44 protein-coding genes, 1 tRNA gene and 1 pseudogene (1 of these 46 running past the window's edge) are annotated in these 46,873 nt (G+C 47.1%); 26 read left to right on the top strand and 20 right to left on the bottom strand.

From position 1 onward, the window contains the following. Together J0L70_RS19125 and J0L70_RS19120 are read right to left on the bottom strand one after the other, a co-directional pair. Positions 1-126, bottom strand: a pseudogene (locus J0L70_RS19125) (photosystem II q(b) protein); the annotation flags it as partial. A 177-nt stretch (positions 127-303) separates the two neighbouring features. Continuing rightward, positions 304-1,338 (bottom strand): hypothetical protein, encoded by a 1,035-nt coding sequence (locus J0L70_RS19120; RefSeq protein ID WP_017288021.1) that lies wholly within the window; start codon positions 1,336-1,338, stop codon positions 304-306. Between the two features lie 358 nt (positions 1,339-1,696). Between J0L70_RS19120 and J0L70_RS19115 the strand changes: the two genes are divergently transcribed. After that, the gene (locus J0L70_RS19115; RefSeq protein WP_017288022.1) at positions 1,697-2,383 is read left to right on the top strand and encodes a helix-turn-helix transcriptional regulator; all 687 of its coding nucleotides are present in this window, start codon (positions 1,697-1,699) and stop codon (positions 2,381-2,383) included. A gap of 97 nt (positions 2,384-2,480) precedes the next feature. After that, positions 2,481-3,452, top strand: a complete 972-nt coding sequence (gene cofG, locus J0L70_RS19110) for a 7,8-didemethyl-8-hydroxy-5-deazariboflavin synthase subunit CofG (protein WP_287455554.1) — start codon at positions 2,481-2,483, stop codon at positions 3,450-3,452. Here cofG and J0L70_RS19105 read toward each other — a convergent pair. The 4 genes from J0L70_RS19105 to tig form a co-directional block, all read right to left on the bottom strand. Then, positions 3,398-4,252 carry an alpha/beta fold hydrolase gene (locus tag J0L70_RS19105; RefSeq protein ID WP_017288024.1) on the bottom strand — a complete coding sequence of 285 codons (855 nt, stop codon included), beginning with the start codon at positions 4,250-4,252 and terminating at the stop codon, positions 3,398-3,400. The genes cofG and J0L70_RS19105 overlap by 55 nt on opposite strands. A gap of 62 nt (positions 4,253-4,314) precedes the next feature. After that, positions 4,315-5,652: an ATP-dependent protease ATP-binding subunit ClpX gene (gene clpX / locus J0L70_RS19100; RefSeq protein ID WP_026148614.1), complete on the bottom strand. Its 1,338-nt coding sequence runs from the start codon at positions 5,650-5,652 to the stop codon at positions 4,315-4,317. Between the two features lie 9 nt (positions 5,653-5,661). Continuing rightward, positions 5,662-6,357 (bottom strand): ATP-dependent Clp endopeptidase proteolytic subunit ClpP, encoded by a 696-nt coding sequence (gene clpP / locus J0L70_RS19095; RefSeq protein ID WP_086371024.1) that lies wholly within the window; start codon positions 6,355-6,357, stop codon positions 5,662-5,664. 191 nt (positions 6,358-6,548) lie between these two features. Beyond that, a complete protein-coding gene (gene tig, locus J0L70_RS19090) occupies positions 6,549-7,955 on the bottom strand; it encodes a trigger factor (RefSeq protein ID WP_287455553.1) in 1,407 nt (468 codons plus the stop codon). Positions 7,956-8,391: 436 nt separating this feature from the next. Between tig and J0L70_RS19085 the strand changes: the two genes are divergently transcribed. The 8 genes from J0L70_RS19085 (at position 8,392) to J0L70_RS19050 (ending at position 14,897) form a co-directional block, all read left to right on the top strand. Further along, positions 8,392-9,432, top strand: a complete 1,041-nt coding sequence (locus J0L70_RS19085; RefSeq protein ID WP_026148615.1) for an aspartate-semialdehyde dehydrogenase — start codon at positions 8,392-8,394, stop codon at positions 9,430-9,432. Between the two features lie 25 nt (positions 9,433-9,457). Continuing rightward, the gene (gene dapA, locus J0L70_RS19080; RefSeq protein WP_026148616.1) at positions 9,458-10,354 is read left to right on the top strand and encodes a 4-hydroxy-tetrahydrodipicolinate synthase; all 897 of its coding nucleotides are present in this window, start codon (positions 9,458-9,460) and stop codon (positions 10,352-10,354) included. Between the two features lie 103 nt (positions 10,355-10,457). Continuing rightward, the gene (locus tag J0L70_RS19075) at positions 10,458-12,218 is read left to right on the top strand and encodes a ribonuclease J (protein ID WP_287455552.1); all 1,761 of its coding nucleotides are present in this window, start codon (positions 10,458-10,460) and stop codon (positions 12,216-12,218) included. A gap of 77 nt (positions 12,219-12,295) precedes the next feature. Then, a tRNA-Arg gene (locus J0L70_RS19070) sits at positions 12,296-12,368 on the top strand. Between the two features lie 97 nt (positions 12,369-12,465). Further along, the gene (locus tag J0L70_RS19065; RefSeq protein WP_287455551.1) at positions 12,466-13,074 is read left to right on the top strand and encodes a hypothetical protein; all 609 of its coding nucleotides are present in this window, start codon (positions 12,466-12,468) and stop codon (positions 13,072-13,074) included. 1,026 nt (positions 13,075-14,100) lie between these two features. Further along, positions 14,101-14,274: a hypothetical protein gene (locus tag J0L70_RS19060; RefSeq protein WP_287455550.1), complete on the top strand. Its 174-nt coding sequence runs from the start codon at positions 14,101-14,103 to the stop codon at positions 14,272-14,274. Positions 14,275-14,307: 33 nt separating this feature from the next. After that, entirely contained in the window at positions 14,308-14,556 is a 249-nt protein-coding gene (locus J0L70_RS19055; RefSeq protein ID WP_287455549.1) for a hypothetical protein, read from the top strand. After that, complete coding sequence (locus tag J0L70_RS19050; protein WP_287455548.1) at positions 14,553-14,897, top strand: type II toxin-antitoxin system RelE/ParE family toxin; 345 nt, start codon at positions 14,553-14,555, stop codon at positions 14,895-14,897. Before J0L70_RS19055 ends, J0L70_RS19050 begins: the two co-directional genes overlap by 4 nt. A gap of 10 nt (positions 14,898-14,907) precedes the next feature. Here J0L70_RS19050 and J0L70_RS19045 read toward each other — a convergent pair whose 3' ends face one another. Further along, on the bottom strand, positions 14,908-15,411 hold the full coding sequence (locus J0L70_RS19045; RefSeq protein WP_287455547.1) for a DUF29 domain-containing protein: 504 nt from the start codon (positions 15,409-15,411) through the stop codon (positions 14,908-14,910). 170 nt (positions 15,412-15,581) lie between these two features. On the opposite strand from J0L70_RS19045, the gene J0L70_RS19040 reads away from it, so the two are divergent. Continuing rightward, positions 15,582-16,163, top strand: coding sequence for a Uma2 family endonuclease (locus J0L70_RS19040; RefSeq protein WP_287455546.1), 582 nt, complete (start codon positions 15,582-15,584; stop codon positions 16,161-16,163). A 70-nt stretch (positions 16,164-16,233) separates the two neighbouring features. Here J0L70_RS19040 and gltB read toward each other — a convergent pair whose 3' ends face one another. Next, complete coding sequence (gene gltB, locus J0L70_RS19035; RefSeq protein WP_287455545.1) at positions 16,234-20,889, bottom strand: glutamate synthase large subunit; 4,656 nt, start codon at positions 20,887-20,889, stop codon at positions 16,234-16,236. A 541-nt stretch (positions 20,890-21,430) separates the two neighbouring features. On the opposite strand from gltB, the gene J0L70_RS19030 reads away from it, so the two are divergent. From J0L70_RS19030 to tuf, 7 genes are all read left to right on the top strand, one after another. Then, the gene (locus tag J0L70_RS19030; RefSeq protein ID WP_287455544.1) at positions 21,431-23,212 is read left to right on the top strand and encodes a phosphodiester glycosidase family protein; all 1,782 of its coding nucleotides are present in this window, start codon (positions 21,431-21,433) and stop codon (positions 23,210-23,212) included. A gap of 180 nt (positions 23,213-23,392) precedes the next feature. Beyond that, positions 23,393-23,800, top strand: a complete 408-nt coding sequence (locus tag J0L70_RS19025; protein WP_017288036.1) for a cupin domain-containing protein — start codon at positions 23,393-23,395, stop codon at positions 23,798-23,800. A gap of 192 nt (positions 23,801-23,992) precedes the next feature. Continuing rightward, positions 23,993-24,325 carry a HesB/IscA family protein gene (locus J0L70_RS19020; RefSeq protein ID WP_017288037.1) on the top strand — a complete coding sequence of 111 codons (333 nt, stop codon included), beginning with the start codon at positions 23,993-23,995 and terminating at the stop codon, positions 24,323-24,325. 148 nt (positions 24,326-24,473) lie between these two features. Further along, positions 24,474-24,860: a 30S ribosomal protein S12 gene (gene rpsL / locus J0L70_RS19015; RefSeq protein WP_017288038.1), complete on the top strand. Its 387-nt coding sequence runs from the start codon at positions 24,474-24,476 to the stop codon at positions 24,858-24,860. 189 nt (positions 24,861-25,049) lie between these two features. Beyond that, positions 25,050-25,520: a 30S ribosomal protein S7 gene (gene rpsG / locus J0L70_RS19010; protein ID WP_017288039.1), complete on the top strand. Its 471-nt coding sequence runs from the start codon at positions 25,050-25,052 to the stop codon at positions 25,518-25,520. Positions 25,521-25,604: 84 nt separating this feature from the next. Next, positions 25,605-27,743: an elongation factor G gene (gene fusA / locus J0L70_RS19005; RefSeq protein ID WP_017288040.1), complete on the top strand. Its 2,139-nt coding sequence runs from the start codon at positions 25,605-25,607 to the stop codon at positions 27,741-27,743. A 23-nt stretch (positions 27,744-27,766) separates the two neighbouring features. After that, the gene (gene tuf / locus J0L70_RS19000) at positions 27,767-28,996 is read left to right on the top strand and encodes an elongation factor Tu (RefSeq protein ID WP_017288041.1); all 1,230 of its coding nucleotides are present in this window, start codon (positions 27,767-27,769) and stop codon (positions 28,994-28,996) included. Positions 28,997-29,288: 292 nt separating this feature from the next. Here tuf and J0L70_RS18995 read toward each other — a convergent pair whose 3' ends face one another. Next, positions 29,289-29,846: a Uma2 family endonuclease gene (locus tag J0L70_RS18995; protein ID WP_287455543.1), complete on the bottom strand. Its 558-nt coding sequence runs from the start codon at positions 29,844-29,846 to the stop codon at positions 29,289-29,291. A gap of 197 nt (positions 29,847-30,043) precedes the next feature. Here J0L70_RS18995 and rpsJ point away from each other — a divergent pair, with 197 nt between their 5' ends. Together rpsJ and J0L70_RS18985 are read left to right on the top strand one after the other, a co-directional pair. After that, positions 30,044-30,361, top strand: a complete 318-nt coding sequence (gene rpsJ, locus J0L70_RS18990; RefSeq protein ID WP_017288044.1) for a 30S ribosomal protein S10 — start codon at positions 30,044-30,046, stop codon at positions 30,359-30,361. Positions 30,362-30,475: 114 nt separating this feature from the next. After that, positions 30,476-31,123 (top strand): LON peptidase substrate-binding domain-containing protein, encoded by a 648-nt coding sequence (locus J0L70_RS18985; protein ID WP_017288046.1) that lies wholly within the window; start codon positions 30,476-30,478, stop codon positions 31,121-31,123. A gap of 48 nt (positions 31,124-31,171) precedes the next feature. On the opposite strand, the gene pheA is transcribed toward J0L70_RS18985, so the two are convergent. Next, on the bottom strand, positions 31,172-32,017 hold the full coding sequence (gene pheA, locus J0L70_RS18980) for a prephenate dehydratase (RefSeq protein ID WP_287455542.1): 846 nt from the start codon (positions 32,015-32,017) through the stop codon (positions 31,172-31,174). A 169-nt stretch (positions 32,018-32,186) separates the two neighbouring features. Between pheA and J0L70_RS18975 the strand changes: the two genes are divergently transcribed. After that, positions 32,187-32,765 (top strand): DUF1997 domain-containing protein, encoded by a 579-nt coding sequence (locus tag J0L70_RS18975; RefSeq protein WP_287455541.1) that lies wholly within the window; start codon positions 32,187-32,189, stop codon positions 32,763-32,765. On the opposite strand, the gene rnhB is transcribed toward J0L70_RS18975, so the two are convergent. Beyond that, a complete protein-coding gene (gene rnhB / locus J0L70_RS18970; protein ID WP_287455540.1) occupies positions 32,749-33,390 on the bottom strand; it encodes a ribonuclease HII in 642 nt (213 codons plus the stop codon). The genes J0L70_RS18975 and rnhB overlap by 17 nt on opposite strands. A 1-nt stretch (position 33,391) precedes the next feature. Then, entirely contained in the window at positions 33,392-35,527 is a 2,136-nt protein-coding gene (gene rne, locus J0L70_RS18965; RefSeq protein ID WP_287455539.1) for a ribonuclease E, read from the bottom strand. A 40-nt stretch (positions 35,528-35,567) separates the two neighbouring features. Between rne and J0L70_RS18960 the strand changes: the two genes are divergently transcribed. After that, positions 35,568-35,771, top strand: coding sequence for a hypothetical protein (locus J0L70_RS18960; RefSeq protein ID WP_017288051.1), 204 nt, complete (start codon positions 35,568-35,570; stop codon positions 35,769-35,771). Between the two features lie 216 nt (positions 35,772-35,987). On the opposite strand, the gene J0L70_RS18955 is transcribed toward J0L70_RS18960, so the two are convergent. The 3 genes from J0L70_RS18955 to J0L70_RS18945 form a co-directional block, all read right to left on the bottom strand. Further along, positions 35,988-38,546: a TIGR03960 family B12-binding radical SAM protein gene (locus J0L70_RS18955; RefSeq protein ID WP_287455538.1), complete on the bottom strand. Its 2,559-nt coding sequence runs from the start codon at positions 38,544-38,546 to the stop codon at positions 35,988-35,990. Between the two features lie 77 nt (positions 38,547-38,623). Beyond that, a complete protein-coding gene (locus tag J0L70_RS18950; RefSeq protein WP_017288053.1) occupies positions 38,624-38,959 on the bottom strand; it encodes an STAS domain-containing protein in 336 nt (111 codons plus the stop codon). A gap of 263 nt (positions 38,960-39,222) precedes the next feature. Continuing rightward, the gene (locus tag J0L70_RS18945) at positions 39,223-39,582 is read right to left on the bottom strand and encodes a hypothetical protein (RefSeq protein ID WP_017288054.1); all 360 of its coding nucleotides are present in this window, start codon (positions 39,580-39,582) and stop codon (positions 39,223-39,225) included. A gap of 243 nt (positions 39,583-39,825) precedes the next feature. On the opposite strand from J0L70_RS18945, the gene clpS reads away from it, so the two are divergent. The 4 genes from clpS to J0L70_RS18925 are packed head-to-tail and all read left to right on the top strand — an operon-like array spanning position 39,826 to position 42,761. Then, on the top strand, positions 39,826-40,107 hold the full coding sequence (gene clpS, locus J0L70_RS18940) for an ATP-dependent Clp protease adapter ClpS (protein WP_017288055.1): 282 nt from the start codon (positions 39,826-39,828) through the stop codon (positions 40,105-40,107). Positions 40,108-40,122: 15 nt separating this feature from the next. Beyond that, positions 40,123-40,947 carry a CPBP family intramembrane glutamic endopeptidase gene (locus J0L70_RS18935; RefSeq protein ID WP_287455537.1) on the top strand — a complete coding sequence of 275 codons (825 nt, stop codon included), beginning with the start codon at positions 40,123-40,125 and terminating at the stop codon, positions 40,945-40,947. Further along, a complete protein-coding gene (gene lipA, locus J0L70_RS18930; protein ID WP_455565128.1) occupies positions 40,948-41,847 on the top strand; it encodes a lipoyl synthase in 900 nt (299 codons plus the stop codon). It begins immediately after the preceding gene. After that, complete coding sequence (locus J0L70_RS18925) at positions 41,844-42,761, top strand: NAD(P)H-dependent glycerol-3-phosphate dehydrogenase (protein ID WP_017288058.1); 918 nt, start codon at positions 41,844-41,846, stop codon at positions 42,759-42,761. The genes lipA and J0L70_RS18925 overlap by 4 nt, the downstream gene beginning before the upstream one ends. Positions 42,762-42,827: 66 nt before the next feature. On the opposite strand, the gene J0L70_RS18920 is transcribed toward J0L70_RS18925, so the two are convergent. The 5 genes from J0L70_RS18920 to J0L70_RS18900 form a co-directional block, all read right to left on the bottom strand. Continuing rightward, positions 42,828-43,088 (bottom strand): hypothetical protein, encoded by a 261-nt coding sequence (locus J0L70_RS18920; RefSeq protein WP_017288059.1) that lies wholly within the window; start codon positions 43,086-43,088, stop codon positions 42,828-42,830. Positions 43,089-43,244: 156 nt separating this feature from the next. Beyond that, complete coding sequence (locus J0L70_RS18915) at positions 43,245-43,610, bottom strand: hypothetical protein (protein WP_017288061.1); 366 nt, start codon at positions 43,608-43,610, stop codon at positions 43,245-43,247. A 441-nt stretch (positions 43,611-44,051) separates the two neighbouring features. Next, complete coding sequence (trpE, locus tag J0L70_RS18910; protein WP_287455536.1) at positions 44,052-45,578, bottom strand: anthranilate synthase component I; 1,527 nt, start codon at positions 45,576-45,578, stop codon at positions 44,052-44,054. Positions 45,579-45,715: 137 nt separating this feature from the next. Then, the gene (locus J0L70_RS18905; protein ID WP_017288063.1) at positions 45,716-46,138 is read right to left on the bottom strand and encodes a photosystem I reaction center subunit II PsaD; all 423 of its coding nucleotides are present in this window, start codon (positions 46,136-46,138) and stop codon (positions 45,716-45,718) included. A gap of 424 nt (positions 46,139-46,562) precedes the next feature. Next, a protein-coding gene (locus tag J0L70_RS18900; protein WP_287455535.1) for a hypothetical protein crosses the window boundary here: on the bottom strand, positions 46,563-46,873 show its 3' end. The gene runs 718 nt beyond the window's last position; only the last 311 of its 1,029 coding nucleotides appear in the window; its start codon lies beyond the right edge, outside the window — the gene reads right to left on this strand; its stop codon occupies positions 46,563-46,565.

Genomic DNA, 46,873 nt, shown 5'->3' with positions numbered 1-46,873 from the left:
CAGCAAGGTGGGGATCATCAATACGCCGAACCAGCCTACATACAGGCGGTTTTCGGTGGAGGTGACCCAGTTGCAGAACTGCGCCCACAGGTTTGCGCTTTCGCGTCTCTGTAAGGTCGTTGTCATGATTCTGTATGAGTGCTTGACTTGTTTGCTCAAAGATTAGATTGAAATTTCAATCTATGAATCTAGATTAAGTGAATCGTTTCATTTTGTAAAGAGGTAAATTAAGTTTTTACTCAGGTTTTGTAACAGAAAGTTCACAAAATCGGCATTGAATCCCTGCAAAGCCTGACACAGAGCTTATTGCGAGGCGTCTCCGATTCTGAGATTTGAGAGTGCCCGCTGCATATCAGTTTCTAAGAAACGATCGATTGCGCCATGAATCCAAGCAAAGGAACGCTGACTATCTTCACAAATTCGCTCAAATCCTAGAATTCGACGTAACTCTTCGTAAATTGGGTGAACGATTAATGTGTAAAGGTCACAGCTTTCCGGATAATCCTCACGCATCTTAATTAAGGTCTGCTGAGTATCTTCTAAGAGCTGGCAGAGCGATGTGATCGTTAGATACGGTTGATCAATCACCCAAGCCCGAATGTAAATCGAGACGCAGGTCTTATCGCCTGGCTGAGCCATGATGAATGGATCAACTGGATTGTCCGTTGTGAGATAAAAGCTTTTACTCGGTTGCTGAAAGAAGTACTGGTCGGATTCTGCGGCGACTGGATACAGAACACAAGCGGCCACTACATTATGATTATCTGACCGCCGAAGTACCCGCATTCCTTTGCCGTACTGTTGTGACCATAATCTGAGAACTTTAGCAAGCTTAGCCATCGCTGCACCATCTCGAATCATCGGTGCATAGTTTTTGGTGTATAGCGTTGAGATAGTAATTGCGTCAGTTCGAGGATTAAACATATCAGCAAAAAGCTCGACAGGCTCTTCGCTGGGAGGAAGTTCAATTTCAGGAAAGGTACGTATTTTGAGTGCGAGAGAATTCCCGTCATATTGTTTGTCGAGTAATCCTAACGCAGCAAGACGATCGATCATCATTCCCGCCGCACGATCGCTACCTTTTTCCTGATCTCGGTAAAACAGCTCAGCTGCTTCACGATGAGTACAGTTGACTAACCCTTCTGGAGCACGAAGTTCTTTTAAGCGAGTTGGAATACCGCCATGTAATTCTTCTTGCTGTTTCAGCAAGAGATACGCCCAGAGGCGGACAAAATATTCTGCCTTGCGCCGAGTGAGTCCGCCTCGGCGTTGAATCAGAGCGATGTAAGAACGTTGAACCTCGATTGGAAATAAGCGATCGACCAGATCTGGAAGCATGGCAAAGGTGGGGGCTAAAGAGAGTTGATAAAACAACCTGAATGGGTGAAGCGAGATAATGCTTGGATCAGCAATAGTTTAGAGTGCGAGGCATTTGCACAAGTGAAATTGCTGGTGCATCGTTAGTCAATCCAAGCAGAGATAGCCCTGCATCAGTTCGGTCATGCAGCGCAAAACTCCTGTTGTTCTTACGATTATGACTAACTGTTTTTCCTCTGGGATGAAAAAGCCCTAAATCTTTAAATTATTTCAGCCTTGTTCACCTTTGTTCGGCATTCTTCGGGGAGCTTCTGTGCGCTCATTGTGACTTCGGACGTACGATGTTCACAATCATGAAATTGCTTGAGGATGTCACATTATGACTGCCCGCCTTTTTTCTGTTTCATCGGATTCTCAGTTTGTATTCACGCCTAATCTGCAAAAGAGATCGTCTCGGCGTTCTCAGAGAAAACAACTCAATACTAATAAGCAGCAGCGATTACGATCGGTTGAATCACCCGATTTCAGTCGTAATTTCATTAGCCAGGATGCACTATGGGCAGTTTTGTTAGATACGATGCCAGTGGGGATGATGGTGCTCACCGATGAATTACAAGTGTTTTACTGCAATGAGTCAGCAAAGCACTTATGTCATCGTTTAGAACCCAATAACTCTATACCAGCGTTAGTTCGTTCGCTCTGTGAACGATTGCTAGCAGAAGGATTTGTCATACCAGACCCCCTCATAATGGAGTATCAAGATGGAGCCAATAAACTCTTTCGATTACAGGTTCGCTGGCTAAATTTAGCTGAACGGACATTCTTTCTCGTTCATTTAGAAGACTGTTTTGCCTTGTTACAGGAAGAATTGACGATCGAACAAGTAAAATACGATTTCACCGAACGAGAAGCCGAAGTTTGGTGTTTGTTGCGGCAAAAGTATTCATATCAAGAGATTGCAGACTTTCTAAAAATCACATTGAATACGGTCAAGACCCACGTTAAGAATATTTATGCAAAACGCAAGAGCATAGGGAACCAACAGCAAATTTGGTATTCCAGATAGACAAATTGAGTCGAGCATCCCGTCAGGGTTGGGTTTCGACTATGCTCAACCCGGCGTATGATGGCTCTATTGCCTGATAGCAAGTCTTCTTGGATCAATGAAAGCGATTACCTATAGTTCGGCTTACACGATTGTTCCAACCTACGAATGTTTTAATCGCTGTACGTATTGCAATTTTCGTACTGATCCGGGTCAGGATGAATGGATGAGTTTGGCACAAGCCGAGCATATTTTGCAACGATTAGACCATGTTGTCGAACTACTAATCTTGAGCGGCGAAGTCCATCCAAACAGTGCAAGACGCGCTTCTTGGTTCGATCGCATTTTCGATCTTTGCAAATTAGCGCTATCGATGGGATTTCTCCCGCATACTAATGCTGGAATTCTCAGCTTTGATGAGATGGCAAAGCTAAAAACCGTCAATGTTTCAATGGGGTTAATGTTAGAACAAATGACCCCAACCTTACTCGAATCTGTCCATCGCCATGCACCAAGCAAATTACCTGAGGTGAGATTGCAGCAGTTAGCCTGGGCTGGTGAATTGCAGATTCCGTTTACAACTGGATTATTACTCGGAATTGGAGAGAGTGAACGAGATCGCATTGAGACATTAGTCGCGATCGCGAACATTCACGAACAATACAAACATATCCAAGAAGTGATTCTCCAGCCTTACAGTCCTGGACAGAAAGAGAGCCTTTCTCAAGCTGCTTTTCAGCCTGGGCAGTTAGTTCAACTGATTAAAATTGCGCGATCGATCTTGCCAGATACAATTTCAATTCAGATTCCACCGAACTTGGTCGCAGAGGATTTGATTGCCTGCTTAGACGCAGGTGCGCAGGATTTGGGTGGGATTAGCCCGCATGATGAAGTTAATCCCGATTATCCGCATCCTAAAGTTGAGGCGCTGAGACAACAGCTTGAGCCGCAGAGCTATCACTTAGTGCAGCGCCTGCCCATCTATCCGCAGTACGATCGCTGGTTAGCTGACGACCTCAGAGCCGCAGTTGAGCATCATAGAACGGCTGGACTTGAAACCTCTAAGAACTCAGTCACATACCGCAAATAAGTTGTTGGGTCTTCCAACATCGGGAAATGAGCCGTGTTCGGAATCACAACATGCTGAATGTGATCGCTTAATGCTGCCGCCTGTCTGCCCATTTCAGCCGGAATAATTTTGTCGTACTCTCCTGAGATTAACAACGTTGGAACGGTAATTCGAGAGAACTCCCCTGGCATTGTCTCCGCTGCTTCTTGACTCACCGCAGAAAACATCGTTCCGAGTGCAGCAGGTTCGTCTGCCATTAAGAAATCATCTAGAAATGCTCGGCTCATTTCCCTGGGCACAGACTGATGGAGAAAGCGCTGCATAAAGAGTCGATCAGTGAAAGGCAAACTATAGAGCCACGGATAGCGAAATTTCACAACGTAGCCGCCAAATTTATGAAATGCTTTGAACGCTTTTTCTTGGTATTCAAAAATGCCGCTACAGGTGAGAATTGCTCGATCGACGAATTCCGCATACCGATTCAGGAATAAAACGGCGATTGACGAGCCGGTCGAATGCGCATTCAGACTCACTTTCTGAAGCCGCAGTGCCACGAGTAATCCTGCTAAATCTCGAACATAGATATCTAGTTCATACGTTGATTCAGGCGCATCGTCCATTCTCGATCGCCCAAATCCGCGCATATCGTATAGCAAACAATCGAAATGCGGACAGAGCGATCGAGCCGTACTTTCCCAATAGCGCGCCGACCCTCCCCAACCATGCACAAAAACTAAAACAGGCTTACCGCTCGGCTGATTTCCCGATTCAGTAAGCCATTCGTAGTAGTGATTAAAACCGTTTACAGAGATGTAAGCCATGAGCGGATTGAAACATGTCCAGAACTTAGGGTAGCACTGGAATTTCAATCCGCTAAGAAGCTTTAGGCTGATTCCGGTTTTGGTAAAGAAGACGGGTGTAGCAGCAATTCAGCCGTCGATCGTTTCTCAACCATTTCGCGAGTAATCGTACAGCGAGTCACATCTTTACGCGAAGGCAACTCGTACATAATGTCGAGCATCATTTCTTCGACAATGCTGCGAAGTGCCCGTGCTCCTGTCTTCCGGCGATATGCCTCTTGAGCGATCGCGGTCACCGCATCCGGCTTAAATTCAAGCTGCACATTGTCCATCTTCAGCAATTTCTGGAACTGCTTGACCAGCGCGTTCTTCGGCTCGGTGAGAATCTCAGACAGTGCTTTCTCATCGAGTGGATCAACGACTGCCATCACGGGAATACGACCGATGAATTCAGGAATCAACCCAAATTTCACCAAATCATCTGGCTCTAAATGCTGAAGCACATCGGCAGTTCGCTTCTCTTTCGATTGTTCGCCCGCTTGGACAAAGCCCATCGATCGCTTGCCTAAGCGCTGCTCAACCGCTTTATCTAATCCAACAAATGCACCACCGCAAATAAACAAGATATTGCTGGTGTCGATTTGAATACAGTCTTGATACGGATGTTTGCGACCGCCTTGCGGGGGAACATTCGCGATCGTGCCTTCCAACATCTTCAGCAGAGCTTGCTGAACCCCTTCGCCTGAAACATCACGAGTAATCGAGGGATTTTCGCTCTTGCGGGCAATCTTATCAATTTCGTCAATGTAGATAATGCCGCGTTGCGCTTCTTCAACATCGAGATCCGCAACTTGTAGAAGACGCAGCAAAATGTTTTCAACATCTTCGCCGACATAACCTGCTTCGGTTAGGGTCGTCGCGTCAGCAACCGCAAACGGTACATCTAAAATCTCAGCCAAGGTCTGAGCCAAGAGCGTTTTACCGCACCCCGTCGGACCAATCAGCAAAATATTTGACTTCTGCAACTCAACCGAATCATCAGGCGATGACTTACCGCTATTTTTCGCTTGTAAAAAGCTCAAGCGTTTGTAATGGTTGTAGACCGCGACCGAGAGCACTTTTTTCGCCTCGTCTTGACCGATCACATGCTCATCCAGATATTTCTTGATCTCCCGGGGTTTCGGCAACTGATTGAGAGAGATATTGGCTGAGCGCGATCGACGTTTTTCAGGCGCTTGTTCTCGGCGCGGCACAGGTTGTGGAGCAGCGCTGGAGTCAAACAACTCCTCATCTAAAATCTCATTACACAAATCCACGCATTCATCGCATATGTAAACCCCAGGTCCAGCGATTAGCTTGCGGACTTGCTCCTGAGACTTGCCACAAAAAGAACATTTCAGATGGGAGTCGTACTTTGACATAGCTGCCTCTTATCTTGCTGCGGCGACAGGTTCTCCAGCTTTGGGAAGGTTCTGCCGGGAAATCACTTGGTCAATTAAGCCATATTGCTTTGCTTCGTCAGCAGACATAAAGAAGTCACGCTCCGTGTCTGCTTCAATGCGCTCAAGCGGCTGTCCGGTATGTTGAGCTAAAAGCTCATTTAGCTTGCGCTTATGATAAAGGATTTCTTTCGCCTGGATCTCGATATCCACTGCTTGCCCTTGAGCACCGCCGAGCGGCTGGTGAATCATGATGCGAGAGCTGGGCAAAGACATCCGTTTACCGGGTGTTCCACCTGAGAGGAGAAACGCTCCCATACTAGCAGCAAGCCCAAAACAAATGGTCACAACATCACAGCTAACTTGCTGCATGGTGTCATAGATTGCCATTCCTGCCGTGACTGACCCGCCCGGAGAATTGATATAGATCTGAATGTCTTTTTCAGGATCTTCAGCTTCGAGAAACAGCAATTGCGCGACGAGAGAATCCGCAACGCTATCGTCGATCGCGCTTCCTAAAAAGATAATGCGCTCCCGCAACAGACGGGAGTAGATGTCGAAGGCACGCTCACCGCGCCCAGACTGCTCCACCACCATCGGAACGACGTTAGTTGGGGCAGCTTGAGAGACGACATCCAGCGTGCTGAGATTTTGAATTGCGTAGTCGAAAGACTGAGAGTTATACATGAGGCAAGCGGCTTACGTTCCACAAGTTCAATTCTAGCCAACAAACGCGAAGTTATCCGGCACACATCCGAATGCTTACAGATTTGTGGATGGACTTTAGATCTCGACAAAATTGAATTCCGGTTGTGGAGCAGGCATCTTGCCTGCAGTGGGGCAAAATATTCTGCCCCACAATTCATTCTGTCGCTACCCTATTCGACCACTTCAACTTCGACTGCTTCCGCTTCGGTTTCGTCGTCGTCAAAGCCGTCTTCATCGGGTTCGTCTTTTTTCAACGTGCCTTCTGGGACAAGCTCGATCGTTGAATTTGCAATCAGCCAATCCATGATCTTTTCTTTCAGCAGGTCTTCTTCAACCGCGCTTCTGAGCCGATCCATATCAATGTCGCGTCCCGCCAATTCTGTCAGAAGTTCCTGAATTTTGGTATTCAGTTCGTCTTCTTCGACTTTAAGCGATTCTTTTTTGGCGACTTCTCCCAAGGCAAGAGTGCGTTTGATTCGCTCGATCGCATCCGGTCTAGAGCGCTCTTTCAACATTGGGATGGTGTCTTTGTTGAGCAGGCGCTTGATGTCGATGCCTTGCTGCTGAAGCTGCATCGCGGTTTGAGTCACCATGTATTCGACTTCACGTTCGATCATGGTTTCAGGCAGATCAGCTTCAACTTGATTCAACAATTCGTTGAGCAGTGCTTCTTCTTTGTTGGTTTTGGTCTGCTGTTCCGCTTCGTCGTTGAAACGCTTTTCGAGGGCTTCACGCATTTCAGCGATCGTTTCATACTCATCGCCACTCGCTTCTTTGGCAAAATCGTCATCGACTTCAGGAAGTTCTTTTCCTTTCAGTTCTTTGAGGGTAATTTCAAATTTTGCGGGTCGTCCAGCCAGTTGTTCTTGAGGGTAATCTTCGGGGAAGGTGACGGAGATTTCCTTTGTTTCGCCAGGCTTCATACCGAAAATTCCGTCAATAAAGCCTTCGATAAAGCGACCATCTTCGAGTTCAAGTTGGAAATCTGATGCTTCGCCGCCCGGAACTTCGATTTCTTCTTCACCCTCTGCCGGAGTAAAGCGACCTTTAAAGTCGATCACGGAAACATCGCCTTTCTGAGCAGGACGATCTTCGATCGGGATCAAGGTTGCTAGCTGAGTGCGGTAATTTTCGATGACAGAATCCACTTTTTCTGGATCGGGTTTCACTTCTTCTGCTTGAACCGTGAAATCCTTATATTGCTTGAGGTTCACTTCCGGTGGGACATCAACAGAAGCAGAGAAGGTAAGCGCTGCACCGGGTTTGTAGTTCCCAACAAGTTCGTCAAATGACGACTTCAGCTGAAAGTTGCCCAATGCGTCGATTTTTTCTTGTTTGATGGCTTCTTTCAGTGCAGTATCAACCAATTCCTCCACAACTGATGCATTGATGCGCAACGAGCCGATCCGCTGAATCAGCACCTGTTTCGGCACTTTTCCTTTACGGAACCCAGGAATATTTAGCGATCTCGTGAAGTCTTGAAGGACTCGATCGTAAGTTTTCTGAGACAGTTCTGGCGTAACTTCAATTTCTAACCCGACCTGACTGGCGGGAAGCTTTTCCTGGGTAACTTTCATCGGCGTAAGTGACAAAAAATGCGAATTTCTACCAAGCAGTAAGCTATACTAACCGATTCTAGTCACGGTTGCGCGATTCGTTTCGGTGAATCTTTAGATTTTAGAGAGTCCAGATTGTTATAAAAGCCCGCCTGGAGAAGAATATGAGGCTGTATGCTTCGTTTCCATTTGCCCCACATTGCAGCGATCGGGCAAACAGTGCAGGTGATATCTATAAACATCGACGCTCTGCAATAATAATTTAAGAAATACCAAGGATCAAAACCTTGTCGGATCAGCTACTTGAATTCGGTTCAAAAGCACGCTAGTCTCTGAAAGAAATCAGAAGCAACCGAAAGTCTTTATATTTCAGATTATTCGTATTACCGATTCGTATTCAAACAAAATCTTATTGAAGCTTTTGAGACTTTAGTCATTCACTGTGGAGGAATTTATTTTGGGTCAATCCTATCGAGTAGCGATTTTAGGGGCGACAGGGGCGGTTGGAACTGAACTACTGGAACTGTTGGATCAGCGTAATTTTCCCGTGTCTGAGTTGAAGCTGTTAGCCTCTCCACGATCGGCAGGCTCAACCGTAATGTTTCAGGGCGAAAGTTTAACGATCGAAGCCGTCAACGAGTCGTCATTCAATAATGTCGATATTGTTCTCGCATCAGCAGGCGGATCAATTTCCAAGCAATGGGTGAAAGATATCGTTGCGGCTGGAGCCGTGATGATTGATAACTCTAGCGCGTTTCGGATGCAGCCAGATGTACCCTTGGTTGTGCCAGAGGTAAATCCAGAAGCGGCAGCAGCCCATCAAGGTGTGATTGCGAATCCGAACTGCACCACGATTTTGATGTCGGTTGCAGTTTATCCGTTACATCAAGTCTTGCCGATTCGGCGGATTGTCGCATCGACGTATCAATCCGCCAGTGGCGCGGGTGCGCGAGCAATGGAAGAAGTGAAAAAACAATCGATCGCGATTCTACAAGGGCAAGAACCAAAAGCCGAAATTTTGCCTTATCCATTAGCGTTTAATCTGTTTCCACACAATTCAAAACTCGAAGCTTCCGGGTATTGCGAAGAAGAGTTGAAAATGGTGAATGAGACGCGCAAGATTTTTGGCGCGCCCGATCTGCGGATTACCGCAACCTGTGTACGGGTTCCTGTCTTGCGGGCACACTCGGAAGCGATTAACCTGGAGTTTGATTCTCCTTTTGCAGTCGAGAAAGCGCGCGAACTCCTGATTCAAGCTCCTGGAGTCCAGCTAGTCGAAGACTGGGACGCAAACTATTTCCCGATGCCGATCGATGCTAGCGGCAAGGATGACGTTTTAGTGGGGCGGATTCGTCAAGATATTTCCAATCCCAATGGTTTAGAGCTTTGGCTGTGTGGCGACCAAATTCGCAAAGGCGCCGCACTCAACGCGATTCAAATCGCTGAACTCTTGATCGAGAAGAATCTCTTGAAACCAGCTTTAGTCGCCAACTCATAGGATTTATAGGGAGTTTAGATAGAGTGTGATAAATTTTGGAAATGTCCTGACCGCAATGATTACGCCCTTCACAGCAGATGGGGAAGTCAATTATGCTGTGACCGAAAAATTAGCGGTTCATTTAGCAGATCATGGTACAGATACGATCGTGGTCTGCGGAACGACCGGAGAATCCCCAACGCTTTCCTGGGACGAAGAATTTGAATTATTCCGAGTCGTAAAAAGTGCTGTGGCAGGTAAGGCAAAAGTCATGGCAGGAACGGGATCAAACTCGACAGCAGAAGCGATCGAGGCGACTCAAAAAGCCGCTAAAATGGGGTTAGACGGTTCGTTACAAGTTGTGCCCTATTACAACAAGCCACCACAATCGGGGTTGTATCAGCACTTTAAAGCGATCGCGGAATCTTCCGATCTGCCGCTGATGCTGTATAACGTACCAGGGCGCACCAGTCAGAATTTGCAAGCTGAGACAGTCGCTCGACTTGCGAAAATTCCAAATATTGTTGCAATTAAGGAAGCGAGTGGCAATCTAGATCAAGTAAGCCAAATTCGACGGATGACCCCGCCAGAGTTTGCAATCTATTCTGGAGACGATTCCTTGACACTGCCGATGTTAGCGATTGGAGCAAAAGGCGTTGTGAGCGTAGCGAGCCACTTAGTGGGAGATCGCTTACAGCAGATGATCCGAGCTTTCGAGAGCGGTCAAGTCCAGAAAGCAACCCAAATTCATTTAGAGTTGTTGTCCTTGTTTAAAGTTCTATTTGTCACAACAAATCCGATCCCAGTCAAAGCTGCTATGAGCCTGCAGGGCTGGCAAGTTGGGGATTTACGCTTACCGCTCTGCGCACCTGACGACGCTGTGCGAGATCAAGTCATGCAAGTCATGAGTGAACTGAACTTGCTGAATGCTGCACATGTCTGACAAGTTTCTGCACAACTGAATAGCTCCATTTTTTAGTCAGCGACTTGAAAACTTGCTCTGCTGACTTTTCACTAAGTTTTTTTCGTAAACCTGAAGGATACTGATGACTCAAAATAACTCTTCAAACGCGCTCAAAATCATCCCGCTTGGCGGATTACATGAAATTGGTAAAAATACCTGCGTTTTTGAATACGGCGATGAGATTGTGCTTCTCGACGCTGGACTTGCTTTTCCGACCGATGGGATGCACGGTGTGAATATTGTGCTGCCGGACATGACCTATTTGCGGGAAAATCGCGAAAAGATCAAGGGGATGATTATTACCCACGGTCATGAAGATCATATTGGTGGCATTGCTTTCCACTTGAAGCAGCTAGATATTCCAGTGATGTACGGACCTCGTTTGGCTCTGGCCTTGCTCGAAGGCAAACTCGAAGAAGCTGGCGTTGCCGACCGCACAGAACTCAGAACGGTTCGCCCACGCGACATTATCCGCATTGGTTCTCATTTCTTTGTCGAGTTCATTCGGAATACTCACTCGATCGCGGATAGTTTCACCGTTGCGATTCATACGCCTGTCGGGGTTGTGATTCACACAGGCGATTTCAAATTCGATCACACTCCAGTTGATGGCGAGAAGTTCGACATTCAGCGCTTAGCGGAGTACGGCGAAAAAGGTGTGCAATGTTTGATCAGCGATTCAACGAACTCTGAGATTCCAGGTTTTACTCCTTCGGAACGTGCTGTATTCCCGAATCTCGATCGAGTGTTTACACAAGCTCAAGGTCGCTTACTGATCACGACGTTTGCTTCTTCTGTGCACCGGATCAACATGATTTTGGAACTGGCAGAAAAGCATGGTCGTGTGGTTTCGGTCTTAGGTCGATCGATGCTGAATGTGATCGCTCACGCGCGAACTTTGGGATATATCAAATGCCGCGATGATATCCTTCAGCCACTACATGTGACGCAGAAGATGCCCGATAAAGATGTCCTGATTTTGACCACTGGATCGCAAGGTGAACCGATGTCAGCGATGACTCGAATTGCTAATGGAGAACATCGCCAAGTCAAAATTCGCGAAGGCGACACTGTTGTTTTCTCAGCGAATCCGATTCCAGGAAATACGATTGCGGTTGTCAACACGATCGACAAACTGATGATGAATGGCGCGAAGGTCGTTTATGGGAAAGACCAAGGCATTCACGTTTCAGGTCATGGTTGCCAAGAAGATCAGAAATTGATGCTGGCTCTGACTCGTCCGAAGTTCTTCTTACCCGTTCACGGTGAGCATCGGATGTTGATCAAACATTCCCAGACCGCTCAAAGCACGGGCATTCCGGCTGAGAATATGGTGATTATCGACAATGGTGATGTTGTCGAGTTGACCAAAGATTCGATCCGCAAAGCTGGCAAGGTGAAGGCTGGAATTGAGTTAGTCGATACATCGCGATCAGGCATGGTGGACGATCGAGTTCTGAAAGAGCGTCAGCAGTTAGCAGGTGATGGTGTTGTAACGATTGCTGCAGCTGTGACGAATGAAGGGCGCTTGTTTAGCAAGCCTGATGTGCATTTGCGCGGGGTTGTGACTTCGGTGAATCCAGAGCAGTTGAGAACGAGAATTCAAGACGCGATCGAGGCGGTGTTAAGTGATCGCTGGAAGGAGTTCTACAGCACGTTTGAGGGTCGCATTGAGATCGACTGGGCTGGTTTGGAAGTTCAAATCGAGCGTGAGATTCATCGCTTACTGCGTCGGGAATTGCAAAGTAATCCGCTGTTGGTGTTCTTGATGCAAACTCCGGATGCGCCTGTGGTGAAATCGACTCCGGGAAGAACGCGATCGACCGCAAGAGTCGCATCTTAGAAGATTAGAATTCGGAATTAAGGAATCCTTAAGTTCTTTAGTTCCGAATTCTTGCTATACTCACAAGAGTGTTGCGAGGGCATGTAGCTCAGGGGATAGAGCACCAGATTCCGGTTCTGGGTGTCGCAGGTTCGATTCCTGCCATGCTCGTTGTTTTCAAGAGATATGGATAAATTTCCATATTGATATTCTGTAGAAGATTGTGTACAAACAGTAGATAGCTTTGTCCTATAGTCAGGCACTACCAATGTCAAGCGAGCAATCTTCTACCGAGTTTTCATGGGATAAGTTAGCACATGTTTTTTTTGGACCGCATGCTAAAGTCACTACTATCGTGTGCGGACTGACAATCGCAGCGGCTTTCTTCACCTACTTCCAGACAAGAGATACTGATAACACTACAAAACATACGGCATGGGCAGTCGGGTTAGGTCTGTTTATTGCAGTTGTTATTTTTCTTTTAATTTTTGGATTGCTCAGTAATCACTTTAGAGGGCTTAGCATTAAACGCAAAAGAGAGATTAAGAAACTTACAGATAGTAGCGCTACTCTTACGAACCAGTTGTCAAGAATGAAAACTGAGTCTCGGAAAAGAGTCAGAAATTTGCAATTATTCCAAGCCAGGCTTGAAGAAGTTAAGAAATACCTGAAACAATCAAACTCTGGTCAGTCAACTAGCGATCCTGATTTAGGTTTTGCTTACAGAGAAGTTAATAGTCTTCTTGATAGAATCTCGAAAGAAATTGCGGAAGCAGAAACCTTATATGCAGAGATGTTAGGCGGAATTGAAATTCTCGATTCACCAAAACCTTCTGATTACTACACGAGAGAACCTCAAGGGAGGTTGAATGAGTAAAAACAGTAAATGGCGACACACCCTGTATCGTGTGGAAAAACTCTGCTTGTGTTAAAACTGCCGAATTAAGTACTGGAAATACTTGTGCAGTTCCGGAGTATCATTGCCAATTTCCTGAAGCCTTTCTAGAAAGAGGTTTTTCTCGGACGGATTATCTATCCATTGAAAGTTTTTGGAACGTAGGTAATTGATTCCCCATTCATCTAGTAATTCCATGCTCCCAATAACTGCGGAATGACCAATCAATCTATGATACGCCTCCAAGTTGTCTGGACGTTTCTCTGAAAACTGGGGGGGAAACTTCTTGAGGTACTCTTGGACTAAAGCCCTATACGCATTCCTTGCCGTTGAAAAATCGTCTGACCCTCTTTTTAATTCTCTCCTACAGTCTTCTAATTGGTTTTCCATGTCGGTCTTTGACATGCCTGGAAGCTTCGTAACCAGATTCTGAACCTCCATAATGAAATCTCCGATTAAGCATTGGAATTTGTTTCCCCAATCTGCAAAATTGAACATACTTAATCACCAAAAACACTCCTAACTCTCTTCGCACTTTTGCTAGAAAATCAGGGATGTTTTCAACAATATATATTCTTTGAAAGTTTTACCTATGGTGATCTTCGATTTGGGAAACAAGAATTTACTATAATAAATTTTATAGTATTTTTGTTCTACACGCAATTGGTATGATGAATTAATGTCGAGCGAGATCTCCTTTCCTCCAAATCTAGGGGTACAGCTACGTGAAAGGGCAATCAGACAATCAACCAGATCGCTAGTGAACCTTTGACGGACACGTAAAGCGTGAGTAAAGGCAATGCCCTTGAAAGGGAAGTGCAAGAATACAGCAGAAGCAATTTAAGGTATTCACCTTGGATTAGATAATTTTGAGGCGGGCAACTTTCGCGCTTTTGATGAGTTCGCAGCTGAGAAACAGCAAGAGATTGAAGGGTAGGATTGTTATTACGATCGCTCTTTCAAGTTTGAAGTTACACTGCTGAAATAGCCTTGATGAGGCAAAATGCAATGACCGAAATGAGTCTCAACTCAGAACAGCTTAAAGCCGTCGTGAAAAGCGCGATCGTCGAACTCTTTCAGGAAAATCGACAGGAAGTGTCTGCGCTTTTAGCAGAAATCATTGAAGATATTGCAATGGAAAGCGCGATCGAAGAAGCCCATTTTTGGAGCCTGTTAAAATGATAATTATTGAGTGAAGTCTGTAGACAAAAGCTTATGTCGATCGAGATTACTCTAACCCCAGAATTAGAAGAGCAGTTACGCAAAAAGGCAACACAGCGAGGGCAAGATATCGGCATTGTTGCCACTGAGCTTTTGGCAAGTGTTCTGGAATGGGAAACGCAGGATTCAGAAGAAGCACTTCAAGGCATTCAGCAGGGATTGAATGATTTTGAAGCAGGCAATTTTCGCGCTTTTGACGAATTCGCTGCCGAACAACGCCGCAAATACAATTTGCCCGCATGAGCTACCGGATTGAGATTTCGAGTGTTGCGGAAGCAGAGGCAGACAGCATCTTTCTGCGCTCATCACAGATTCTTTCTCCTGATCAGGCGAGTCAGTGGTATGCCGGACTGCTCAAAGCGATCGAGTCGTTATCCACCATGCCGAAGCGATGTGCGATCGCAAAAGAGAATGAGTATTTCAGTCAGGAAATTCGACAGCTTCTCTACGGGCAGAAACGAAATATGTATCGAATTCTGTTCACTGTGTTAGAGGAATCATCGTCAGTTCGGATTCTTCACATTCGGCATTCTTCGCAGCCTGTGATTGGTGAAGCACTGGATGAAACTGATCCAGACGAATAAGAAGGTGAGTTTAGTCCTCTACTAACTCGCTTGGCTCACCCGGATAAAAGCGATCGCTCAATATCTCTTCCAAGTTGTAAGGACAATCGATCGGAAAAACAGAATTCGGTAAATCTGTCTCTCTCACCGCAAGCTCAACCCCTCTCAGGTACGCTTTACGAAGCGCTTCTTCGATGTAAGGCTTCAAGCTAGGATTCTCTTCAAGAAGATCATTAATATCTAAACGCTGAATCCGCAGCGTTGACAACCAGCTACGGCTACGGTTTTGAGGCTGGTACTGCCATTTCAGCAAATGCCCAATTAAAACACTGAGGCGATTCCGAAGTTCTTGGCGCTGCTGCTTCCCCAAAGATGCAATTTCCTCAATGATATTTGGCAAGTCGATCTGATTCCATTGCTTGTTATGAAGAAGCATCACTTGTTCTTGTGTCCAAGCATGGAAATCAGCTTCGTAGAGATTGGGTGCAGAAATCGGATATTTTGCTGTCTCTGAATTCGCTTTCGGCGCGTTCATTGGCTTGCTCCCATCGTAATGCTTCATTATAAATACACTGTCTTGCTCCTGTTACTGTTCGACGATCGGTCAGCACATTGCTAGATTCAGAGTATAGTTTCTCCAAGCGGATAACCGCGATAATCTAGCTTAGAGCAGCAGTTATTGAGAGCGAGATTTTGAGGTAAAACATGATTGCTCAAATCGAGAAAAGAAATTACACCGCCGAAGAGTACCTAGAACTAGAGCTTACATCTGAAGCCCGCAGCGAATATCGCAATGGAGAAATCGTCCTGGTGACAGGTGGAACACCCGATCATAACGACATTTCCGGCAATCTCTATGTTGTGCTAAAAACTGCCCTGAAGGGAAAGACCTATCGGACTTTCTACGCCGATCAACGCCTCTGGATTCCAGCCGTTAGTCTCTATACTTATCCCGATATCATGGTTGTGCCAAAGCCGATCGAGCTTCAAACAGGTCGAACTGATACCGTGATGAACCCCTGTTTCATTGCCGAAGTCTTATCGAAATCAACTCAGAATTATGATCGTGGCGAAAAATTCCTTGCTTATCGATCGATTCCCAGTTTTCAAGAGTATCTCTTAATTGATCAGTACAGAATTCACGTCGAACATCACGTTAAGACTGCTACTAATCAATGGCTGTTCTCAGAATATGACGATCCAACGGTTACTTTGACGTTGAGAGCCGTTGAATCTCAAGTTCAAATTGCAGAACTCTACGAAAATATTGACTTCAACCAAGCTTAAAAGAACAAATTTAGGCAACTTACAGAAAAAAAGGAGCGATCGCCATTTCTGCGATTGCTCCTTTTTTCAACTAAGCCGAGACAGCTACCTTCTCAACATCTGGGTTTGCTTCCGGCGTGTCCTTCTCAGACGGCGGAACCACTTGCCAGAACTTCGGCAAATACTCCGACCAGTTCGCCAGAACAGCCTTCGCTTTCGGGCTACCCGTATGCTCAACATGAGCCTCGAGCAGTTCTTTTAACTGTTGCTCACCCGCAGGTGCTACAACTCGCTGAACCTTGACAATCTCAGGATTGACTTTCTCTTGAAAGCTGCCATCTTCATCTAAGAAGTAAGCTAATCCTCCAGTCATCCCTGCGCCAACGTTCCGACCTGCTCGACCGAGAACGACGACCACGCCGCCTGTCATATATTCACAGCAGTGGTCACCCACACCTTCAACCACAGCTTCAGCCAGAGAGTTACGAACTGCAAATCGCTCACCCGCTTGACCATTCGCAAACAGTCTGCCGCCTGTCGCACCGTAAAGGCAAGTATTACCAATGATCACATTCTGAGATGGATCATACGTTGCTTCAGGAGAGGGTTTGATAGCAATCTCACCGCCATGCATTCCTTTACCGACGTAATCGTTTGCTTCTCCAACGAGATTCAACGTCATACAAGGTAAGTTAAACGCACCAAAGCTTTGACCCACCGCTCCGGTAAAGTTTAGAGTGACCTGACCGCTGAAGCCAGAGTTACCATATTGTTTCGCGATCGCTCCTGAAATCCGAGTCCCAACCGTTCGATCCGTGTTAACGACTTCAACGGATTTGGTCACATCGCCTTGATTTTGAATCGCAGCTTGAAGATTTGGATCACTGAGCAATTGATCATCCAGAACAGCACCATTGCTATGCACAGTTTCGTGATTCAGCCAAGTGCGATCGCTGCGAGTATCCGGCAACTGAGTCAAACAATCTAAGTTCAACAGTTGAGTCTTGGTCAGATTCACAGCTTCTCTGGGCTTGAGCAGATCAGCACGTCCAATAATTTCATCCAGGGATTTGTATCCTAAACGAGCCAAGAGCGATCGTACTTCTTCCGCGATAAACAAGAAGAAATTCACAACATGCTCAGGTGTGCCAGGGAAACGTTTGCGAAGTTCTTCCTTCTGACTTGCAACACCAACTGGACAGCTATTGGTATGGCAAATCCGAGCCATGATGCAGCCTTCTGCAATCATCGCGATCGAGCCAAATCCATACTCTTCAGCACCCATCAGCGCGCCCATGACAACATCCCATCCCGTCTTGATGCCACCATCAACGCGCAGAATCACACGATCGCGCAATTGATTTTCCATCAAGACTCGATGCACTTCGGTTAAGCCCAATTCCCAAGGACTTCCAGCGTGTTTGATTGAGCTGAGAGGAGATGCACCTGTACCGCCATCATGTCCAGAAATTTGAATGATGTCAGCATTCGCTTTGGCAACCCCAGCGGCGATCGTACCGATTCCTACTTCTGCAACCAATTTCACGGACACTTGAGCCAGCGGATTGATTTGGTGCAAGTCGAAAATCAGTTGGGCAAGATCTTCGATCGAGTAAATGTCGTGATGCGGAGGCGGAGAAATCAGGGTCACTCCAGGCTTCGATCGACGCAGGAGAGCAATGTAAGGACTGACTTTCGGCCCAGGTAATTGTCCACCTTCACCCGGTTTTGCACCTTGAGCCATCTTGATTTCGATTTGCTTCGCGCTCATCAAATACTCAGGCGTAACTCCGAACCGTCCTGATGCGACTTGCTTAATCGCAGAGTTTGCAGTGTCACCTGTTTGCAGCCCTTTGAGGTGCGGCAAGAGCGGAGATGTCCCGTTCTCAACTTCGTTCAAAATCTTGTATCGAACTGGATCTTCGCCGCCTTCACCAGAGTTAGACTTACCGCCGATGCGATTCATCGCGATCGCTAAGACTTCATGCGCTTCACGAGACAGAGCACCAAGAGACATTCCGCCTGTGCAGAAGCGTTTCACAATGTCGATCGCAGGTTCGACTTCGTCGATTGAAATTGAATTGCGATCGCTCTTGAAATCGAGTAAATCTCTCAATGCCGTAAGCGGACGACCAGCTAAATGCTTTTGGTAGAGATCGTAATGATCCGGGTTCTTCGTTCTCACAGCTTGGTGCAAGTGCTTCGCCATCTCTGGACTGTTCATGTGATACTCGCCCCCTGGACGGTATTGCACAAAGCCAAAGTTTTCCAGTTTCTTCGTTGTCAGTTCAGGGAATGCCTTGCTGTGGAAGGAGAGAATTTCTTGAGCCAGTTCTGCTAAGGTCAAACCACCCAAGCGTGAAGCTGTTCCGAAGAATCCAGTATTGAGTAAATCGCCCCCAATTCCGATCGCTTCAAAAATCTGTGCACCTTGATAGCTCGAGAGCAGTGAAATTCCCATTTTTGAGAGAATCTTCAGCAAGCCATCTTCGATCGCTTTTCTAAAGTTCGCTTGAACGGCTGCAATGCTAGCAGATTTAATTTTTCCACGTTCCATCAGCGCTTGAGTCTTAGAATCCGACCACCACTGACGAACAGATTCCAATGCCAAGTAAGGACAAACCGCACTTGCACCATAGCCAATTAAGCAAGCGAAATGATGCGTGCTCCAAGCTTGAGCCGTATCTACGACCAGAGAAGCTTTCATCCGTAAGCCTTTCTGAATCAAATGATGGTGAACAGCTCCCACTGCCAGCATCGGCGGAATGTAGCTGTAGTCCGCATTCAGTTGAGTTGGATTGCCAGATTGATCTAAGCGATCGCTCAAGACCAAAATTTTATTCCCCGATCGCACTGCTTCCGTCGCCTGCTCACATAAGCGAGCCACCGCAGCTTTCAAACCTTCTGGGCCTGCTGCAACTTCAAATAGAGTCGAAAGATTTGCAGTTGCCAAGCCCGATTCACGAATCTGATCTAACTCAGGCTCAGTTAACACCGGAGAATCGAGTAAGAAGAGATTTGCGCCGTCTGAATTAATTTTCAGCAGATTTCCGCGCTCACCTAACTGCATCGTCAACGACATGACGAGTTTTTCGCGCAGTGGATCGATCGGCGGGTTCGTCACCTGAGCAAAACGCTGTTTGAAGTAGTCATACAGTAAGTGAGGACGCTCAGACAGCACTGCAAGGGGAATATCATCCCCCATACAGAATGTTGGCTCTTTCCCTTGAGCCGCCATATCTTGGATGACCATTTCCAAATCTTCCAAGGTGTAGCCAAAGGCAGTTTGATGCGTCAGCAGCGATTTTGCATCCAATGCCGCTGTTTCCAAGAAAGCATGAGATTTCAGAGTTTTACGATTTTGCTTCAACCACTCTCCATAGGGATGAGCGTTGGCAATGCGTTGCTTGATTTCCCAATTTTTCAGCACTTCACGAGATTGCAAATCGAATGCAATCATTTGCCCTGGACCAAGCCGCCCTTTCTCAATGATTTCGGATTCTGGCAGATCTACAACACCCGCTTCTGAACCGACTACAAAGTAGCCATCGCGCGTAATGCCGTAGCGGGCTGGACGCAAACCGTTCCGATCGAGAGTTGCTCCGACAATTTTTCCGTCACAAAATGCCAGCAGTGCAGGACCATCCCAAGCCTCTTGAACACCGCTGTTGTACTCGTAAAAATTGGTGATTTCAGGGTGATCTGCTAGTTCCGGCTGGTTCTTGTACGCTTCTGGAACCATCATCATGAGCGCTTCGACTGGGCTACGTCCAGATCGCACTAACAATTCCATCACGTTGTCCAAATTCGCGGAGTCACTGTTATTGGAATTCACCGTTGGCTTAAGCAAATCAATGCGATCGCCCCAAACCTCATGCGCTAAATCCGCTTCTCGCGCTCTCATCCAGTTGACATTGCCCAACTGGGTGTTAATTTCGCCGTTATGACCGAGCAATCGCATCGGCTGCGCGAGTTGCCACTTCGGCATTGTGTTGGTACTAAACCTGCGGTGATACAGCGCGAAGGTGGTTTTGTATTCTGGATTTTGCAAGTCAAGATAGAACTTGCCTAAAATCTCCGATCGCACCATGCCCTTGTACACGATCGTTCGGGTAGAGAAGGAGCAAACATAAAGCTCATCAAATCCGGCTTCAGGTCTTACTGCAAGTGTGCGATGAATGCGTTTGCGAGCAACATAAAGCTTGCGCTCTAATTCTTCATCGGCAACTTCAGACTGCACAATTAACTGTTCAATCAGCGGCTGATTGTCTCGAGCTTGAACGCCTAAAACTTCGGGTTGGACTGGAACGCTTCGCCAACCTAAAAGGGTCAGCCCTTCTTCAGCAATAATTTTCTCTGCGACCTGTTTTGTTTCAGCCGCGATCGCAGAATCTTGTGGCAAGAAAACCATGCCGACTCCGGTATAACCAATTTTAAGAGTTACACCGCGATCGCTTGCCCATTGATTCAGAATCTCCCAAGGAATTTCTGCCATCACACCCGCGCCGTCTCCGGAGTCTTGATCCGCGCTGCATCCGCCCCGATGCTCCATACAAGACAGGGCAATCAGCGCTTTGGACATCAGATCATGAGTGGCTCGACCTTGCTGATCGACAATAAAACCAACTCCACAGGCATCGCGTTCCTCGACTAACCAGCGCTGCCCTGCATATCCATTCGAGATTGACTGAGATTCATTCGGAGACGGAACACTTGCTTGACTCATGGGTGGATTGATTCGATTCATTTCAATGAGAATTTGAGGGTTAGAACGGAGAGCGCTGGGACTTGAGAAACTTTTATGAAGAAAGGAGAAGAACGATCACATAAACTTAACAATCAAGGAAAAGATTCTGCTCGTCAAGCAGTTCTGTAGCCACGCTTACCTGTGACGAAGGCATCGTAAAAGATCTATCACAACAAAACAGCCAAATCTGTTGCCAAACCTCAAGTCTGAGAAACCATTCACTCGTTCATGGTGATGTCAGAATTTATCAGAGCTGAACTAGCCAGCCTATACCCAATCGCCGAAGAAATCTTAGCTTGACTGAATTTTTATAAAGACCGGATTAAGAATATTATAGAAAATTTTGACTTCTGACAATCCCTGTAAAATTGCGGTTTCAACTGAAATAGACTGACGTTCTCAGCCCAATCGCTTTGCTGAGCCAGTAGATTCCCATAAAGTCCCCTGAGGAAAGTTATGGTTTGTTGATAGTTTCACCTTTGGACGATCGCAGTAAAATACCGCAGGTATTGCGGAATCTCTTTCACGAAATCTTGTCTAGATGACTTCTCCCAAATTTGGTTTCTACGTCCTAGCACTTCTCTCTTTTTCACTTCCTGCTCGGGCTGATGCCCCTGCAGCTCTTGATTTTAACGTGGCGCAACAATCCGTTCCCCAAAGAGTTCCTGCTTTGAATTTCAATGTTCCAACGGCTCAAGGTACTCAAATTAATTTGAATGGCGTAACGATCAGCGGAAATTGGATGCAATGGCAGGGAAATCGCGTCGGAATCAGTGATGCCATCATTCGTTCTCAATTCGGAGCGGAGCTTCTCAGTACAACCGATGCTACTCGCCAACCTGTGCAATGGTTCTCTGAAGCCGTTTTACCAACTCGACTCACACCACCCCTGCGATATTTGGATGTTACAGATCTCGCCCAAAAGTACGGGTGGCAACTGCAAATTAGCGGCAATATTCTCCAGATTTCGACTCCAAAAGCAAACCTGACAGCGATTCAGCAAGAGCAACTGGCTGGAAACGTCGATCGCATTACAATTTCGCTCGATCGCCCAATTACCTGGCAAGCTGATCCGCAGTCGAATGAACTTGTTTTAACATTCGATGCTCAGGCGGATCAGAACCGGATTCAAGCGTTTAAGCCGATGCCATCTTTTCGACTTCGTTCTCTCAAAGTCGAGCCGACGCCAAACCGAACTGTGGTTCGGTTTGGTATCCCCATTGGTTTCAGACCTCGAATTACCACGCTTTCCAATCCCGATCGTATCGTCATCGATATCGGTTCCAACTTTCTCAGTGACAGAGATATCCTCTGGACAAACGGCTTACTCTGGCGGCAAAGATCCTTAACTGTACGATCGAATCAATTCCCAATTGTTTGGTTTGAAGTGAATCCACGTCAGCCGGGTCTCAGCATCCGCCCGATTTTGCCCAATGCTACAACATTGACGGGAACCCTACCTTTATTCACCACGGCTCAACAGTCCCTCACTTCAGCAGCCATCAACGGTGGATATTTCAATCGCAATAATCAGCTTCCTCTAGGTGCAATTAAGGTAAATCAGCGATTTGCTTCTGGTCCAATTTTGAATCGGGGGGTTGTCGGCTGGGATGCAGCAGGAAATTGGAAGTTCGATCGCTTAAGACTTCAAGAAACTCTCATTCTCAGTTCGGGTCAAAGCTTTCCTTTAACTGCTCTAAATTCTGCTTATGTTCAAGCTGGGATTGCCCGGTACACCGCTGATTGGGGCAGCACTTATACGACTTTAACCGACAATGAAATTCTGCTCACTGTCCAGAATAATCAAGCGGGAACTCAGCAAACCGCAGAAAAAGCGGGAACGGTCATTCCGTTGCCAACGACTGGATATCTGCTCGTTTTTCGATCGAATCGAACCGCTGCCGCATCTTTCCCACCTGCAACGCCAATTCAACTAGAAAGTATCTTTACTCCTTCTGACCTCGCTGCTTTTCCCAATCTGATTGGCGGTGGACCACTTCTCATCCGCGACGGTCAAATCGTTCTCGATGCTCGACTCGAGCAATTTAGTGATGCTTTCATTCGAGAAACGGCAGCTCGAAGCGCGATCGGACAAACTTCTGACGGCAGAATCCTCATTGTTACTGCTCAGAATAATGTTGCAGGTTTAGGGGCGACACTCAGTGACATGGCAGACATCATGCAGCAATTAGGTGCGGTCAATGCGTTAAATCTCGATGGAGGAAGTTCAACCACGCTTTATCTAGGAGGACAGTTGCTCGATCGACCTCCTCGTACTTCTGCCCGTGTTCATAATGGAATTGGCGTTTTTATCCAGCCCTAACGCCTCTTCGCCCTTCTTCACCGATTAAGCAATTTAAGTCAAGACTTCGTGAAATCTTCGCAAATCGTCCACTATAGACAAGCGAGTTCTAGATTGGTCTGTTAGGCTTCTTGGTTGGTAATCCAATCGGTGAAGTCAAGCAGTACGACTTCGTTCCTAAGTTTTAGAGGAGGAAAAACGGTGGCTCAGGCTCAAGAAAAGACCCCAACCCTTACTTTATCGCCAACTGCTTTAAAGTCGGTGGGTGCTTCCGAACTCCGTCCTTGGGGTTCGTTTACAGTTCTGGAAGAAGGTCGTGGCTACAAGATTAAGCGGATCGAAGTCAAACCTGGTCATCGTCTTAGCTTACAGATGCATCACCACCGCAGCGAACACTGGATTGTAGTCTCCGGGACAGCAAAGGTTGAGTGTGGCGGTGAAGAAATTACCCTCAGCAGTAATCAATCGACCTATGTGCCTCAATGCACGACCCACCGCTTAGAAAATCCTGGTGTCATTCCTCTAATTCTGATCGAAGTTCAAAACGGCGAATATCTTGGCGAAGACGACATCGTAAGATTCCAAGACGACTACTCCCGCGCTAACTAAATCTTATTTATTTTCTAGAGGGGCAATTCTACCGGGATTGCCCCTCTATGTTTTTGGAAATTCCAATCGCGGTACGATAGGAACACAAAATTTTGCATCCAATGTCGTGCCAGTTCTATAAAGTCCCAGTTCAAGGACAATCACCCTAGAAATGTAGTGAACTGGTGCAGGTTGTTAATTCTAGGAAATTCCATGATCAACTTAAGCCCTTCGGCGATCGCCGAAGTCCAACGCCTTCGCACCCGCCACTCTACTCCTGACGCTCTTTTCCGTCTCCAAGTCATTCCAGGCGGATGTGCCGGACTTGCTTATGAAACGAAATTCGATCTTGAAAGTAGGTCCGACGATCGCATTTTCAATTGTCACGGCATCCAAGTCGCGATCGATCCACAAACCGCCACTTATTTAACTGAATTAACGATCGACTTTTCAGAAGACTTAATGGGCGGCAGTTTCCGCTTTCATAACCCCAATGCTAAAAAAAGTTGCGACTGTGGGGTCTCCTTCTCGGTAAACGAGAGCTAGAATAGATAGGCTTTACATTCCGAAAATGTCGATCGTTCTGGATTTCCCAAAAAAAGGGTTTGACAGGCGTATCGATCCATTGGTATGTTTAGTGATCGTTGAAAGTCGGAGCAGTCTCGAAACTGCATTCTCCAATACATTTTAGAAGATGCCCACCATCCAGCAACTCATCCGAGATGAGCGCAGTAAAGCTAAGAAGAAAACCAAATCCCCGGCTCTGAAGAGTTGCCCTCAGCGTCGTGGAGTTTGCACACGGGTTTATACCACTACGCCGAAGAAGCCGAACTCGGCTCTGCGTAAGGTGGCGCGGGTTCGTTTAACTTCAGGATTTGAAGTGACAGCGTACATTCCCGGTATCGGTCACAACTTACAAGAACACTCCGTTGTGATGATTCGGGGCGGACGGGTAAAAGACTTACCTGGTGTCCGTTACCACATCATTCGCGGAACTCTTGACACGGCTGGTGTAAAAGACCGCAAACAAGGTCGTTCTAAGTACGGCGCGAAACGTCCGAAACCAGCGGCTGCTAAATAAGCACGCTAAAATTATCTGCTTAATAAAGAACCTCGTCGCTCACATCTATGAGTCAATGAGGTTCGTTTGTTAGCGATCGAAGGTATTGATAGAAAACATCTCACGGCTTTCTGTTCTGCGATCGCGCTTTTGTCGGTCAACTATGCTGGTTGAACCTCAATCCATCGTTGTTTTTCTTGAAGGCTCATTATGTCTCGTCGCGTCGCAATCAAAAAGCGTCCCATTCCTGCGGACTCGGTACACAATTCCCGTCTCGTCACCATGATGGTGCGGCGGATTATGAAAAGTGGCAAGAAATCTCTCGCCACTCGCATTGTTTATGATGCGTTTGAAACGATCAAAGAGCGCACTGGCGCTGATCCGCTCGAAACCTTTGAACGGGCTGTAAAAAATGCAACGCCGCTCGTCGAAGTGAAAGCGCGTCGGGTTGGTGGTGCGACTTATCAAGTTCCGATGGAAGTGCGAACCGATCGAGGAATCGCGTTGGCCTTGAGATGGTTAATTCAATTCGCACGGGCGCGGGCAGGAAAGTCCATGTCAGCGAAACTGGCGAATGAATTGATGGATGCTGCAAATGAAACCGGAAGCGCAATTCGTAAACGCGAAGAAACGCACCGGATGGCAGAAGCAAATAAAGCATTCGCGCACTATCGCTATTAAAAAGTATAGAATCTTAACAGACGCACAGACGCAGTAGTGTGATTTAAACCCAAGACCCTTTTCACAGATGCTAAGGAGGTAGCTGTGGCTCGTACCGTCCCGCTCGAAAGAGTAAGAAACATCGGGATCGCCGCGCATATTGATGCGGGCAAAACAACAACAACAGAACGGATTTTATTTTACTCCGGCATCGTCCATAAAATTGGCGAAGTGCATGAGGGGACAGCCACAACGGACTGGATGGAGCAAGAGCGGGAGCGGGGAATCACAATTACCGCTGCTGCAATTAGTACTCAATGGACTCGTCGCGACGCAGACAAGCCGAACCAGCCCGGTGAAGGCGAACTCGAACACAAGATCAACATCATTGACACGCCTGGACACGTAGACTTCACGATTGAAGTTGAGCGTTCCATGCGAGTTCTAGATGGCGTAATTGCTGTGTTCTGTTCCGTGGGTGGCGTTCAGCCCCAGTCCGAAACTGTGTGGAAACAGGCGAATCGCTATAACGTTCCCCGCATGGTGTTCGTTAACAAGATGGACAGAACTGGCGCAGACTTCTTTAAGGTCTACGGTCAAATTCGCGATCGTTTAAACGTTAAATACGCTGTTCCAATTCAAATTCCGATCGGTGCTGAAGATCAATTCAAAGGCATCATCGATTTGGTTCGGATGAAAGCGTACATCCACAAAGACGATTTAGGTCGTGAAATTGAAGTCACCGATATTCCTGAAGATCTCAAAGAGAAAGCTGAAGAATTCCGCACGATTCTGATCGAATCCGTTGCAGAAACCGATGAAGCTCTACTTGAGAAGTACTTCGCGGGTGAAGAACTGACCGAAGAAGAAATTAAAGCTGCAATTCGCAAAGGCACGATCGAAGGAATCGACGGAGAATTTTTTGTTCCGCTGCTTTGTGGTTCTGCCTTTAAGAACAAAGGCGTTCAGCAGATGCTCGACGCAGTCTTGGATTACCTTCCTTCCCCGATCGATATTCCGCCGATCCAAGGAACGATGCCGGATGGAAGCCTTCAAGCTCGTCCGCCGAAAGACGATGCACCTTTGGCTGCACTCGCTTTCAAAGTCATGACCGACAAGTTCGTGGGTCGCTTAACCTTTGTTCGCGTATACTCTGGTGTGCTTGCGAAAGGAAGCTACATCTACAACTCGACCAAAGGTAAGAAAGAGCGCGTCTCTCGTTTGATCATCTTGAAAGCAGATGAGCGGATTGACGTAGACGAACTCAGGGCCGGTGATTTGGGAGCGATTCCTGGATTGTCCGACACGCTCACGGGTGACACTCTTTGTCCTGAAGGCGACAACATTGTGCTTGAGTCGCTGTTTATTCCTGAGCCTGTGATTTCGGTTGCAGTTGAACCGAAAACCAAAGGCGATATGGAAAAACTTTCCAAAGCGCTCAAGGCACTGTCTGAAGAAGACCCGACGTTCCGCGTCAGCATTGACCAAGAAACGAACCAAACTGTAATTGCCGGAATGGGCGAATTGCACTTGGAAATCTTGGTCGATCGTATGCTTCGCGAGTTCAAAGTTGAAGCAAACGTCGGTGCGCCTCAAGTTGCTTACCGTGAAACGATTCGCAAAGCTGTCAAAGCTGAAGGCAAATTTGTCCGTCAGAGTGGTGGTAAAGGTCAATATGGTCACGTTGTGATCCAGCTTGAACCCGGCGAAGTCGGAAGCGGATTCGAGTTTGTCTCGAAAATCGTAGGTGGTACAGTTCCGAAGGAATATGTCGGGCCTGCTGAGCAAGGGATGAAAGAAGCTTGCGAAAGTGGGATCGTTGCGGGCTATCCATTGATTGATGTGAAAGCAACACTCGTCGATGGTTCGTACCACGATGTAGACTCTTCTGAAATGGCGTTTAAGATTGCTGGATCGATGGCGATCAAGGATGGCGTTATGAAAGCCAGCCCGGTACTCTTAGAGCCGATGATGAAGGTCGAAGTTGAAGTGCCAGAAGACTTTCTTGGCAGTGTAATGGGGAATCTGATCTCGAAGCGTGGGCAAATTGAAGCTCAAGGCGTTGAGCGCGGAATCGCCAAAGTCACCACCAAGGTTCCACTGGCAGAAATGTTTGGATATGCTACGGATATCCGATCGATGACTCAGGGACGCGGTACTTTTACAATGGAATTTAGCCATTACGAGGAAGTACCTAAGAACGTCGCTGAAACCATCATTGCGAAAAACAAAGGGAACGCTTAATCAGGAAAGAGGAATTGTAATTCATGGCACGCGCAAAGTTTGAACGGACTAAACCCCACGTTAACATCGGCACGATTGGTCACGTTGACCACGGTAAAACGACGCTGACGGCTGCAATCACGATGACCCTATCAGCTCTGGGTCAAGCAGCGGCTCGGAAGTATGAAGACATTGATGCAGCTCCGGAAGAAAAAGCACGGGGTATCACCATCAACACCGCTCACGTGGAGTATGAAACTGAATCCCGTCACTACGCTCACGTAGACTGTCCTGGACACGCTGACTATGTGAAGAACATGATCACGGGTGCGGCTCAGATGGACGGCGCGATCCTGGTGGTATCGGCGGCTGATGGTCCCATGCCCCAAACTCGCGAACACATCCTCTTGGCTCGTCAGGTTGGCGTTCCCCGTCTGGTTGTCTTCTTGAACAAGAAAGACATGGTGGATGATGAAGAACTGCTCGAACTCGTAGAACTTGAAGTTCGCGAACTTCTCAGTTCTTACGACTTCCCCGGTGACGAAATTCCTATCACCGCAGGTTCTGCTCTCCAAGCAGTTGAAGCGATGACCGCGAACCCCAAAACCAAGAAGGGTGAAAACGAGTGGGTTGACTGTATTTATGCGTTGATGGATTCCGTTGACGAATACATCCCAACTCCTGAGCGTGATGTTGACAAGCCTTTCTTGATGGCGGTTGAGGACGTATTCTCGATTACAGGTCGGGGTACGGTTGCAACGGGTCGGATTGAACGTGGAAAAGTCAAGGTTCAAGACGAAGTTGAACTCGTTGGTATTCGTGACACTCGCAAGAGTACTGTAACGGGTATCGAAATGTTTAAGAAGTCCTTGGATGAAGGGGTTGCTGGTGATAACGCTGGTATTCTTCTCCGTGGTATTCAGAAGGCTGACATTGAGCGTGGGATGGTCTTGGCTAAGCCAGGTTCGATCAAGCCTCACACCAAGTTTGAGTCTGAAGTTTACATTCTGAAGAAAGAAGAAGGCGGCCGTCACACTCCGTTCTTCCCTGGCTATCGTCCTCAGTTTTACGTTCGTACAACTGACGTAACTGGAACGATCAGCGACTTCACGACTGACGAAGGTGGCGCAGCAGAAATGGTAATGCCCGGCGACCGCATCAAAATGACGGTTGAATTGATCAACCCGATCGCAATTGAAGAAGGAATGCGTTTCGCAATCCGTGAAGGCGGCCGTACTGTTGGTGCAGGTGTTGTTGCTAAGATCCTCAAGTAAATCTTAGTTGACTAGCTTGAAGCCCCCAGTGGAGTACTCCACTGGGGGCTTTGCTTTTTGCGCTTCAAAATTGATCGCAATCGCAATTGGTTGCTCGATCGACAAGATGAAGGTCACGGACTATTGCTCGCTTTCTAGAGCAATGCCTTGATTTGAGCTTGTATCGCAAAAAATATCCTATGTATCACACCCTAAACGCCCCGATCGACCTTCTGCCGATTGCATAAACATAAACCTAATTCGTCCTGCCCAAATCCTTGCATCAGTTTATTTCGCCGCTTATGTTCAGCCTTTAGACAGTCATCAACTGTCGCACATCAATTTGAATATTTGGGAAAGACAATGGGCTGATTACTCCAGAAGTGACACTAACTTCTGATTGATACTCTCCATTCACTGGAATGCGAAAAACAATCAATTTCTTGTCACGCAGATTAATCACCCAATATTCAGCAATGTTTACTTCTGCATAGATTTTGCGTTTAATCTCCAGATCTTTCGTCAAGCTTGACTGGGCATATTCAATGACCCAAAATACATTTTCTGGATAAGGATGATGCGCTAGATAAATTTGATCAAGGGGTTGAACGATCGCAATATCTGGTTCTGGCTCTGATGCATTCGGCAGCGTGATCGGTTTTGCCTCTCTGACATAAGCGAGTTCAGGAATTTCCAATAATCGTCTGAGGTAACGAGCAGCTCTATCACTGTAATAAGCATGAGGTGTCCCTTCAGGCGACATCAGAACCAATTCTCCTTTCAACAATTCGATCGCTTGATCCTCAAACACGCCAGCTTCTACTGCTTGATGGTAACGGTCGATTGTCCATTGGTAAGTTGCGATCGTCATCTGCCTCGCTCCACTTGAACCTGGTTCTATTTTACTGAGAATTCACTGACCGTATGTTGCTCACTGCTGATCAAGTCCGTCGATCAAGGTTTCTTGAGAAAAGAGCGAGTCTGAAGCGTTTTTAGCGCTACAATATTTTACTGGCGCGATCGCGCGTCCACATCTGAACCATTGACAACTTGGGAACTTAACTTCAAATGGCAACGATTCAACAGCAAAAAATTCGGATTCGTCTGAAAGCGTTCGATCGACGTTTACTCGATACATCTTGTGAAAAGATCGTCGATACTGCAAACCGCACGAATGCCACTGCAATTGGCCCTATTCCGCTCCCGACTCGCCGTAGAATCTATTGCGTTCTGCGTTCTCCCCACGTTGATAAAGACTCGCGTGAGCATTTTGAAACTCGCACTCACCATCGCTTGATCGATATCTATCAGCCTTCTTCTAAGACCATTGACGCTTTGATGAAGCTTGATCTTCCGGCTGGTGTTGACATCGAAGTCAAACTTTAGAACTTTGAAAGGATGTGGTTACCCACATCCTTTAATTTTTTAAAGATGTTTACATTTCTCAATAACAGATCCGTTAGAGTAGAGTAAGCACCCTCAATCACAAGTTTGCAGAGCATGACATCATCGATCGCGGTTCGTGAACTCCCCCTGTTTCCTCTTCCCGACCTGGTACTTTTCCCAGGTCGCCCCCTTCCTCTTCACATCTTCGAGTTTCGCTACCGCATGATGATGAACACGATTCTGGAAAGCGATCGACGATTTGGAGTATTAATGTGGGATCCCGTTAAGGGACAGCCTGCTCCGGTGGGATGCTGTGCTGAGATTGTTCAGTTTCAGCGGTTGCAAGACGATCGCATGAAAATTCTCACACTTGGACAGCAGCGATTTAGAGTGTTGGAATATACTCGCGAAAAGCCATATCGAGTTGGTTTGGTGGAGTGGATTGAAGATCATCCTCCCGCGATCGATCTCAGACCTTTAGCAAAAGAAGTCAATCAACTTCTGCATGATGTGGTTAGGTTGACTGAGAAGCTTTCTGGACAAGAGATTGATCTGCCTGAAGATATTCCAGAGCTACCGACTGAGCTTTCCTACTGGATTGCTAGTAACTTGCACAATGTTCCAGACGAGCAGCAAGCATTGCTTGAGTTGCAAGATACGGAAGCTCGCCTAGAGCGAGAGTCTGAGATTTTAACTTCAACTCGGAACCATTTGGCAGCTAGAACGGTTTTAAAGGACACCTTAAAAGACGTTGCTGAATAGTTGAAGAATCAAGCGAATGAAGAAGCGATCGTTTGAATCTGCAAGCATTTAACCGATCGCGGGTAAAACGTCATAGCTTCCGAAGATTTTCAGAGTCTCGGTGCAATGCTCTAACTCAGCGAGTGCAGATTGAATCGCATCTTGTCGGGTATCGGCTTCTAAATCGACAAAGAACACGTAATCGCCGAGCGATCGCTTTGTTGGGCGCGATTCAATTCGGCTCAGGTTAATCCCTTTTTCTGCAAAAATCTGCAACGGTTTAACTAATACTCCAGGCTGGTTCGCACTGACACTAAACGCGATCGAAGTTCGACTTCCACCGGGTGAAGGATCGAGACTGACAACAATAAATCGCGTGCAGTTCTCTGGATGATCATTAATTGGAGACGCAAGAACGGGCAGGCTGTAGAGTTGTGCTGCTCTTTGTGAGGAAATCGCTGCGATCGTTTGATCTTCACCTAAATGCTGTAATGCCTCAGTTGTAGAATTTGCGGCAATGACTTGCGCCGAAGGTAAATTGCGATCGAGCCAATTTTGACATTGAGCCAGCGCTTGCGGATGAGAATAGACCGTTTGAATTTCGCTGAAATCAGATGCGATCGACAACAGTGCATGATGAATCGGTAATACGATCGCATGCTGAATTCGCAAGGTATCAAGCCGCCAGAGGGCATCTAAGGTCATCGTGACACTGCCTTCGATCGAATTCTCGATTGGGACAACTGCACACTGAACTTGTTCCTTTGCCACAGCTTCTAAAGATTGCGTAATACTGGGATAAGGACATAGGATTGCAGCTTGATCGTGGCTTTTCGTGAACCAGTTGAGATACTTCAGTGCAGCCGTTTCTGTATAAGTTCCATGTGGTCCTAAATGTGCGATCGAAATAGTCATCGCCTTTTTCCAAAAATGATTCAGTACTCTATATACTCTGCTGAGTTTTGTAAAACAATAATCTTTTGTATAAGTAATTATGTTTATATTTCAGTAAGATGACTTACGTGACTGAGAAGCCCTTAAAATTAGTTCATAATTAGATCAAACCTTCCCTAAATCTTTGCGAATGGATACTCGGTTTTCCGCCTCCCTGGGAGTTGAAATGGTTGTTCCAGAGCAGCCCATTCATATTACGAATTACTTGCGCCAGCCGCAACGGGTTGTCAATGCACTCGCCGCTTCTAGCCAGATTGAGCGATTGGATTCAGACCTTTATCGGCTGAAAATGCGATCGCTGAATTTTATGACCCTGAGCATTCAACCGATTGTCGATATGCGCGTTTGGGCAAATGAGGAAGCAGCGATTAATATTCAATCGGCTGCCTGCGAATTGCGCGGAATTGAGTATGTTAATGACAAGTTTTTATTCGATTTGAAAGGACAATTATCACCGTGTCAGCAGCATGGTGAAACCTATCTAAAGGGCTTAGCAAATCTTGCGGTCGCAGTTGAACTTCCGCCGCCTCTGAACTTTATGCCACGTCCCCTAATTGAGACGACGGGCAACGGGCTGCTATTAAGTGTTTTAACGACGATTAAGCAAAGATTAATGCAGCAGTTATTGACTGATTATCGGAACTGGGTTGCAGTGCAAGTGGGAACTACTTCTGTACAAGATTCGGTCGTGCTCAAGCCTCTAAATTAAGCTGCAATTGCTGAATGACTTTTTGTACCGGAGCATAAGTTTTGCGGTGATAAGGGGTAATCCCTAGCGATTCGATCGCGGCAAGATGCTGCTTTGTTCCGTATCCTGCGTTTTTCTCCCAGCCGTACCCTGGATATCGTTGTGCCAAACGGCGCATAAAGCGATCGCGTCTGACTTTAGCAATGATCGAGGCAGACGCGATCGCGTAGCAGGTCGCATCTCCGTCAATGATTGCAGTATGTGAGCCTAAATCCGTTTGCCGAATGGGACGACCATCAATCAATGCGTGATCATAAGGTGCAACTCGGCTTAAAGCGCGTTGCATCGCGAGATAGGAAGCGCGGAGAACATTGATTTGCTCAATTTCTCGAACGGTGGCAATGCCAACTCCAATCGCGATCGCATTTGATTTAACTATGTCAAATAGTCGCTCTCTCTGAGATGCAGAAAGCAGCTTAGAATCTCTGACTCCGGCAATCATTTCGCAATGCACAGGTAAGAGAACCGTTGCTGCCACAATAGGGCCAGCAAGACATCCTAATCCGGCTTCATCTACACCCGCGATCCGAAGCAGTCCTTGCTTCCACAAAGACTGTTCGATTTCTAGGGTCGGATTCTGCGGCATTTTACTCGTTTGTCGAAGCCGACGATCGACGACGACGACGACGAACGGTCGTGTCTTCTTCCGGTTCAGCCGGAGCTTCCTCAACTGTGGGTGGCTCTGGTTCTGCAATTTCTGCAAATGTTGGAACTTCAAATGCAGGTTCTTCAAACGCAGCTTCTTCAAACTCTGGAGCTTCAAACTCTGGAGCTTCAAACGCTTCGAGATCCTCTACTGGAGAAGAGTCTACGTCAACAGATGGTAGAGATTGAACTGCTTCAGGAGGTGGAACTTCACCGGGTAGAAGAATGGACACGATTGCATTTTTGGGATTCTTCACTTCTTGATTCGAGAGAATCAGCGGTGAAATTCCCATCCAGGCGTAAACATCCTGTTCATCGGGAGTCATTTCGACATAAACCGATTCGGGCGGTTCGGATGGCGTTTTATTAAAGCGATCGCGTCTTTGTGACCGTCCACCGCGACGCTCTTCGTATCGATTTTCGCGGGGGGCTTCTTCGGTTGGGGGTTCTGCAACGGGTTCTACGGGGAAATCGCTATTTGATCGCGACACCAAAGTGGGTGCAGAAACGGGGGGACGGCTGCTGCCGGATTCTTCCCAACGAGAAGGTCTGGGGGCAGATTCGCGCACAGGAGCTTCGGATCGACCCGATTCGCGTGGGGCATCTTGGCGACGATGACGTGTTCTTTTCGCGGATCGACCCCGTTCTTGATAACTCGGATGATGCAGAAGTTCGAGGTCAGAATCGCCCGAATCGCCTTCCAAATCGTCGCCTTCCCAGAATGACTCTGAAGCGGCTGGAGCTTCGCGACGTGATTCGATGCGACGAACTGAAGCATCTCGCTCAGTGTAACGAGCCGCCGGACGCTGCTCTAAAGTCTCAAACTCTTCAGCAGAATCGGTTTCACCCGGCAAGTGAACGACATGACCTAAACCGCCGCAGGTCGGGCAAGGACGACCAAAGAGTTCGTAAATGTTTTTCCCTTGACGTTTCCGGGTCAGTTCGACGAGTCCGAGTTCGGACAATTGAGAAATTTGCGGTTTTGCTTTGTCCGATCGCAATGCTTTATTGAAATGCTCCAAGACCTGCAATTGGTCGCGGCGTGAGTCCATATCGATAAAGTCTACGATGATCACCCCGGCAATGTTGCGGAGCCGGAGTTGTCGAGCGATTTCGGTTGCCGCTTCGCAGTTTGTCCAGAGAACTGTTTCTCTTGCCGTTGCCGATCGCGTAAATGATCCAGAGTTAACATCAATGACCGTTAAAGCTTCGGTGCGTTCAATAATGATGTAACCGCCAGAAGGTAGGTCTACTCTCGGTTTGAGCGCTTCTCGAATCGCGGCATTGACCCGGAAATAATCGAGAATCGGAATGCGATCGCGGTGATGATCGATCAGAACGCCTTGCGGCGTTTTGCCACTGCCCCAGTTGAGCAGTTGTTGTTTGACGCGCTTCAGCCCGGTATGCGAATCGACCACAATCCGGTTCACGTCTGAACTGTAGACATCGCGCAGCACTTTTTGAATGAAGTCGTCATCTCGGTTCAAGAGCGCCGGGGCACGGGTGGAGCTTGCTTCTTGCAGAATCGCTTCCCACTGCCGTTGCAGCGCTTCCAAGTCCTCGATGATTGCCTCTTCGGGCATTCCTTCGGCTTCGGTGCGGATGACAATGCCCATTCCAGCGGGCTTGACTAGAATTGCCAATGCCCGTAATCGGTTTCGTTCATTCTCGTTGCGAATCCGACGAGAGAGATTAACGCCGCGACCGTACGGCATCAAGACTAAATAGCGACCCGGCATAGAAATATTGCCCGTCAGGCGAGGCCCTTTATTTCCGGTCGGCTCCTTCATCACCTGAACTAAAACTTTCTGCTGCGGGGCAAGCAATTCGGTAATCGAACCTGCCGCACGCTTTAAACGTAAGGGGCCGAGATCCGAGACATGAATAAATCCGTTCCGTTCTGAATCACCGATGTTGACAAATGCGGCATCGATTCCGGGCAAGACGTTCTCAACAATTCCTAAATAAATGTCACTAACCTGATGACTTCCGGTTGCAACGATTAATTCTTGAATTTGATCTTCTGAAAATACAGCAGCGATTCTATGCTGCTCAGCAATCACAATTTGCTTAGGCATTCAATTTCCTCAAAACTGAGCGCGATCGAAGCTTTGAAGTTTGACTTCTTTCGCGTTAACAAACAAAAATACAGGCGCACAAAATCACACAAATCTGGGCGGTTTCTGGCTGAAGTGGTTTCTGAAAAACCGACAACCTCAAGCCACTTCTCGCCAAATGACGATAGGCATCCAACGAGTGAACTTCGATCAAGCTAGCAGCGGTGGTAAAGAGTTACGCATGCTGCATCCGGATGAAGAATAGCGAAAATCTGGCAGACAAGATGAGCAAAGACTCTAAGACTATCTCCCGACAGCATCTACGGGGATTCCTAGCTTGCTTCAGCTTGTGATGCAAAGCATTATAACGTGCGAATCTGCATCCGTACCATTTTTAACAATTGGATTCAAAAAGGGGGAGTAAAAGCGTGGCTTATGACCGTGTTCTTATTGCCTAACTCCCCCTTTTGGGGATGACAAATTACGCTAAAACCAGCTGAATTCGATGAATGGTTAACAAGTGGAGTTCTTGCTGGCTCACCTGTTCAAAGATTGAAACCAGTTGTTCAGGTTTCAACAATGTCCCGTCATTCTGACAGCTTCCGACATAACGAACGATCGCTCGATCTGAAGACGATTCGAGTAATTCCAATTCAAATAAGCGATCGCGCATGTTCAACGGATAGGTCTTACCCGATTTCGTCGTATGTTCTAGGAGAATCTCAGATTTCGCCAAAATTTGCTCGATCCAATCTTGCCAATTTCCCTGATCACCCGCAATTTCAAGCCGATATTCAGCTTTCTGTAGCAAAACTGCGGCGGCAGGTTGTTTCGGATCTACGTCTTGCACTTCATAGATGGGCATGTCAGCCGGAAGTTGAGCCGCGAGTTTAGTGCGGAATTCTTCGATCGACATTGGCTCAGTCAATTCAAAATCCACAATTTCACCAGAACTACTGACCCCAAGCGGCAACGCACTCGCGGGCACAATTCTAGGTTGAGGATGAAATCCGCCTGTAAAGGTAAGTGGAATCGAAGCGCGGCGAACGGCTCGATCGAATAATCGCATTAAATCCAAATGACTCAATAACGCCATTTCTCCTTCTTTGCCCATCCGTACCCGAATTCGTTGAGCGCGGGTTTGATTGGGAACAAAGTGCCCGGTGAACTCTGGAATTTCTGGTGGCGGAATCACAATATTGTGTCCAAAATCAACGCCACAAACGCCACAGTGAGAACAGCCTTCAAACGAGCAATCCGGCACGATCGCGGCTTCTAATGCCTTCTGCAAATCTTCTTGTAGCCATTTCTTATCGATTCCGGTATCCAAATGATCCCAGGGCAGAGGTGCATCGAGCGAAATGGATTCACTCGCCTCAAAAATATTCCACTCACCGCTATCGACTTGGCGATATTTCCACGTTAAGCCTGATTCTTCAATGGCTTGTGTCCAAGCTCCAAATGCTTTTTCGACACTTTCCCACCAGGAATCCATCCCTGCACCGAGTTCCCAAGCCCGCTTCACAACAGGCGCTAATCGTCGATCGCCTCTGCCGACAAAATCTTCCATTGCCGAAATCCGCGTGTCGGTGAAATTGACCTTTGTGCCTCTAATCGATCGAAAGGCTTCTTTCAATAATTCTTGCTTGCGCTTGAATTCTGAGGTCGAAACAGAGTGCCATTGGAACGGCGTATGGGGTTTCGGTGTGAAATTAGAAATCGTAATGTTGAAATCCAACCGTCTGCGCCCCTGTTTACTGCACTCGCGGCGCAACCAGCGAATTGTATCTGCAATGCCCAAAACATCTTCGTCAGTCTCACCGGGAAGCCCAATCATGAAATAAAGCTTCACCTTGTCCCAACCTTGCTCAACGGCGGTCTTCACGCCTCTGAGCAGTTCTTCATTGGTCAAACCTTTGTTCACAATGTCGCGCATTCGCTGAGTTCCAGCTTCCGGCGCAAAGGTAATCCCGATTTGACGAGTTCCGCCAATGATATTGGCGATATTTTCATCGAAGCGATCGACTCTCTGACTCGGTAAAGACAACGAAATATTCTCACCGTGCAACCGATTCTTAATCTCAACTCCCACGGCTGGAAGGGCTAAATAATCCGAACAACTCAAGGACAGCAGCGAGAATTCGTTATATCCGGTGGCTCTCATGCCGGATTCGATCGCTTCGACCACTTGTTCTGGTTCAACATCCCGTGCCGGCCGCGTGAGCATACCCGGCTGGCAGAATCGACAGCCGCGAGTACAGCCGCGCCGGATTTCGATCGTTAAGCGATCGTGGACAGTTTGCACATAGGGCACTAAGCCAATCGAATACGCTGGAATCGGAGTTGCAACTCGTCTCAAAATTCGTTTGGGTACGTCTGGGCGATTCGGGTGCACCGAGCCATCTGCCGCCATGTCATAAAATCGCGGCACATAAACCCCTGGAATCTGTGCCAGATCGAATAAAAGGTCTTCGCGGCTCAGTCCTGCAAGTTTCCCTTCTTCAAGAATTAATCCAATCTCTGGGAGTAATTCTTCGCCATCGCCTAAAGCGACGAAATCAAAGAAATCCGCGTAAGGTTCGGGATTGGAAGTCGCAGTTTGTCCACCTGCAAAAATCAGGGGGTCAGATTCGGATCGTTCTCTCCAGGTCAAAGGAATGCCAGCGAGGTCGAGCATTTCGAGAATATTAGTTGCGCCCAATTCGTAGCTGAGGCTGAAACCAAGAATATCGAAATCGGTGAGAGGGCGACGCGATTCAACCGCAAAGAGTGGCGTTTGCGTTTCCCGAAGTTTTGTAGAGAGATCGGGAGCGGGGAGATAAGCGCGATCGCACAATTGACGCGGCTGGGTATTGAGAATGCTGTAAAGAATGATGTGACCGAGATTCGATGCCCCGACTTCATAAACTTCTGGGTAAGTCAGCACCCATCGAACGACCGTGGTTTCCCAATCTTTGTGAACTGCGCCCAATTCGTTCCCAAGATATCGAGCGGGGCGCAGAATATCGGTTGTTAAGAGGTTTTCTACTGCAATTGCCACGATTCCACCTTGCGTTTCTAAATCAGATGCGTTCGAGTCTTTTAGTATAGCGACGAACGCAAGGCGAATTTGGGAAATTAGGCTGCGGCAAGTTCAAATCCAGAAATACTCTCGAAGATTTCAAATACGCGATCGAGTTGAGTCAGTTCAAATACGATCCGGACTGAGGAGGAAACAGAACACAGACTGAGACGCTTTTGATGCACTTTTGCTAAGTTCAAAGTGGAAACCAGTGCCATCAAGCCAGCGCTATCTAAGGCTTCAACCTGGCTCATATCAACCACAAGGGCGTTATTTTGCTCTGAGAGAACGGCTGCATTTAGTTGCTGTTGAAATTCTGCGGCATTCGCAGCATTGAGAGAACCGCAAGGACGGATGATGACAGCCTGTGGACGAACGAGCAAACTCTGCATAACTACTTACCCTTTAAGCTCTCAAACACAACTTTCATGTGAACGCTTTGACGATAACTGTCGGCATCCGCGAAAGCCTAGAGAGAACTACGAGTTTCGCAGAAACTTCACTTGATTACCTCAATTGTTTAAATTTTTCAGTAAGCTTGAAATCCAAAAATGTGTAATTTTACACATTTCGGCAGTAAAAGGCATAAGCTAAATCGTTATATAACCAACTATTTTGGCTGAGATATTTACGTATTATTCACTACACCATAAAGTTATTGAAATGCTTCAGGATGCGCTTGCCAAATCTCGTGGATGAATTGGTGTAAATCTGAGGATTGAGGTTTAGAGTCTTGCAGTTGATACAGTCGATCGAGTAAGGGCAATACCTCGGTATCTAATGCTTCATGAAAGAGACGAGCCGGACACATCAAATCGGAGCCATCTCGCAGATCTTGAATCATCCAGTACTGATAATCTGTCCACCTCTGTTCTGGATCGGTGACGAGTGCGATCGGGCGCACCCAGCAGAGCTGCCTTGACTCTACGAATTGCACCACTTCAGCATAGAGGCGTGAATGCTCGTGTTCGAGGAAAACAACTTGGGAGGCATGGAACTTGATCAGCGCGGTCATAGAAAACGGTTGAAGGTTGCTATTTCTAATTCTAGAGGTCTGAAAATTAGATCTGCTACTCTTGAGTCGCGTCTGGGAGCTTCAAGCTAGAATACGATCGCTAGATTAAATTTGTTTAAACCCGGATTGTTCAAATAATCCATCTGATTTCGCCAATTTTGGTCGAAGTCATTAAAATTAGGTGGGTGGATTTGCCCACAACATTGTAGTAAACCCCTAATTGCTTACCGAGAGGAAAGACTTGTGTCTGTTGAAACGATTGAACAGCGCTCAACAACCCGTAAACTTGCCCCTCGCTATCGTGTTTTGCTTCATAACGATGACTACAACACGATGGAATACGTGGTGCAAGCTCTGATGGAAACGGTGCCCAGTCTGACCCAGCCCCAAGCGGTCAATATCATGATGGAAACGCACAATAGTGGCGTTGGACTCGTGATCACCTGTGCTCAGGAACATGCGGAGTTTTATAGCGAAACGCTGAAAATGAAGGGCTTAGATAGTACGATCGAGCCTGACGAATAAACCTCAGAACTCGACTTGAAGCTTAATTTTGCCAACCTTGCTCACCGCCCAACTCCGATCCGGATTGGGCTATTTTTGCTGATGTTGTTGGCAATTTGGTTGCCTGTGAAGCTCCCAATCGAGTGGGTGATTTCTGTTCTTTATGGCGTAAATGATGCGGCTCGAAATCTTGCTTCGATCGTGACGCTGGTGATTTTGTATCTCGAATTCATTGTCTTAGTGAGAGTTTGGAGTCGAGCGGTTTACCACGAGAATCTCTTCAAAACTTACGGACTCAGGCAGCCTCGTCAAACTGTTCGCGATCTGCTGAAAGGGCTTGCGATCGGGCTTGGCAGTTTGATGCTGATGTTTTTACTGCAAGATCTATTGGGCTTTGTGCAGTGGCAAACTCCACAAAGTGCGTTTCCCCGAATTCTGCTCGAAGGTGGGGTGATGGCGATCGCAGTTGGTTTTGCAGAGGAATTGCTGTTTCGCGGCTGGTTGTTGAATGAACTCGATCGGGATTATTCGCCTCGGATTTCCTTGTGGGTGAGTAGTTTAATTTTTGCGATCGTTCATGGCACTCGACCGCAGTTTTTTGCGCTGGTGCTGCTTGGAGTAGCTTTAGTTTGGGCGAAACGAGGAACAGAAGGGCGATTAGGTCGCTCGATCGGACTTCATGCTGGATTGGTGTGGGGCTATTACTTAGTGAATGTCGGGCAATTGGTGAAGTATACGAATCACGCTCCGGAGTGGGTGACGGGAATTGATCGAAATCCGTTGGCAGGGCTGATTGGGATTTTGGCATTGAGCGCGATCGCGTTCAGTATCAAAAAAGCGAGTGTAAGAGCGTTAAGATAGATCACGCAAATCGCACATCGGGTTAAAAACGTGGTTGTTAAGCCAGAGTGGTTAAGAGTTAAGGCTCCGCAGTGGGAACGAGTCGGCAGCGTTAAAGAAATTCTGCGAGATCTCGAACTAAATACAGTCTGTGAAGAGGCATCTTGTCCCAACATTGGCGAATGTTTCAATGCAGGGACGGCAACGTTTTTGATTATGGGTCCAGCTTGTACGCGGGCTTGTCCGTATTGCGATATTGATTTTGAAAAGAAGCCGAAAGCGCTCGATCCGACAGAGCCAACTCGCTTGGCAGAAGCCGTTCGGCGGATGAATCTGAACCACGTTGTGATTACTTCTGTGAATCGGGATGATTTGCCCGATGGAGGCGCATCGCAATTTGTTCGCTGCATTGAAGGAATTCGAGCCGTTTCACCGAAAACCACGATCGAACTGCTCATTCCTGATCTCTGTGGCAACTGGGACGCTCTGGCAACGATTCTCAGCGCATCACCGGAAGTCTTGAATCATAATACTGAAACGATTCCTCGGCTTTATCGTCGGGTGCGTCCGCAAGGCGATTATGCGCGATCGCTAGAACTCCTGCAAAAAGTTCAAGAACTCAATCCCCACGTTTATACGAAATCGGGAATTATGGTTGGGCTTGGCGAAACCGATGAAGAAGTGCGCGAAACGATGCGAGATTTGAGAGCATCGAACTGCGATATTTTAACAATCGGGCAATATCTCCAACCGACTCAGAAGCATTTAGACGTAAAAGACTTCGTGACTCCAGAGCAATTCGATGCTTGGCGAGAATATGGCGAGTCGATTGGCTTCTTACAAGTTGTTTCGACTCCGTTGACTCGTAGCTCGTATCACGCAGAGCAAGTTCGTGCATTGATGGAACAATATCCGCGATGAAGATTGCTGTGATTGGAGCGGGGGCTTGGGGGTCAACGCTGGCAGGATTAGTCCGCGAGAATGGGCATGACGTGTCGATTTGGTCGCGTCGGAGTGAGCGATCGCTCAATGACACGATCGCGAATGCTGAACTGGTCATCTCTGCTGTGTCGATGAAAGGGGTGCGTTCTGTAATTGAACAGATCTCTACTCCGATTCCCGCAATTGTGACCGCTACAAAGGGGCTAGATTCACAATCAGGTAGCGATCAGGCTTTGCCATTGTTACCGTCCCAGGTTTGGCAATCTGCATTTGCAAAGAGCGCGATCGCAGTTTTATCAGGCCCAAATTTATCGAAAGAAATTCAGCAAGGTTTACCCGCTGCGAGTGTGGTTGCAAGCCAGGATCAAACGCTTGCAGATCAGGTGCAACGAGCATTTTCATCGAGTCGATTTCGGGTCTATACCAACTCTGATCCGTTAGGTGTTGAACTGGGTGGCACGTTGAAGAATGTGATTGCGATCGCAGTCGGTGCCTGTGATGGTCTGCAACTGGGCACAAATGCAAAATCAGCCTTGGTTACACGCGGATTGGCTGAAATGATTCGTTTGGGGACAACTTGGGGCGCGAAATCAGAAACGTTTTACGGATTGTCAGGATTAGGGGATTTGCTGGCGACTTGTAGCAGTGCGTTGAGCCGCAATTATCAAGTAGGGTTTGGGCTGGCTCAAGGGCGATCGCTTGATGAAATTCTCACAAATTTGGAAGGGACAGCCGAGGGAATTAATACCTCTCAGGTCTTAGTCAGATTGGCAACAGAGCAAGGAATTTCGATGCCGATTTCGACCCAAGTCGATCGTTTACTGCGAGGAGAAATTACGCCTCAACTGGCAGTGAATGAACTGATGCAGCGTGATAGTAAACCCGAGGGGTAAGAAAATTATTTAGGAACCTCGACCATCTGTGCGATCGGTGTTTGTAAGCGGGTGAAGTGCTTGGGATTAAGCGAGCGTTTGCTCTGAGTCAGCTTCCTCAAAACTTTGAGCGATCAGCGCATTGAAATCGATGTGATCAAGGGGGGCAGTATCAAAGACTAACATGCCTTCTTTCTCCCTAAGTCCTGTTTGAGAAGTTGAAGAAGATGGCTGAAGACGATTCGTTTCCTCAGTAGTGAGAGTCTGGATAATAAACTGCTCTGGAAAAATGCTCTGACTTTCAGCCATCTGTTCGATCGCGTGTAGAAGTTTTGGTGAGAGCTGCATCTAAACATCAGAGTCGAGGTACCCTCCTATTTTAGAAGAACGTTCCCGTTTCACCTACTGTCAAGATGTTTCAAAAATGTCCAATCAACACTTTTAGTCAGGGTGCAATAGGCTTGTTATAAGCGCTATACTAAACAGCCTTCAGAATTCTTAAAGTCAGATTATACAAACTGTCACAACCCTATCGTTCTCCCAATCATCTTTACTCAGCTCCAACACTAAATAATCGTCATCTATCTGCCCATCAAGTGTGCTAATCAATCGATAATGACCGATTTCCCTGCCGTTGGACGCTAAAAGTTTGAGGCGCGTATCAACATATATTAAGTCCCAGTCGGAACGTTGAAAGACAAGTGTGTGCGAGAAGAACTGCTTTTCTAAATCTTGGGGAATCCATCCATCTATTTCCCCACCATTGTTAGTGAACCAACAGTCACAACTTGCCATTGCTTGCTCGACTAGCTTATGGCGCAATGTCAGATCTAGTAGATATTCAACAACTTCCTTCTGAGTAATTGACAATCGCTATGGCTCCCATGCTTAACAAAGATTCAAATTAGATAACGGTTTCTTTAATAAGTACAGCTTAATAGCATCACAGATATGTTTTTAAACGCCCTCAATAATTAGGTCAAGCTATACGACGAACCAGACCACCTGCGGGCAGTGTCTAGTTCAGGGAGCCTTTGCTCAATGGGTCGACGGGATCGTATAGGGTCGCCGATCGTGCGGCTCGCGAGCACCTGCCCCGTACCGAGTCGCCCCGGTCGTGCCCTTTCAACCCGCCGTTGAGCTTCACGGCCGCGCCCCATTAAGCGGCCTGGTCGGGACAGTATCCTCGCAACAATTCAAGAGGGAGAAATTACGCCTCAATTGGCAGTCAATGAACTGATGCAGCGTAACAGCAAGCCGGAGCAGTAGATCGTAGGGGGCGGATGAACGATTCGCCCCCTACGATCGCGCTCAAGACTGCAAACATCGAATCGCTTCTAACAGGCCTCGTGCTTTGTTTAGAGTTTCCTGATATTCGCTTTCCGGGACAGAATCTGCGACGAGTCCGGCTCCAGCTTGCACACTCACGGTATGTTTGCCGTTGCCTTGCTCGCGAACAACCATTGTCCGAATCGCGATCGCGCTATTCAACTGCCCTTCAAAGTCATAGTAACCATACGCGCCGGAGTAGACTCCTCGCCGACAAGGTTCTAGCTCATGAATAATTTCCATTGCTCGAATTTTCGGCGCGCCGCTCACCGTTCCAGCAGGAAATCCGGCTTTGAGTAAATCCCAGGCTGATTTATCCGGTGAAAGCTGTCCAATCACATTACTGACAATGTGCATGACATGAGAGTAGCGCTCAATCACCATTAGTTCGTCAACTTTGACGGTGCCATTGATGCAAACCCGTCCTAGGTCATTACGTCCTAAATCGACTAACATCACATGCTCAGCCACTTCTTTTGGATCAGCGAGTAAATCCTGTTCCAAAGCAACGTCTTCTGCATGAGTTTTGCCGCGTTTGCGAGTTCCTGCGATCGGGCGAACGGTGGCAATTCTAGGTTCAGTTGGATCGCTTGCTTGTTCTGCTTTCACCAGGACTTCTGGGCTTGAGCCAATGATCTGCCAATCGCCAAAGTTGAAATACGCCATATAAGGCGAAGGATTGATCAATCTCAGCGATCGATACAAGGCAAACGGATCGCCCTCAAATTCTGAAGAAAGCCGTTGAGAAATCACAACCTGGAAAATGTCGCCCGCTTTGATATAGTTTTTCGCGGTCTCGACACTGGCACAGTATTGTTCTTTCGTCGTATTGCTCGTCCAATTCACCGAAGTATCACTCTTTGATGTCCAAGACAGGAGACGATCTTCTTCAGAAAAGGGAGCTTTGAGCTTGGCAACGAGTTGAGAAACGCGATCGCACGCTTGTTGATAGGCGGCTTCTAAATTGGTATTTGGATCACGTAGGTCGGCATAAGCGATCGCCCAAATTTTCCGCTTCACTTGATCAAAAATCAACACTTGATCGATCTGCATCCATAATCCATCGGGCAAATCGTCTTCTGTCGCCTGATAAATTGGCACACGCGGCTCAATCCAATTGATCAGTTCATATCCCCAGAAGCCGAACAGTCCCCCGATTCCTGGGGGTAATTCTGGCACTTTCACCGGATGATAAGGCGCTAAACACTCAGACAATGTTGCAAACGGATCGCCCTCAAAAACTTGCTGAGTACCATCTCGATGCGTTTGAGTTGTGCGATCGCCTTTCGCTTCTAAAATCCACAACGGATCGCATCCTAAGAAGCTATATCGCCCGATCGTTTCTCCGCCTTCGACCGATTCGAGCAAAAAGCTATAAGGCTGTCCGGCACAGACGCGATACCACGCGGAGACAGGTGTATCTAAATCTGCGACCCATTCTTGATAAACCGGGACAAAATTACCTTGTTTTGCAAGTTCGGCAAACTGAGAAAAATCAGGAGAAATCATAGAATCACGTTTGAGCTTGGCTTTAAAGAATACAAGCTTAATTAGCAGTTTGGTATGCCAGAAACAACAAGAGGAGCCAAACTTCAACCGAAACGGCTAAACTTTGGCTCCTAAAAGCACAACCAATAAAATTGAAATTAAGGATCGTAAGGGAGACGACCGCTAAACTTCAATTTTGCAGGTTCGGGGTTAGAACCGATGTTGCGCGGCACGCTATTCACGGCTACGCGACCTTCGTTCACCTTCTCAGGGAAAACACCATCTGCGGGATGCAAATACTGAATTTCGCCGTTGGGGAAGACACGGTAGATCTTGTAGTTGGTGATCTTAAACTTCGTGCGAAGTTGTCCACCGAGTGCAAGACAGTGTTCCTTGCGAGCTAAATACAGCAAGTTGTCACCTTGACGCATTTTGGCTGCACCACACATGGGCATTTCAAAGACTTGCTCTTTGGGGCTGCTCCATGTGATGGCATATTTCTCTTCTACTAAGGCTTTGGTAAGCAGTCCGCCTGTGCTGCCTCCGAACAAAGGTGCTTGTCCAGTAAGAGTTTCTGACATAGGTCTCGCTCTAAACGTTTTTGGCATCGTATCATCGGCTGTTTACAGGTTTAACGATTCCGTAACAGTTGTTAATAGGCGAGAGTGTGCTGCCTGTTGAGACACTTAACGTATCGTTCATATCGTTAGATCGTGAAGCTCTTCAGATTGCGACCTATTTCAATATGGCTGGAGGATTATGGTGTTATGAGGCTTGAGATCAAGCCTTTGCCCTTTTGCTTTCCCAACTCAATCTAGGCGTAAATCACGATGTTGATATTCCAGTACTTGCTGGAATGTATGTCTAGAAACAGAGAGACTTTGAGAATTATTTAATTTTTTATCAACCGAGCAAATCTGGAGTTGAAATTCTGAATCTGAAAATTATTCATGGCGCACCTGATTTGCCAACTCTATTTGCCGATGAATTTGAGAGTAGTAACGATTAGTCTGTTATCACTCTAAATTTCTTAACTGGAGTAGAGACACATCCCTCCCAAATCTCTCGATGTAGTTTCCATGCATTATCTTCGCAATATTTTGGGTCTCGATTCCATCGACGTTTACAGTAAGTGACTCGTAGCCAATATTCTCCTGCTGGAATCGTAAAACCCCAGAACCCTCCTGAGTTCTCATAGCCGCGCAAATGAAGCTGATTCTCATACCAATAAAATTCGCCATTTATCGCAAACGCTAGATCTTCTCCAGGTTTCAGCCAGCGAAAATCAAATTCGCTCGGATTGTAACTTGCATTGC

Source organism: Leptolyngbya sp. UWPOB_LEPTO1 (assembly GCF_017302695.1).
GTDB lineage: Bacteria > Cyanobacteriota > Cyanobacteriia > Leptolyngbyales > Leptolyngbyaceae > Leptolyngbya > Leptolyngbya boryana.
Note: the sequence above shows the minus strand (reverse complement) of the source record. Positions and strands in the feature narration are given on the sequence as shown.

Coding starts and splice junctions, on each gene's coding strand:
- J0L70_RS19120 (WP_017288021.1), bottom strand. CDS start 1,338: ATGCTTCCAGATCTGGTCGATCGCTTATTTCCAATCGAGGTTCAACGT.
- J0L70_RS19115 (WP_017288022.1), top strand. CDS start 1,697: ATGACTGCCCGCCTTTTTTCTGTTTCATCGGATTCTCAGTTTGTATTC.
- cofG (WP_287455554.1), top strand. CDS start 2,481: ATGAAAGCGATTACCTATAGTTCGGCTTACACGATTGTTCCAACCTAC.
- J0L70_RS19105 (WP_017288024.1), bottom strand. CDS start 4,252: ATGGCTTACATCTCTGTAAACGGTTTTAATCACTACTACGAATGGCTT.
- clpX (WP_026148614.1), bottom strand. CDS start 5,652: ATGTCAAAGTACGACTCCCATCTGAAATGTTCTTTTTGTGGCAAGTCT.
- clpP (WP_086371024.1), bottom strand. CDS start 6,357: ATGTATAACTCTCAGTCTTTCGACTACGCAATTCAAAATCTCAGCACG.
- tig (WP_287455553.1), bottom strand. CDS start 7,955: ATGAAAGTTACCCAGGAAAAGCTTCCCGCCAGTCAGGTCGGGTTAGAA.
- J0L70_RS19075 (WP_287455552.1), top strand. CDS start 10,458: ATGACTCAAAATAACTCTTCAAACGCGCTCAAAATCATCCCGCTTGGC.
- J0L70_RS19065 (WP_287455551.1), top strand. CDS start 12,466: ATGTCAAGCGAGCAATCTTCTACCGAGTTTTCATGGGATAAGTTAGCA.
- J0L70_RS19060 (WP_287455550.1), top strand. CDS start 14,101: ATGACCGAAATGAGTCTCAACTCAGAACAGCTTAAAGCCGTCGTGAAA.
- J0L70_RS19055 (WP_287455549.1), top strand. CDS start 14,308: ATGTCGATCGAGATTACTCTAACCCCAGAATTAGAAGAGCAGTTACGC.
- J0L70_RS19050 (WP_287455548.1), top strand. CDS start 14,553: ATGAGCTACCGGATTGAGATTTCGAGTGTTGCGGAAGCAGAGGCAGAC.
- J0L70_RS19045 (WP_287455547.1), bottom strand. CDS start 15,411: ATGAACGCGCCGAAAGCGAATTCAGAGACAGCAAAATATCCGATTTCT.
- J0L70_RS19040 (WP_287455546.1), top strand. CDS start 15,582: ATGATTGCTCAAATCGAGAAAAGAAATTACACCGCCGAAGAGTACCTA.
- gltB (WP_287455545.1), bottom strand. CDS start 20,889: ATGAATCGAATCAATCCACCCATGAGTCAAGCAAGTGTTCCGTCTCCG.
- J0L70_RS19030 (WP_287455544.1), top strand. CDS start 21,431: ATGACTTCTCCCAAATTTGGTTTCTACGTCCTAGCACTTCTCTCTTTT.
- J0L70_RS19020 (WP_017288037.1), top strand. CDS start 23,993: ATGATCAACTTAAGCCCTTCGGCGATCGCCGAAGTCCAACGCCTTCGC.
- rpsL (WP_017288038.1), top strand. CDS start 24,474: ATGCCCACCATCCAGCAACTCATCCGAGATGAGCGCAGTAAAGCTAAG.
- rpsG (WP_017288039.1), top strand. CDS start 25,050: ATGTCTCGTCGCGTCGCAATCAAAAAGCGTCCCATTCCTGCGGACTCG.
- tuf (WP_017288041.1), top strand. CDS start 27,767: ATGGCACGCGCAAAGTTTGAACGGACTAAACCCCACGTTAACATCGGC.
- J0L70_RS18995 (WP_287455543.1), bottom strand. CDS start 29,846: ATGACGATCGCAACTTACCAATGGACAATCGACCGTTACCATCAAGCA.
- rpsJ (WP_017288044.1), top strand. CDS start 30,044: ATGGCAACGATTCAACAGCAAAAAATTCGGATTCGTCTGAAAGCGTTC.
- J0L70_RS18985 (WP_017288046.1), top strand. CDS start 30,476: ATGACATCATCGATCGCGGTTCGTGAACTCCCCCTGTTTCCTCTTCCC.
- pheA (WP_287455542.1), bottom strand. CDS start 32,017: ATGACTATTTCGATCGCACATTTAGGACCACATGGAACTTATACAGAA.
- J0L70_RS18975 (WP_287455541.1), top strand. CDS start 32,187: ATGGATACTCGGTTTTCCGCCTCCCTGGGAGTTGAAATGGTTGTTCCA.
- rnhB (WP_287455540.1), bottom strand. CDS start 33,390: ATGCCGCAGAATCCGACCCTAGAAATCGAACAGTCTTTGTGGAAGCAA.
- rne (WP_287455539.1), bottom strand. CDS start 35,527: ATGCCTAAGCAAATTGTGATTGCTGAGCAGCATAGAATCGCTGCTGTA.
- J0L70_RS18950 (WP_017288053.1), bottom strand. CDS start 38,959: ATGCAGAGTTTGCTCGTTCGTCCACAGGCTGTCATCATCCGTCCTTGC.
- J0L70_RS18945 (WP_017288054.1), bottom strand. CDS start 39,582: ATGACCGCGCTGATCAAGTTCCATGCCTCCCAAGTTGTTTTCCTCGAA.
- J0L70_RS18925 (WP_017288058.1), top strand. CDS start 41,844: ATGAAGATTGCTGTGATTGGAGCGGGGGCTTGGGGGTCAACGCTGGCA.
- J0L70_RS18920 (WP_017288059.1), bottom strand. CDS start 43,088: ATGCAGCTCTCACCAAAACTTCTACACGCGATCGAACAGATGGCTGAA.
- trpE (WP_287455536.1), bottom strand. CDS start 45,578: ATGATTTCTCCTGATTTTTCTCAGTTTGCCGAACTTGCAAAACAAGGT.
- J0L70_RS18905 (WP_017288063.1), bottom strand. CDS start 46,138: ATGTCAGAAACTCTTACTGGACAAGCACCTTTGTTCGGAGGCAGCACA.